46 protein-coding genes, 1 tRNA gene and 1 pseudogene (2 of these 48 running past the window's edge) are annotated in these 57671 nt (G+C 63.7%); 22 read left to right on the forward strand and 26 right to left on the reverse strand.

What is annotated here, in order from left to right; genetic code table 11:
- Both OKA05_RS08030 and OKA05_RS08035 read right to left on the reverse strand, forming a co-directional pair.
- Positions 1-559, reverse strand: the 5' portion of a protein-coding gene (locus OKA05_RS08030) for an NADH:flavin oxidoreductase/NADH oxidase (RefSeq protein WP_264486607.1). The gene continues 542 nt to the left of window position 1, outside the view; the window shows 559 of its 1101 coding nt (coding positions 1-559); it begins with the start codon at positions 557-559; its stop codon lies beyond the left edge, outside the window.
- Between the two features lie 184 nt (positions 560-743).
- Positions 744-1541: a DJ-1/PfpI family protein gene (locus tag OKA05_RS08035; protein ID WP_264486608.1), complete on the reverse strand. Its 798-nt coding sequence runs from the start codon at positions 1539-1541 to the stop codon at positions 744-746.
- A gap of 136 nt (positions 1542-1677) precedes the next feature.
- Between OKA05_RS08035 and OKA05_RS08040 the strand changes: the two genes are divergently transcribed.
- Positions 1678-2562 (forward strand): LysR substrate-binding domain-containing protein, encoded by an 885-nt coding sequence (locus OKA05_RS08040; RefSeq protein WP_264486609.1) that lies wholly within the window; start codon positions 1678-1680, stop codon positions 2560-2562.
- 9 nt (positions 2563-2571) lie between these two features.
- On the opposite strand, the gene OKA05_RS08045 is transcribed toward OKA05_RS08040, so the two are convergent.
- The 5 genes from OKA05_RS08045 to OKA05_RS08065 form a co-directional block, all read right to left on the reverse strand.
- Positions 2572-3237 (reverse strand): DNA alkylation repair protein, encoded by a 666-nt coding sequence (locus OKA05_RS08045; protein WP_264486610.1) that lies wholly within the window; start codon positions 3235-3237, stop codon positions 2572-2574.
- 18 nt (positions 3238-3255) lie between these two features.
- Positions 3256-4623, reverse strand: a complete 1368-nt coding sequence (locus OKA05_RS08050) for a hypothetical protein (protein WP_264486611.1) — start codon at positions 4621-4623, stop codon at positions 3256-3258.
- 42 nt (positions 4624-4665) lie between these two features.
- Positions 4666-6126: a hypothetical protein gene (locus OKA05_RS08055; protein WP_264486612.1), complete on the reverse strand. Its 1461-nt coding sequence runs from the start codon at positions 6124-6126 to the stop codon at positions 4666-4668.
- A gap of 363 nt (positions 6127-6489) precedes the next feature.
- Positions 6490-8232, reverse strand: a complete 1743-nt coding sequence (locus OKA05_RS08060) for a cation:proton antiporter (protein ID WP_264486613.1) — start codon at positions 8230-8232, stop codon at positions 6490-6492.
- Positions 8233-8358: 126 nt separating this feature from the next.
- Positions 8359-8841 (reverse strand): hypothetical protein, encoded by a 483-nt coding sequence (locus OKA05_RS08065; RefSeq protein ID WP_264486614.1) that lies wholly within the window; start codon positions 8839-8841, stop codon positions 8359-8361.
- Positions 8842-9306: 465 nt separating this feature from the next.
- Here OKA05_RS08065 and OKA05_RS08070 point away from each other — a divergent pair.
- The 11 genes from OKA05_RS08070 (at position 9307) to OKA05_RS08120 (ending at position 21390) form a co-directional block, all read left to right on the forward strand.
- A tRNA-Leu gene (locus tag OKA05_RS08070) sits at positions 9307-9392 on the forward strand.
- A gap of 421 nt (positions 9393-9813) precedes the next feature.
- Positions 9814-10653, forward strand: coding sequence for a hypothetical protein (locus OKA05_RS08075; RefSeq protein ID WP_264486615.1), 840 nt, complete (start codon positions 9814-9816; stop codon positions 10651-10653).
- Between the two features lie 53 nt (positions 10654-10706).
- The gene (locus tag OKA05_RS08080) at positions 10707-11246 is read left to right on the forward strand and encodes a hypothetical protein (protein ID WP_264486616.1); all 540 of its coding nucleotides are present in this window, start codon (positions 10707-10709) and stop codon (positions 11244-11246) included.
- Positions 11247-11316: 70 nt separating this feature from the next.
- Positions 11317-11529: a hypothetical protein gene (locus OKA05_RS08085; protein WP_264486617.1), complete on the forward strand. Its 213-nt coding sequence runs from the start codon at positions 11317-11319 to the stop codon at positions 11527-11529.
- A gap of 103 nt (positions 11530-11632) precedes the next feature.
- Entirely contained in the window at positions 11633-12397 is a 765-nt protein-coding gene (locus OKA05_RS08090) for a hypothetical protein (RefSeq protein WP_264486618.1), read from the forward strand.
- A 9-nt stretch (positions 12398-12406) separates the two neighbouring features.
- A complete protein-coding gene (locus OKA05_RS08095) occupies positions 12407-15298 on the forward strand; it encodes an ATP-binding cassette domain-containing protein (protein WP_264486619.1) in 2892 nt (963 codons plus the stop codon).
- A gap of 9 nt (positions 15299-15307) precedes the next feature.
- On the forward strand, positions 15308-18556 hold the full coding sequence (locus OKA05_RS08100) for a protein kinase domain-containing protein (protein WP_264486620.1): 3249 nt from the start codon (positions 15308-15310) through the stop codon (positions 18554-18556).
- 129 nt (positions 18557-18685) lie between these two features.
- The gene (locus OKA05_RS08105; protein ID WP_264486621.1) at positions 18686-19330 is read left to right on the forward strand and encodes a YMGG-like glycine zipper-containing protein; all 645 of its coding nucleotides are present in this window, start codon (positions 18686-18688) and stop codon (positions 19328-19330) included.
- A gap of 35 nt (positions 19331-19365) precedes the next feature.
- Positions 19366-19584, forward strand: coding sequence for a hypothetical protein (locus OKA05_RS08110; RefSeq protein WP_264486622.1), 219 nt, complete (start codon positions 19366-19368; stop codon positions 19582-19584).
- A gap of 11 nt (positions 19585-19595) precedes the next feature.
- A complete protein-coding gene (locus OKA05_RS08115; RefSeq protein WP_264486623.1) occupies positions 19596-20195 on the forward strand; it encodes a hypothetical protein in 600 nt (199 codons plus the stop codon).
- 4 nt (positions 20196-20199) lie between these two features.
- Positions 20200-21390: a S41 family peptidase gene (locus OKA05_RS08120; RefSeq protein ID WP_264486624.1), complete on the forward strand. Its 1191-nt coding sequence runs from the start codon at positions 20200-20202 to the stop codon at positions 21388-21390.
- Positions 21391-21415: 25 nt separating this feature from the next.
- Here the strand turns inward: OKA05_RS08120 and hflC are convergent, their stop codons facing one another.
- From hflC to OKA05_RS08155, 7 genes are all read right to left on the reverse strand, one after another.
- The gene (gene hflC / locus OKA05_RS08125; protein ID WP_264486625.1) at positions 21416-22396 is read right to left on the reverse strand and encodes a protease modulator HflC; all 981 of its coding nucleotides are present in this window, start codon (positions 22394-22396) and stop codon (positions 21416-21418) included.
- 5 nt (positions 22397-22401) lie between these two features.
- On the reverse strand, positions 22402-23391 hold the full coding sequence (gene hflK / locus OKA05_RS08130) for an FtsH protease activity modulator HflK (RefSeq protein ID WP_264486626.1): 990 nt from the start codon (positions 23389-23391) through the stop codon (positions 22402-22404).
- Between the two features lie 125 nt (positions 23392-23516).
- Positions 23517-26435, reverse strand: a complete 2919-nt coding sequence (locus OKA05_RS08135) for a sialate O-acetylesterase (protein WP_264486627.1) — start codon at positions 26433-26435, stop codon at positions 23517-23519.
- Between the two features lie 79 nt (positions 26436-26514).
- Positions 26515-27255 (reverse strand): hypothetical protein, encoded by a 741-nt coding sequence (locus OKA05_RS08140; protein WP_264486628.1) that lies wholly within the window; start codon positions 27253-27255, stop codon positions 26515-26517.
- A gap of 281 nt (positions 27256-27536) precedes the next feature.
- Positions 27537-28484, reverse strand: coding sequence for an AAA family ATPase (locus tag OKA05_RS08145; protein WP_264486629.1), 948 nt, complete (start codon positions 28482-28484; stop codon positions 27537-27539).
- Entirely contained in the window at positions 28481-30442 is a 1962-nt protein-coding gene (locus tag OKA05_RS08150; protein WP_264486630.1) for a nuclear transport factor 2 family protein, read from the reverse strand. Before OKA05_RS08150 ends, OKA05_RS08145 begins: the two co-directional genes overlap by 4 nt.
- The gene (locus OKA05_RS08155; protein ID WP_264486631.1) at positions 30439-31515 is read right to left on the reverse strand and encodes a M20/M25/M40 family metallo-hydrolase; all 1077 of its coding nucleotides are present in this window, start codon (positions 31513-31515) and stop codon (positions 30439-30441) included. Before OKA05_RS08155 ends, OKA05_RS08150 begins: the two co-directional genes overlap by 4 nt.
- A 122-nt stretch (positions 31516-31637) precedes the next feature.
- On the opposite strand from OKA05_RS08155, the gene OKA05_RS08160 reads away from it, so the two are divergent.
- Positions 31638-32456 carry a glycerophosphodiester phosphodiesterase gene (locus OKA05_RS08160; protein ID WP_264486632.1) on the forward strand — a complete coding sequence of 273 codons (819 nt, stop codon included), beginning with the start codon at positions 31638-31640 and terminating at the stop codon, positions 32454-32456.
- Here OKA05_RS08160 and OKA05_RS08165 read toward each other — a convergent pair.
- Positions 32425-33201, reverse strand: a complete 777-nt coding sequence (locus tag OKA05_RS08165) for a hypothetical protein (protein WP_264486633.1) — start codon at positions 33199-33201, stop codon at positions 32425-32427. The genes OKA05_RS08160 and OKA05_RS08165 overlap by 32 nt on opposite strands.
- Positions 33202-33490: 289 nt before the next feature.
- Here OKA05_RS08165 and OKA05_RS08170 point away from each other — a divergent pair, with 289 nt between their 5' ends.
- The 3 genes from OKA05_RS08170 to OKA05_RS08180 all read left to right on the forward strand — a co-directional run bounded on the left by OKA05_RS08170 (position 33491) and on the right by OKA05_RS08180 (position 43264).
- Entirely contained in the window at positions 33491-37864 is a 4374-nt protein-coding gene (locus tag OKA05_RS08170; protein ID WP_264486634.1) for an Ig-like domain-containing protein, read from the forward strand.
- A gap of 270 nt (positions 37865-38134) precedes the next feature.
- Positions 38135-41623: a hypothetical protein gene (locus OKA05_RS08175; RefSeq protein WP_264486635.1), complete on the forward strand. Its 3489-nt coding sequence runs from the start codon at positions 38135-38137 to the stop codon at positions 41621-41623.
- A gap of 42 nt (positions 41624-41665) precedes the next feature.
- On the forward strand, positions 41666-43264 hold the full coding sequence (locus OKA05_RS08180; protein WP_264486636.1) for an alkaline phosphatase D family protein: 1599 nt from the start codon (positions 41666-41668) through the stop codon (positions 43262-43264).
- 87 nt (positions 43265-43351) lie between these two features.
- Here the strand turns inward: OKA05_RS08180 and OKA05_RS08185 are convergent, their stop codons facing one another.
- The 5 genes from OKA05_RS08185 to OKA05_RS08205 form a co-directional block, all read right to left on the reverse strand.
- Positions 43352-45073 carry an autotransporter-associated beta strand repeat-containing protein gene (locus OKA05_RS08185; RefSeq protein WP_264486637.1) on the reverse strand — a complete coding sequence of 574 codons (1722 nt, stop codon included), beginning with the start codon at positions 45071-45073 and terminating at the stop codon, positions 43352-43354.
- 72 nt (positions 45074-45145) lie between these two features.
- On the reverse strand, positions 45146-47875 hold the full coding sequence (locus OKA05_RS08190) for a protein kinase domain-containing protein (protein WP_264486638.1): 2730 nt from the start codon (positions 47873-47875) through the stop codon (positions 45146-45148).
- A gap of 40 nt (positions 47876-47915) precedes the next feature.
- The gene (locus tag OKA05_RS08195) at positions 47916-49382 is read right to left on the reverse strand and encodes an NAD(P)H-hydrate dehydratase (protein ID WP_264486639.1); all 1467 of its coding nucleotides are present in this window, start codon (positions 49380-49382) and stop codon (positions 47916-47918) included.
- A gap of 18 nt (positions 49383-49400) precedes the next feature.
- Positions 49401-50006, reverse strand: a complete 606-nt coding sequence (locus OKA05_RS08200; protein WP_264486640.1) for an N-acetylmuramoyl-L-alanine amidase family protein — start codon at positions 50004-50006, stop codon at positions 49401-49403.
- Between the two features lie 99 nt (positions 50007-50105).
- The gene (locus OKA05_RS08205) at positions 50106-50981 is read right to left on the reverse strand and encodes a hypothetical protein (protein ID WP_264486641.1); all 876 of its coding nucleotides are present in this window, start codon (positions 50979-50981) and stop codon (positions 50106-50108) included.
- A 590-nt stretch (positions 50982-51571) separates the two neighbouring features.
- On the opposite strand from OKA05_RS08205, the gene OKA05_RS08210 reads away from it, so the two are divergent.
- From OKA05_RS08210 to OKA05_RS08230, 6 genes and pseudogenes are all read left to right on the forward strand, one after another.
- Positions 51572-52207, forward strand: a complete 636-nt coding sequence (locus OKA05_RS08210; RefSeq protein ID WP_264486642.1) for a hypothetical protein — start codon at positions 51572-51574, stop codon at positions 52205-52207.
- Between the two features lie 98 nt (positions 52208-52305).
- Positions 52306-52420: pseudogene (locus OKA05_RS29525) on the forward strand (VOC family protein); the annotation flags it as partial.
- Between the two features lie 122 nt (positions 52421-52542).
- Entirely contained in the window at positions 52543-53121 is a 579-nt protein-coding gene (locus tag OKA05_RS08215) for a hypothetical protein (RefSeq protein WP_264486643.1), read from the forward strand.
- Positions 53118-53585, forward strand: coding sequence for a hypothetical protein (locus OKA05_RS08220; protein WP_264486644.1), 468 nt, complete (start codon positions 53118-53120; stop codon positions 53583-53585). Before OKA05_RS08215 ends, OKA05_RS08220 begins: the two co-directional genes overlap by 4 nt.
- Positions 53586-53590: 5 nt before the next feature.
- Positions 53591-53791, forward strand: a complete 201-nt coding sequence (locus OKA05_RS08225) for a hypothetical protein (RefSeq protein ID WP_264486645.1) — start codon at positions 53591-53593, stop codon at positions 53789-53791.
- Between the two features lie 30 nt (positions 53792-53821).
- Positions 53822-54112 (forward strand): hypothetical protein, encoded by a 291-nt coding sequence (locus tag OKA05_RS08230; protein WP_264486646.1) that lies wholly within the window; start codon positions 53822-53824, stop codon positions 54110-54112.
- Positions 54113-54271: 159 nt separating this feature from the next.
- Here the strand turns inward: OKA05_RS08230 and leuD are convergent, their stop codons facing one another.
- From leuD to OKA05_RS08260, 6 genes are all read right to left on the reverse strand, one after another.
- Entirely contained in the window at positions 54272-54874 is a 603-nt protein-coding gene (gene leuD, locus OKA05_RS08235; protein WP_264486647.1) for a 3-isopropylmalate dehydratase small subunit, read from the reverse strand.
- Positions 54875-54918: 44 nt separating this feature from the next.
- On the reverse strand, positions 54919-56343 hold the full coding sequence (leuC, locus tag OKA05_RS08240) for a 3-isopropylmalate dehydratase large subunit (RefSeq protein WP_264486648.1): 1425 nt from the start codon (positions 56341-56343) through the stop codon (positions 54919-54921).
- Positions 56344-56433: 90 nt separating this feature from the next.
- Entirely contained in the window at positions 56434-56637 is a 204-nt protein-coding gene (locus tag OKA05_RS08245; RefSeq protein WP_264486649.1) for a hypothetical protein, read from the reverse strand.
- A gap of 137 nt (positions 56638-56774) precedes the next feature.
- Positions 56775-56927 carry a hypothetical protein gene (locus tag OKA05_RS08250; protein WP_264486650.1) on the reverse strand — a complete coding sequence of 51 codons (153 nt, stop codon included), beginning with the start codon at positions 56925-56927 and terminating at the stop codon, positions 56775-56777.
- Positions 56928-57059: 132 nt separating this feature from the next.
- Positions 57060-57185 (reverse strand): hypothetical protein, encoded by a 126-nt coding sequence (locus OKA05_RS08255; protein ID WP_264486651.1) that lies wholly within the window; start codon positions 57183-57185, stop codon positions 57060-57062.
- A 135-nt stretch (positions 57186-57320) separates the two neighbouring features.
- Positions 57321-57671, reverse strand: the end of a protein-coding gene (locus tag OKA05_RS08260) for an ABC transporter permease (protein ID WP_264486652.1). It continues 762 nt past the right edge of the window; the window shows 351 of its 1113 coding nt (coding positions 763-1113); its start codon lies off the right edge, out of view; it ends in the stop codon at positions 57321-57323.

The raw sequence follows: 57671 nt of genomic DNA on the forward strand, positions 1-57671 counted from the left end.
GCGCCAGATAGCCGTGGGCGAAGTGCAGCAGGAGGAACTCGAAGCCAGTGTCGCGCGCCCGTTTTGCAGCGGAGACAAAGTCTTCCCTCACCCGGGCGATGTCCGCCTTCGTCATCTCCCGCGGAACGCGTGGAAGGCCCTCGCCGTAGGCCACCGCACTGGGTGCAATGGTTTCCCAACTGCGGGGATCGCCCGCCGGAATGTGGTCGTCGCCCTCCCACGGCAGATTGGCCGAGGCCTTGCGGCCGGCGTGGCCGATCTGGATGCCGGCGATTGCGCCGCCGGAGCGGATGCCTTCCACGATCGGCTTCAAGGCCGCCGCGTGCTCGTCGCTCCAGAGGCCGAGGCACGCCGGGGTGATGCGTCCTTCGGGGCTGACTCCTGTGGCCTCGACCACTACCAGTCCGGCACCGCCACGGGCGAGCGACTCGTAGTGGGTGGGGTGCCAATCGGTGGGAAGGCCATCGAGCGCCTGATATTGGCACATCGGCGAGACGGCGATGCGGTTGCGCAGGGTGATGCCCTTGAGGGGAAGCGGAGTGAAGAGTTTGGGCGTCATGAGAGTTGATCGGTTGTGGGGTATTCTAGCGGAGCTTGCTGTTCACGAAGTCGCTTCTTCATCCATGGTTGAAGCATGGGGCCGGCGGGGCTGCGGCGCGATTGCGGAGAGCGAATTTGAGGAACAGGATGAGCATGAGTGTCATCGGTTTGGTTCGGTTGGGGTTCAAGCGTTGCATCTGAGGTCAGCGGGCGAGCAACTGGTCCTTCACCGCGATGGAGAAAACGGCCACGTCGATGGGATGCCTGCTGGTAACGATGTTGCCATCGACGACGACGGGCTCCTCCAGCACGGTGCCGCCGGCATTCGTGAGGTCGCTCTGGATGTTCCAGTAGCCGGTGAGCTTCTTGCCTTTCAGCAGGTCGGCCGAGGCCAGCACGAGCGGTCCATGGCAGATGGCGGCGATCAGTTTGCCGGACTGGTTGAAGTTCTTGAGGAAGCGGATCACTTCCTTGTCATGGCGCAGGTTGTCCGGGTTCCAGGCACCGCCGGGGATGAAGGCGGCATCGTATTCGTCCACCTTGATCTCATCGGCCCGGCGGTCCACTTTGATCCAGCCCACGGGATTGAGATACTGGATGGCCATCACGTGGGTCTTCGCCATTTCCGGCACGCTGAGCCCATACTGTGCCGGAGGCGGCACGAACTTCGGCGCCACGATATCGACCTGCGCGCCGAGCGCCCGGAAATACCAGACCGGCCCGGTCAGCTCGATTTCCTCGAAGCCGTCCGCGACCAGGACGGCGATGCGTTTGCCTTTCAGGGCAGTGGCGTCCTTCACCGGGGTGAGGAAGAACTCCTTCAGCTTCTCATTTCCGGGTGCATTGAGGAAGCCGGTCACCGGCAGCGCGGAAACCGCGGTCTGGGTGGAGAGCTGGTTGATGATGTCGAGTTCCCGCGCGCTGTTGTTTTGGGCGGTGGTGCTGAGAGTGGAGAGCAGGCTGAGAGCACTGGCGGCGAGGATCGGATTCACGGTTTTCATGGTTTGGTTGGAGTTGGTGGTTTTCCTGCGTGAACCCGTTGTGGATTCATCACGGCAACAGACTGCCATCGATCCGGTTATCGCGGAAATTGAATGATTGAATCACGGTAAGCGGAATATTAGATAACGTGAAGCCGTGGAACTCCGCCATCTCCGCACCTTCCAAGTCGTCGCCGAGGAACTTAATTTCAGTCGTGCCGCGAACCGGCTCCATGTCGCCCAGTCGGCGCTCAGCCGCACCATCGCGGACTTGGAATCGGAGATGGAGGTCCGGCTGTTAGATCGGAACACGCACGGCGTGGCCTTGACCGAGGCCGGAGGACTCTTCCTTGCTCGCGTTCGCCTGATCCTCGACGACACGCGGGATGCCGTGACCGAAGCGCAACGCCGGGCCCGTGGTGAGACGGGCACGCTGCGCATCGGCTTCATCGGCACGCTGAGCCAGTCGCTGCTGCCACGCCTGCTGCAAACCTACCGGGCGCTCTACCCGTCCGTGGACCTGGTCCTCAGCGAACTGGGACCCACGCCACAGCGCGAGAGGATTCTTTCCGGACATCTGGACTGCGGCTTCATTGGTTTCGCGGTGGATTCTTCCGAGCCCGGATTGGAGACCGTGGTCGTTGCCGAAGATGCCTTGATGGCTGCCATCCCTTCCAATCATCCGCTGGCGAAACAGTCTGCCATCCGCTTGGCTGACCTGAAGAACGAAGCGTTCTACCTCACTGCCCAAGCCAATGCGCCGGTGTTCAATCCGTGGCTCGTCAAGCTGTGTGAGGAGGCCGGCTTCGAGCCACGCATCGCCCGTGAAACGGACCGGGCGGCGACTGTCTTGAATTACGTGGCCGCGGGATTCGGGGTGTCCCTCTTTCCCTCCAGGATCGCTGCGTTGGCCACACCCGGCGTCTGCTTTGTGGCGTTGAAAGGACGATTGCCCAAGTATCAGTACAAACTCGCGTGGGTGCCTCGCAGCACCAACCAGGCGCTGCTCAAATTCGTGCAGCTCGTCCGGCAGCAGCGGTGATGGAAATCCTCAGCCTTGCCTCCGGACCATCTCGTTGATCCAGATCGGGGCGAAGGGAGAGGTGCAGCCCTTCGAAGTGGGATAGTCGCGGAAGACTCCCAGCTTTTCGCCGATCGCGAGCGCGCGCTTCCGATGTTCCGGGAAGTGGATGCCGATCTGGGCGAGGCAGTAGTTCATCGTCCACTGCACCGCGGGCTGTGCTCCTCCCATCTCGGCCTCGATGCGATCTAACAGCGAAGTCAGGTCGAGGCCTTCGGGCTCCTTCTCCACGCGGCGGGCGGTCAGGCTCCAGCCGGCGCGGAGGGTCATCGGGTGGCTGGACTTCATCCACTCCTCGCGCAGGGATTCTTTCTGCGGGTGGACTTTGACCACGTAGGAATCGAGCCAGTCGGCGAGATGGGTGAAGGTCACCGAGCGCACCAACTTTTCCAGCTCGGCAGGGGTGATCTGCTTGGGGTTCATCAGCAGTACCGCCAGGAGCATCGCGTCCGCGTTGCCGGTGTTCCAAAGTTCGGTGGCATGCTCCGGCTGCCCCTTGAGCTTCTTCGCCAGCACGCGGATGTCGCCGGATTTGACGCCGTACTGGTTGTCGCCGGCACCGTCACGGACATCCAGTTTCTTCACCTTCTCGTTGCCCGCGGCCTTGAGTTCCGCCATCACCTCGTCGAGCTTCATGATGGTCCCACAGCTAGTTCAAGCGGGCAGCGGAGGGCAATCGATTTTGCGTCGCGGGCGCTTCAGCAACCATCTCACCAAGCGCAGCAGCAGCACCGCGAAGACGAATTCGAATCCGAGGATCAACCAGACCGCGCCGGTAAGTGGACCGCGCTTTGCGGGCTCGCCTCCGCCGCTCAAGGAGAGCTGATGAAGGATCACGGTTTCCGCGAAATGAGGCGCGTGCTCGATATCGGAAACCATCCGCGGAAGCAGCAGCGAGCCATCCGGCAGCGGAATACTGCCAGCGATCATTTCCGCACCGAGCATGCCTGCCTTCTCATGGTCGCCATGCAGCCGGGTGGACCCGATGCCGAGCCCGGTGGCACCGGTGCCAAAGCCCCACAGCACCGGGCCGGAGTCGGCATCGAAATAGAGTTCGGGATGCTTCGAGCCGCGCGGAAATTCGCGCCAACCGGCGGCGAGGCGGCCGACCTGCCAGAAATCCGTCACCAGCTTCTGATAGAGCGCATCGGCCGCTCCCGGATCGAGATCACGGGCGTAGGAGAAGAAGAAGCCATTGGTGCAGCCGCGAGAGGGACCCCACGGTTCGCCCTCTTTCGCGATCGCCATGTAGGGCGGCAGGTCTCCCTTGAAGTTCGCCATCACTCTCTGAAAGGCCTTTCTGGCCCAGGCCTCGCGCGTCGGATCCGCCCGCCGGATCATCGCGATGCCCGCGACCACATCGCAGGGAAAGCATTGGTCCGGGTAATCATCGACCAAGCCATACGGCGAGGCATCGATGTCCGCGGCGAGGTCGTCGGTGAGCTGTTGCAGGAATGGCAGGTGCTCCGCTCTCCCTGTTAGATGGTGATGCGCCGCGAGCGAGCCGATGACGAGCATGCGGTAGAAGCAGTTCGGGTCATCGAGGTAGTCCTCGCCCCAGTATTTCTTCACCCAATGCGCGTGACCGGGATCGAGGATGATGCGCGCGCAGGCCTCGATCGCATCGTGGCCGGATTCCTTCGGTGGGCGCTTCGCCAGCGATGGGTCTGCCTCCCACTGCGCTTGCAGGTTCTCCGTGGCGAGCAGGTAGAAGAATGCGCCATAGACCGGCGACTCGGTCGCGGTGATCTGGTTGGTGCGCAGCGTTTCCGCCACCCCTGAAGCGATGCGCCGGTCCACATAGCCGGGCAGGCGGCGGGACAGGGACGCGTGGAGATTGAAGGCGTAGGTGGAAGGCGCGGCCGACCGGAGGCCGCGGTCGGTCACCAGATACCACGTCGTCTTCGCGAACGGGAACACCACGAAGGCCAGCGTGGGAATCAGGATCAGGATGCCGAGAGTTCGCAGGATCAGCTTCTTCATTCGCACGACGAGAGAGCCGCTGGTGAGCGGACTTGCCATGAGGCGTGCGTGAAAAAGCGGTGAAGGGCGGGGCGCGGGTCGCTACAACGCCGCGCGGGTCCTCGCCACCAGCGTGGAATCAGGCGCTGACGAGCCTTTCAGCCAGTGCACGCTGGCGGCGAGGAAGCGATTGCGGAACGCGGGCGACAGCGCGTGCCAGTCCTCAATGATGGCGCTGCTGAACTTGTAGTCGTGCGAGTCCGTGCCCTTCAGGTAGATCAGCCGCTGCGCGGCATCGACGAAGGTCTTCGGATCGCCGCCGGCGTCGAGGTAGGCGAGCGTGCGCCGCGCCGCCATCAGGCGATCGCTTGCCAAGCCGGAGAAGATCTCTTCCACCGCCTCGGGGCCGGGTTTGCCATCGGGCACTGGCTCGAAGGTGTCGATCTGCACGCCGTCCGTGACTCCCGCGTCGTCGCGGAAGAGCGGGAGGAAAGACGCATTCTGGAGCATCAGGAAGCGTCGTGTCTCGTCGCTTGCCGCGTGGTGGAAGGCGTAGTGAAGCGCATTGGTGGTGGTGCAGGCATGCAGGGCCACGATCCCGGGCTTGCGCATCAGCAATTCGGCGGCGGCTTGGAACATCGCATCCCATACCGGCTGCGGGCTGCTGCCGGCATTGATGAGCGCGACGACTTTCGCGGCGGCCTCGTCCCACGTGCCGGTGCGCAGCGCCGCGAGCATGTCGGCGGCGGCTTCGGGACGGTTTTCGCCGCCGTTCCATGTGGCGCGCAGTTCCCGGAGGCGTTCCTGGTTTTTTCGGCCCGGCCGGTCGGCGAGGGCATCGCGCTCGGCGGGGTTCACGCCATCGTGGGCGAGCAGGGCGTAGGATAGCGAACGCAAGACCGCCTCGGCGTGCTGCCAGCCGATCACGTGCAGCAGCCGCCAGGAATTGGCGACGTAGATCGCCTTGTGGCCGATGTCGCGGTAGTCGCGAGCGCCGTAGCGGCAAAAAAGGTCGAAGGCGGCCTGGGTGTCGCCGCCACGGGCGAGGGCGGCTGCGGCGGTATCGGCGCAGCCGGTGTCCCAAGCGTCCATGCCCATCGAGAATGCCGCGGCCGCACGGTCGGCCGAGGGCACGGCCGGCTCGTAGACGCTTTCCATGGTCCAGTCGCCGGCCTGCTTGTCGCGGGCCTGTGACGACTTGAATTGGTCGAGCGCCCAGAAGACCGGCAGCCAGCGGTCGGAGTCCGGGGCATTCAGGCTGGCGAGGTGGGCGGAATTCACCACCAGCACGGCGTGGAATTTGAAACCGACCGGCCGCGGCTGAATATTGCGGATGCCAGCGAGCAGCAGCGCGGCGACGATCTCGCGATGGGTCGTGCCACCGCGGATTTTCGCACCGACCTCTTCCAGAAGTCGCTCGCGTGGAGTCTCTTCTAACAACCTGACCAGCGGCTCGATCTCGGGACGGAAGCGGACGATGGACGGATCGAGTTTCGCGTCCTGTGCCGAAACCGGCGGCAGTCCCGCGAGAAAGCCGAGGCCGCCGAGCGCACCCGTCGCCATGAATCCCCGCCGTGTGAAATCGCCGGTCATTTTAAATCCCCCGAAGAAGCAACCGGCAATCTGCACTAGAGAACTCCAGACTGCAAGTTGCCCGGCGAAATCTTTCGGGAGGGAACAAACCGCCCCACCTATAGAACTTCACGGCCGGCACGGGGGTAAACCCAAGAAACCCCGTGCCGGCCGCGTTCTGATCGGTTGCTACAAACTGGAAGGTGAAACCCAAGAAACCAGCCGTTCGCCACAACCTATGTGAGGCTAGAATAAGCGGCGAGCGTGCCAAGTCGCGGCCAACCTTGTGGAAAAATCGCCACAAAAGGGCGCGATTTGCCCCCGGTATGAGCGCTGCAAATCGATGCACGGCACTTACTTGCCGTCGACGATTGCCAGCACGTCATCGTGCGAAAGGTCCGCCCGCTGATAGGCTCCCATGGCGTTCTCGATCATGGCGATGGAGCTCTCGCGCTCATCGTGGATGACCTGCACGTCGTGATCGCGGAGCTGCTCCACTTCCGTTTGAAACTTCGCGCGGGCGAAGATCAAGATGCCGGGATTCTTTTCCCGCACCAGCGGCAGCGCCGCCAAGGTGATGGACACGGCGGGAAAGGTGAAGGCGACGAAGCGGGCGCGCTCGATGCCGGCAAGATCGAGGGCTTCCGGATGCGCGGCGTCGGCGAATAGCACCGGCTGGCCGGCGGTCTTGAGTTCGCGGACGGTGTCGGCATTCAGCTCCATCACCAGCGTGGGGATGTCGCAGCGGCGCATCGCTTCATTCAGGCTCTGGCCGACCGGGCCGTAGCCGCAGATGATGGCGTGATCGGCGATTTTCCGCACCGCCGCGGTCGGGGCCATGTCGGGGGCGGGCCGCACCGAGGATTTCAGGCCCTTGCTCTCAAGCCAGCGGCCGAACGGACCCGCGCCGCGCATCAGGGACGGCACGAGCGCCATGGTCACGGCGGTGCAGGCTAGCAAGAGCTGCTCCACGGCGGGATCGAAGAGGCGGAAGCCACCTGCCTTTTTCACCAGCACCAGCGAGAATTCCCCCGTGCTCGCCAAGCTGGCAGTCGCCAGGATGGCGGGCCGCAGCGGTAGCTTCAGGACCTTGGTCACGGCGAAAACGATGCCCCCTTTCACGGCCACGATGACGACGGTCCCGAGCAGGACGAACATCCATTGGTCGGCCAGGGCACCGAGATCGATCATGAGCCCCACCGACACGAAGAAGATCGTGAGGAAGAGGTCCTTGAACGGCAGGATGTCCACCATGATGCGGTGCGAGTAGATCGACTCGCTGAGCACCAGGCCGGCGGCGAAGGCCCCGAGCGCCAGGCTGAGCTCCAGCGCCTCCCCTGCCAGGGCGACCGCAGCGCAGGTACCGATGATGGTCAGCGTGAAAAGCTCGCGGCTGCGGGTGCGCGCCACGGCGTGGAGGAGGGCCGTATTGCCGTAGCGGCCGAGCAGGATGGCGGCGCCGAGAAACAGCACGCCCTTTCCCATGGCCCAGGCGATCTGTCCCACCGTCGATCCACTATCCCTGCCGTAGATGGCAGGGAGCAGCAGCATGAAGAGGATGACCAGCAGGTCCTGGAAGAGCGCGATGCCGAGCGAAAAGCGGGCTCCCGGGTTGTTTGGCTGGCCGAGTTCCTGGAAGGACTTCATCGCCACCGCCGTGGAGCTGAGGGCGACGGCCACCGCCAGCACGATGGTCTCCGGCCATGGCAGGCCTGCATACCGGCACACCGCTCCGGCGAGTAGACCGGTCAGTGCCACCTGAATCCCGCCGCCGAAAAGGGCGAACCGCCAGAGATGGCGGAACTCCGCGAGCGAGAACTCCAGCCCGAGGGTGAACATCAACAGGATCACACCCAGCTCGCCGAGATTTGCGATGATGGGATCCTCCGGGCCGATGCCGACCAGCACCAGCACGCCGCTGTTGGCAATCAACACGCCGCAGAGCAAATAGCCGACCAGCAGGCTCTGGCGCAGCTTCACCAGCGCCAGCGAGACGAAGACCGCCAGCACCAGCACCATCGCCAGCATGCCGAAGAACGGCGTCACGCCGGAACCACCGGCGGCGAGAGGGAGGGAATCGGTCCAAGGCAAAGTCATGCGCGTCCCATCCAGCATTCCCGATGCACACCGCGGAGGAAAGAACTGGTTCGCGGGATGCAGCACTCCGCCGCATTCCGGCTCGACGCCCGTGCCGTTTGTCGGGGCAGTTGCATGGCGCTCTTCCTAGAGGGGCTGAGCGCGGCTGGCGACGCGCTTGCAGAGATCAATGAATGCCTCCGGGCTCATGTCATTCTTTGCGTCGTTCGTTTCCCACGAGAGAACTCTGAAGAGAGGGGCTTCCGCGGGCGCGTTGTTCTCGTGATCGATGGTAGGCAATAGCCGGAAGCCGCGCTTGTAGGTGCTACCTCCCGCCTTTGATTGGGTGTTGTCGTAGGTACCGGAGAGTTCCCATTGGAGCCGCTCGCCGGTGTAGGGATCGGTTCCGTCATGTTCGCAGACCGCGCGATGGATGGCCTGCTTGTATGTGGAAATGCTGAGCCTGCGTCCCCATCGCTCCGAATCTCGCCTTACGTGCGCCACGGCCTTCGCATGAAGCCACTTTCGATAGTCGGTCGGATCAAGTAAGCCTTCGAGCACGTCTGGCAATGGATAGGAGATTTCGACACGGGCGGGGCTTGCCGGGATGAATGCGGGGATGGAGTTCATGAGAAACGCTAGCGCTCGTTGCGGAACTTTGGGGTAGTGGTAGGTCCCGCCGTCTCTGTAGGCCGACGATTCGGCAACATTTGAGAATGCTGTCTGAAAGGCTTCCTTGGTGAACTCGAAGGTTCCGAATGGCGTTTCGATTCGAGATCGTCCCTCCGATAGAAGGGATTCGAGAGCATAGTTCCCTCTTCCTTGGCGTCGGTGAAAGTGCCCTGTTTCGTTTCCAGGACGAAGGGGTGAGTAGAGGTTGGCAGGGGTGGGGCGCGCTGACGGAATCTCAATTCGTTGACGTGCGCCCGGCTCTGGTCATGCTCCGGCCGTTCCGAGGGTTCCCTCGAAAAATCTCCGGCTCGATTCTGAGGCGCGAAATAGAGCGGAAATGAGTTTTTGAGGGAAATCAGGGGAACTAAGAGGGGAGCTAATCCGAGGCGAAACCTGCTAAAAATGAGAAAGTTAGGTGAAAATGCCACCGTGGCGGAATCGGTAGACGCCGCGGACTTAAAATCCGTTGGGAGGTAACTCCCGTGCCGGTTCGAGTCCGGCCGGTGGCACTTACATGACCGGAAAGTTGCGGTCCTGCAGACTTGGTTCGGAATGCGGGAAGTTCCTGTCGCCAAAATGGGCTCAATGTTCAGGCGTTGAAGATTGGTCGCGCTGAGATCGGGCGCTCGCCAACCGTTCCCGGCGTTCCTCGGAACGTCTGGCTGCTTACCTTGGCGTTGGAGGTGGCAGGGAATTACCGGTCGATCCATGCTGGGACCAATCCGGCTCGTGATTCACGGAACCTGCCGAATCTGAGACTGTCAGGTCCGGGTCGCGCCCGACTGATCTCAAGACCCTGATTTTGCTCGACGCCAGTGTGCCTCTGGCGTAACCCCGATCTAGTATCGAACAAAGCGGATTTCGTTTCCGTTAGTTCGCATCATCGCTCTCTGTGACACACACGTTTCCACCCCCATAGCTTCTGATTAGATGAGTATTAAACTTTCGACCAGCTTTCGGATCGCCTTGGTTGCATTGCTTGCCGGCGTTTCCCAAGCCCAGACCCCGCCGCCGAAGGTCGCCGACAATCCTGCGATCGATCCGACGAAGGCCATCGACAAGGGGTTGGCGATGCCGACCCCGCTGGACAAGTTCCTGGCCCTGACGCTGCTAGTGCAGACCAAGGAGATCGATTGGAGCGGCACCTTCACTGCGATCGCTGTCGATATCGATCCCGACCAGTTCACCGATGTGGAGGTCCAGATCCCGCAGGTGCTGGGAATCCGGATCGCCGATGGTGTCATGGCAGTCCAGGCGAAGGACGCCGAGATGCTTGGCAAGGCTGCGTCAGACATCGAGAAGCTGGCTGCGAAGCTGAAGGTTCCCGACGGAGATCTGGCACGGGCGCGCAAGGCCCGGTCGATGGCCAATGAAGGGAAGTGGCTCGATGTCTTCCGCGAACTCGGATTCCTTCAGCAGGATATCATGCAGAAGCTCGAGCAGAACCCGAAGGATCCCGGTAGCACGCTGCTGATGGTCGGTGGTTGGCTTCAGGGCAGCCGTTACACCTCGCGTCTGATCATCGACAACTACAGCGACGCCTCCTCGAACATTCTCCGCGAGCCGTTGTTGGTCGATGCTCTCATGAAGAAAATGGCCGACTTGCCGGAGGCGATCAAGAAGGCTCCCTCGGTGGCGAAGATCGCCGCCGATCTCCCGAAGATGAGAAAGATCGTCGATGTGAAGATCGACCAGGCGATCAAGAAGGAAGCGGTGGAAGAGGTCTCCAGCCTCTCCACCAGCTGTGTGAAAACCATGCTGGGGGAGTGAGACCTCCGCCCTCGACATCAGACGGATCCTACCGATTTCCCCACCCCAGAATCATGAAACTGAATTGCTTCAAAGTTATGGCGGCGGTCGCTGCCGTTTCAGTCCTTCCGGCGTTTGCCGATCCCTCGGCCGCCGAGGAAGACGCTTACGGCATGGCCGTCCACTACACGCAGCGTGGTTACGCCATGGCCCCCACCAATACCAGTGGCGTGGGCGCATCCGGAACGATCATCCGCTTCATCGTCCCCGTCAGCAAGGCGCTGGACTACGTGTTCCTCGCCGGCATCGACGATCACATCAAGGACATCGACATCTACGTCTACGACGAAGTCGGAAACCTGATTCTCGACGACCGACGGCCGACCCGCCGCGCCGGAGTGAAATTCCGCTCCGCCTATAACGGCACCGTCCAGGTCTACCTTCACGTGCGCTCCGCCGATGGGATGGGAGCCTATTCGGTGCTCGTCGGTCGCCGCGGCGCTGCCCGCGAACAGAATACGCCGGTCAGTCCCGACGATTCGCTGGTGACCGACCCCTCGGCTGGGCCGGAGTCTCCAGCCGCCAACAAGGAGACTCCAGGGGAGGGGCCCTGATCTCATTGAGATCCTGGTGTTCCAATCCTCACGCTTCCGATTCCTTCCCCGATTTTTTTTCCCCACCTCCATGAAAACACTGATCCTAGCCAGTGCCGCCGCCGTGTCGCTCTTCGTGACTTCCTGCGAGACTCACAATCACTATCCGATGACGGTGGTCGAGCCGGCGCCCAAGCCCGCCGCCAAGCCGAAGCCGGTGTCGCGGCCGAAGCCGGCGCCGAAGCCCGTCGAAAGTGCGGAAAGCTTCCGCGCGGTCGAGAAGCCCGGTTCCTATTCGAACTGAAGGTTTCGCCGGTCCCGGTTCGCGGTATACTCTTGCTTGCGGCCGGGACGGAGAGTGCCCGCCGCTGCCTTTTCCCGTGACTGCCTTCGATACACTCCGAGTGATGAACCGGCTCTTGGCTGGCACATCAGCCGCCTTCGTTCTGGTCGCCTGCGACGACCAGGACGGGGGGCTGCAGGAGCGGGTCGCATTGCTCCAGGCGGAACTCGACCAAAAGGCGATTGATATCGAGAAGTCGCGCAAGGCCTTGGCAGCCGCCGAGAAAAAGGAGCAGGCGACCACCGCCGCTCCCGATCTTGACGCTGCCAAATCGAGCTACCTGTCCGGTGTCGACGATTTCGGGAAGTCACTCGCGGAGAGCCTGCCGGGCGTGAAATTCGAACGGACCTCGGTCTTTCCCGTCGAAGGCCCCGATTCCGAAACTCCGATACGGTCGAAAGTCGCCTACCAAGTAACGCTGGCCGGCGGAAAAACCGCGGAAATTACCGTTCCCTTGGTGGCTACTGCCAAGGGCGATTGGCGTTTTCCAAAGGCCCCCGAGATCGCAAACCAGTTCAAGAGTGACATCGCGAGCATGGCCTCCCGTGCTGCTGCCGCTCCTCTAGCGGCGACCCGGCCCACCGCGCCCGCCCAGCCGCAAGCTCGCCCCGCTCCGACCGACGTGCTCAACGCCGACCGGACGGTCCAAGTCGAGTGGAATGACCCGGCATCGCCAGCACCGCGGCAGGCTTCTCCTCCGGCCCAGCCTCCACCGCAGGCGCAGGCTCCGGCCCAGCCCCCGGCGACTGGAGCTGGATCCCCCCCGCCACCCGAGCTCAAGAAAGTGATGCCGAGCTCGCGGGATGTGATCATCGATTTCGAAGACTGAGCGCCGCCCATGGAAGCACGCTTGATCGCGGTCGATCCGCAGGGGGGGCATGCCGAGGTGGTTCTTCCCAAGGAGCCCGTCAGCGTGGGCGGGCGGCCCGAAGATGGAGTGTTCCTCCGCATCGGCGTGGCGGCGTCGATTCTCCGCCTCCGTTTCGATCCTTCGCTTTCCACGTGGGTGGTGGATGTGCTGGAGGCACCAGTGCCGGTGCGGCTCAATGACGAGCCCCTTGCAGAGCGGGCGTCAGCCCCCTTGGTAAACGGGGATCAACTCGCCTTCCTGGGCTTCCAAGTCGGGATCCGGCTGATTTCCGCGGAGCCGGTGTTCAATGGCCGCGCGGCATCGATACTTCCGCTGCCGAAGAGCGGCGCATTGGTTTTCGGCCGAGGTGAGGCCCCGGCCGGAGAAGCCGCCGGGTTCGTCGGCTTGGATGCGGATGACCAGACGATTTCCTCCAAGCACTTCATCATCGAGCGGCAGCAGGGAGGGCATATCATCCGGGATGTCAGCCGCTTCGGCACCACGCTCAACGGCGTGTCATTCTCCACGGCGGAACTGGTCTATGGCGACCGGATCAAGATCGGCCACTACACCTTCGAGTTCGATGGCAAGGCGTTGCGGTGGCTGGATCATCCGGACGCAGGCATGATCGAAGCCGAGCGCCTGACGCGCGAGGCGGGTGGCAGGAAGATCCTCAATGAAGTGACCTTGCGGGTTCGCCCGGGTGAGTTCGTTGGGATCCTCGGTGGCTCCGGCCAAGGCAAATCCACGTTGCTCAATGCCTTGTGCGGCATCGTGCCGGCGAGCAGCGGAGCGGTGCGCGTCAGCCGGCAATTGCTGGAAGATCGCTCGAGCATCCGCGATCTCGGGGTCGGATACGTTCCCCAGGACGACATCGTCCATCGCGAACTCACGGTGAATGACGCCCTGCTGCTCAGCGGACGCTTGCGCCTGAATCTGCCGGTGGCCCAGATCCGAGCCCGGATCGACCGCATCATCGGGCAACTGGGCCTGGAAGAGCACCGGGCCAAGCGCGTGTACATGCTTTCCGGGGGGCAGCGGAAGCGGGTCAGCATCGGCATCGAGTTGCTGTCAAATCCCTCCGTGCTGTTCCTGGACGAGCCGTCGTCCGGTCTGGATCCGGCCACTGAGGAGAACCTGATGGTGCTGCTCCAGAAGCTCGCTCTCAGCGGGATCACGGTGGTGTGCACCACTCACGTGCTGCAGAAGGCCTATCTCTTCGACCGCCTGCTTTTCATTCAGGATGGCCGGCTGGTTTTCTCCGGCGACAGTGACGAGGCCCGCACTCACTTTCTTGGCGGTGGCCAAGCCGGCAGCCAATTGGAGGCTCCGCTGGAAAAGATCTACTCGATCCTGGCGGATCGCTCGATACCGGCCGAGGCGCGCGAGCAGGCCTACCTCGCCTCACCGTTCGCCCCGCCGCCTGCGATGGCCGCGGCACCACCCGCGGCGGCGACCCGCAGGGGGCGTGGGAAGGGAGTCCGGGATGACCGCCGCGTGCCGGCGCCTCGCGCCCTCGCCACCCTGCTAAAGCGCCAGTGGAAGATCGTGGTCGCGGATCCGCTGAACCTCGCATTCCTCCTCGCACAGGCCGTGGTCATTGCGATCCTCATCGCTTGGGCCAGCGATGACATCGGGATGCGAATGTTCCTGATGGTCGTCGCCTCGATGTGGTTCGGCTGTAGCAATGCGGCGCAGCAGATTGTCGGTGAGATCATGATTTTCCGCCGCGAGCGCGTCTGCGGATTGGGGCTGGCGACTTACTATGGGAGCAAGCTGTTGTTCCTCGGCGCGCTCACCGCGTTGCAGACCCTTCTTCTCTTCGGGTGCGCCCATCTCATGGCGCGCCACTGGCATCCCGAGGAATTCAACCGGCCGGAATTCGAACGCCAGTTGAACGAGCGCTACACGGCAGTTGCCGGGCAGGAGGAGCCGGTTATGGCCGCGGCGGACGACGATTTCATCGCGAAGGGCGACGAGGACTTCGGACTCGTGGAAGAGCAGTCCGCACAGTCTTCCACGACGCCGGCGGCACCCGCCCCTCCGCCGCCCCCGTCACCGCCCAAGCCGGGTACCGTGGAGCGTCTGGCATCGATCGGTGACTGGTTCCATCTCGGCGGGAACCTCACCGAGAGCGGGCCGCGGGACCTTCTGTTAGAAAATGGTGAGCGTGCACGCGACCCGGCCGGCAAGCTGCTTTCCTTTGCCGGGCTGCCGATCGACCGGGTGCTCACCGTCACCTTATTGTTGCGGGCGGGCGGTCTTCTGTCCGCAGGGTTGATCGGGGTGATTCTCGGGCTGACCGTTTCCACATTGGTGCGGAGTGCGACGCAGGCGGTCATGTGGGTGCCGCTGCTGCTGATCCCTCAGATCCTGTTCGGGGGCTTTGTCATTCCCTATCCGGAGATGAGCGGTTCGGCCCGGGCCTTCTCGCGTGGCGTTCCCAGCTTCGCCTGCCAACGGTTGATCGATGTCTCCCACGTCTATGGGCGGGCGATGCCGTTCCTCTCGAACCGGACCAAGACGCCGGTCTTCCTTACCACGGACGGCAGCAAGGAAACGATCGAGTGGGAGCGCGCAGGCAAGCCACTGAGCCAGGACTACGACCGGATCTCGCCCTTCAACCGCTCTTGGCAGAATCTGCTGGTGGTGCCGGATGATCGTGGCCGGCACAAGCAGGAGAGCGTGCGGGTGACGGGCACCTTCACCACCATCCCGCGCGACTCGGTGAAATCCCGCCAGGACGTGCGCTATCTCAAGGGCACGGTTTTCCGGAATCTCCAGCCGGCATGGGCGGCGCTGGGCTGCCTGGGGGCGTGGGTGGCGGTGTGCGCCACGGTCACCCTTTCCGGACTCGTCATCAAACAGACTGGAGGATAAGACCACGCCATGGTCCAAGCGGGAGAGAAAATCGGCAATCACCAGATCTGCGCCGACGCCCAAGGGGCTGTGGCGACCTTGGGATCTGGAGCGGGTGGGACCACCGTGCGCGCCGTTCACGTCCATTTGCAAACGGCCGCCGCGATCAAGTTCCTGCGCCGTCGCAGCAGCCATCCGACGCTGGAGGCCGCGGCATTTCTCACCGAAGCGCGCGCCGCAGCGGGGCTTTCCCACCCCCACATCGCGCGAATCCATGACTTCGGCGAGGATGCGGGCCGCCTCTACTATGTCATGGACTTGTGCGAGGGGGGCAGCCTCGCCGAACACTTCCTCCGCCATGGGCCGTTGCCGCCGGGGGTAGCCTTGCAATGGCTGCGCGAGGCCGCCTCTGCGCTCACCCATGCTCACCGGAAAGGCCTGCTCCATCGTGATATCAAGCCATCCAACCTGCTGATCTCCCATGACCATGATCACGACAGCGCCTCGCTGAAGTTGATCGATTTCGGTTTGGCGGCCCGCTCCGACGACGAGGCCTCCGCCGAGAACCGCGTGATCGGCACGCCGCTCTATGCCGCTCCCGAGCAATTGCGCGGGGAGGCCTGTCCCGCGTCCGACGTGTTTTCGCTCGGTGCCACCTTCCTGCACTTGCTCACGGGCCGGCTTCTCGCGGAAGGCGACGTCAAGGCGGTCATCGCCGAGCGGCTCTCCTCGACCGGCTACGGTCATCTCTTGCACGCGCTCGATCCCGCATGGCGCACTCTCCTGGAAGCGATGCTGGAGATCGACCCTGCGCTCCGCCCGGCGGATGGCGGGGTCGTCCAGTCCGCCATCGAGGAACTCTTCGCTCACCAGCAGACCCGCCCGGTGCCATGGACCGGGGGAGACGAAGGGGCCTTCGCGGTGCCGGCCGCCGATCCGGAGGCGGCGTGGGGCGAGCGCCTGGAAGGCACGTGGCAGGACTTCTGGCGCCCGCTCGAGACATTCCAGCCGTGGGGCGGGGGATACCGTGCCGTCGCCGCGCGAGTGGATGCTCCGGAAGCCGGCTGGGAGCTGGCTTTGTACGAGTCGTCGGATGAGACGCTGCTTACCAGCTTGATCCTGCAAGGAGGACGGCTTCAGCTCCACGCGGCCGCCCTTGGGCTAGGCCATGTCCTGCTCCAGCGTGGCACCGGCTGGCATGCCTTGGCATGGCCTCGTGGCGAGGGTGGCGACGCCATTTCCTGGATCCGCGCTCATCCGGAGCCCTCGGTGGAACTGGTCCTTGGAATGCTGCGCCCTTTGGCGGCGGGTCTGGACGGACTCGCTGCAGATGGCTTGGAGAACTTGGAACTCCACCCTGCGATGCTCCGGATCTCCGGTACCACCGACCCGGTGGTATCGATCGAGCCCCCACTGCCGGTCAGCGCGTCAAAGGGAGCGGTCGAGAGCACCATGACCATGGGTGGCGTCGCGGCCGCCTCGCTACCTGCTCGCTTGGCCGCGTGCATCTTTCACTTTCTCGGCGGGCGGCCCGTTCCTCCCGCCGCGTTCATGAGTGTGCGCGCCTATGCGGCACTTCCCCGGCTTTCCGAAAAGGCCAACCGCTTTCTTTCCCAGGCAATCGCGGGCCAGGTGGGAGTGACGTGCTCGGACATCGTGCAGCGCTTGGGCAGTGACGAACGGCTGCCGGGAAGTTCGCTGCGATCTTCGGTCTCCCTTCATCCAGGGTCATCATCGGTGTTCTCCAGCCGCACGGCCTCGGGGAGTCACTCGCATGCCGCTAGCACTACCGTTCATCCACCGCCACCGGAAGTTCGTGCTGCCGCGGTCATGCCGCCACTGCCGTCCGCGGATGCCGCCCCCCCCCTCCCACCACCTCCCGCTCTTTCCGCCGCCGCTTTGTCCGCGCCGCCACCCGTCACGGTTTCCTCGTCCGCGGCGGCCTCCGTTCCGGCGAAGTCATCACGGCCCCTTGGACTCGCCGTGGCCGCGGTCGTGCTGGTGGCGGCTATTGCCGGAGGCGGGGGTTGGTACTTTCTCGGGCGGCCACGGCCGTTGCCACTCCCGGGTTCCACGCCTTCCGCCAGCCAGTCCACTGACCCCTCTCCCACGCCCGTCCCCACGACCTCCCCGGGGGATGCCCCGCCGCCGGCTTCCGCTCAAAACGCCGCGCTGATTCGTGTGCCCGGCGATGCCGCCACCTTGGCGGAGGCCGTGAATCGTTGTCAGGAGGGCGGCACCATCGAGATCAAGGGAGGCGTCTACCGGGAGGCTCTCCTCATTACCCGGCCGCTCAAGATCCGGGCGTCCGGCGGAGCCGCCTTGGAGGACGAGGGCAAGCGCATCTCCCTGCTCACCGTGAAGGGAGGGATCGAGGTGTCTGTGCATGGTCTAACTTTCCGGAATGTGGACCAGCAGGGGGTGGGTGATCCGAACGCGAATTCGCCGCTGATCATCGCCGCCACCGGTGCCCGGCTCGAACTTGACCAGTGCATCCTCGATGGCGGCCAAGGCGACGGCCTGAGCCTAGCCGACAAGTCGACCGGCACGCTGTCCGGCTGCCGCATTTCCAAGAACCGGGCATTCGGCGTGCGAGTCAGCGGCGGAGCGTCCGCCACCATCACCTCCGGCGTCATCCAGGAAAACGGCGCCGGCGGGGTGTGGATTTCCAATGCCGGTTCCAAGGTTTCGATTTCCGGGGGCACGGCCATCACACGCAACGCACACAACGGAGTCCAAGTCTTGGCAGGCTCGACAGCGGACCTTCAGGGCGTTGAGATCTCGTCGAACCGCCAGAACGGAATCCTCGCCAAGGATGCCGGCACCACCGTCACGCTCGGCCAGGGCTGCGTCATCTCCGACAACGACACCAACGGATTGATCGCGGGACTGGGGGCTTCGGCAAGCGTGACCGGCAGCCGGTTCGAGCGGAACAAGGCCGACGGCATCGACACCGAGGGTGCCACGTCCCTGAATATCTCCGGATCGGTTTTCGACGGCAACGGGCGGGGCGGCCTGTTTTTCAACCAGGGCGGGAAGGCCGAGTGTCGCGTCGCAAGCTCCGAGTTTTCCCGACATGCCGACTTCGGCATCGTCTTCGACGGGGGGGTGGTGGACGTGCGTGACTGCAAGTTCGATGGCAATGGCATGGCGATTCACGCGGGCAGTGGCACCCAAGGCGAGATTCGGGATAATACCATCACTCCGGGGCCGCTGGAGAAGGTCGTGAACTTTGAGGAAGGGAGCTCCATCACTGCGACTAACAATGTCTGTGAGTGAGGTTCCCGAGGCGGGCGCGGTCACCGGTGAGACAGTCGGGCGTTGACATCGGGAACTTCGTTCTGCACAGCTTAGTTAGGAAAACTGCAGATGTGGTTTTACCTTTTAACACTCCTCCCTTCCCCACTCATGAATCCTCCATCCACTCGCTGGCAATCGAGCCTCCTTCCATTCGCGGCCGTCACCGTATTCGCCATCTTCACCAATAGCTGCGCCCAGACAGCGGACGGCCGCCTGGCACAGGGACAAGGAACCGCCATCGGAGCGGTCGCCGGCGGATTGCTCGGCTATGCAATCGGCGGTCAGCGCGGCGCGGTCGCCGGGGCGGCGCTTGGGGGAGCCGGTGGCTTTGCCTACGGCTCTCACATCGCCAACAAGAAGGCCAAGTATGCGAGCACCGAGAAATGGCTGGATGATTGCATCAAGGATGCCGAGTCGAAGCGCAGTGACGCCACCGCTTATAACAAGAAGCTTGATGGTCGCCTGGCCGCCCTCCAGCGGGACATCCGCGCTGCCCGCGCCGCCAATGACACGGCCAAGCTCAAAACCCTCAAGGGCCAGATCCGCACTGAGAAGAAGGAAGCCATCCAGCAACGGGACAGCTACAAGAAGGAAGCCGAGTTGCAGCGCGGTGCGATTCGCGAGGCTGGCTCCGAGGCGCCCGGCAAGGTGAAATTGCTCCAGAACAGCACCAAGGGAATCGAAAGCCAGGCGGTCGGCATCGACAACAAGGTCGAACGCTATGCGGCCCTCGAATCGCAGATCGACGTCTGATCCGCTCGCCTTTTGCATTCCAACTTACTCCGGTTATGAAAACTTCATTGTTGGCCATCGCGGCCGTCATTCCCTTGCTCGCCTCTTGCACCGGTGACCCGAATTCAGGCGGGATCTTCTGGAGCGAACCGGCCGCCCAACAGCGTCTGTCCGACCGCCAGCAGCGGTTGGATGACGTCGAAGGGCAAACGAGCCGGACTCGTTCCGACTCCCGCCGCAAGCAAGCCGAGATCGACCGCTTGTCCGGCGAGTAGTCCATCCGTCCATGCAGCGCTTGATCCCCCGCCTGATCCTCCTCGTCAGTGCGTCCTGTGTGCTTGCCAGCTGCGGGACGGGCAGGGAATCGGCGCCCGCATGGGGCATGGTGGGCGGCACCGTGATTGGTGCCGCCATCGGCTCGTTTTCCGGCAATGCAGGGGAGGGCGCTCACATCGGCGCCTTGTTGGGCACCGGGTCGGGGCACCTCATCGCGGCAGCTCCTCCTTCGGGACCGCCACCGGAGATCGCCACCTCGATGATTCGTTCTTCCGACAAGACGATTCGCCGGGCCGAGCAGCGGAACCGCCAACTCCAAGGCGAGTTCGGTGACCTTGTCGTGCGTCACAGCCGGTCGGAGGCCAGCGGCGGGACGAATGACGGGCTGCTCGTCCGCTCGCTGGCCGCGTCGCGTGAGCGCGAGGCCGGGCAATGGGCCGCGGACATGAAACAGGTGTCGGACGCGATGGAGCTCGCCCTGCGCGGCCGGACATCCCCCGGGGGGCGGAACTACTCACGTATCGCCGCCGACCAGCAAGCAGCCGATGCCTTGACCCGCTCGTTCAAGGAGCACGCCAAACGATTCCGAGGGCTTGCCCGCGGGCGCTGATCCGATGAGAAGCCACCGACATGTCACCCTCGCCGCGGTTGTGATGTTCGTAGGGGCGGGAACGCTGGCTCATGCCGAACTGGATGCTGCGGCGAGTGGACTTTGGCGCAGCTTCCTCCTGAGATATCGGGAGCTTTCGCTGACGCAACTGGGCGATGCCGAGCTCGACGCCCTCGCGCGCGAACACTTGATCGGCCGTCTGGGGGCGAGGTACCGCAGTTGGAAAAAAGAAGATTACGCGGACCTGGGAGCGTTGATCGCGGCCATCCGGGAAAAGGAACCGGAGCGCGATTCCTTCCAACTCGTGGAATTGGCGCTCGCTGCAATGCTGCCAGCGATCGACCGCTACGGCGGCTACGAAACCGCAGCCGACATGGCACGTTTTCAGGAAGCGGTCCGTCAAGGCCCCGGGGGTTCGGTGCAAATGACCATCGAGCATGACAAGGCGGGTCGTCTGCTTTGCTTCCCACTGGCGGAGGGGCCTGCCGACCGGGCTGCCGTGCTACCGGGGGCGGAGCTTCTGGCGGTGGATGGGATCGCGGTGGAGCGCAAGGAACTGGTCGCGGTGAAGTTTGCGTTCATCGGACCGCCCGCCAGTGTGGTGCGGGTCAAGGTGCGGCAACCTCATGGCAAGACCGAGGAGTTGATGATCACCCGCGACCGCGAGCCGGCATCCGTCGTGGCCAGCGACGGCCCGCTCGGACTGAACATTCGCATTCGCAAGTTTGACCGTGGTTCCGCGAAGCTGTTGCGCGAGTTGCTCCGCGAACACGCGGCCAAGGCCAACCGGCTGACGCTGGATCTGCGGGGTAATCCCGGCGGACTGCGTGACGAGGCGGTGCTGGCGGTGTCGTTGTTTTTGCCCGAGGGGACCCCGATCGGCACCTTTGTCTCGCGGGGGGGGAAGGAGTCCCTCAAGGATGGCAATGGGGTCGAGGTCTCGCCCGAGAGTATCCGCATCGTCCTGGACCGGCGGACGGCCAGCGGCGCGGAATTCCTGGCCGCCAGCCTGCGGGAGGGATTGCCCGGGAAGGTGATGGTGTTTGGCGGGCCCAGCTACGGCAAAGCGCACAGCACGGCACGGGCTGGCACCGAGGGTGGCGGGATGCTCACGCTCACGGAGGCTGAACTCGCCACCGCCTCCGGCTTCACGTGGGACAAGGCCGGAGTCGAGCCGGATCACCGGGCGAAGTGAAAGGAGGCAAGCTGGTTCTGCGGGGCTACTCTTGCTTCGGATCGATCCGCTTGAGCAGCCGGAACAGGTCACTGTCGGTGGTGAAGACCGCCGTGGTGTCCTTGGACAGCGTCTGGTAGGTCTCCAGCGTCTTCATGAACTGATAGAACTCCGCTGCCGAGGGACTCGAATTGTAGGCGGTGGCATAGATGCCGGTTGCCTCGGCGTCGGCCTTGCCGCGGATTTCCTGTTGCGTGCGGTAGGCTTCGGAGTCGATCTGTTGGAGATCCCGCTCCTTGCGGCCGAGGATCTTGGCGGCTTCGCCCGCGCCTTCGGAGCGGAAGCGCTCGGCGATCTGCTGGCGCTCGGAGGCCATGCGCGCGTAGATCTTCTCGATGACGCCGGGCTTGTAGTTGATGCGCTTGAAGCGGATGTCGATGAGTTCGATGCCCCACGATCTCACCTTCGGCGCGGCGGCCTTGAGGATCTGCTGGTCGAGGAATGCGCGGCCCTCACGGATGGGCGGCAGCACGCCGAGATTCGAGTCGGCGGCGGCCAGCGCTTCGTCACGCACCGGTTTGCGATCCTTGTCGCTGCGGATGACTTCGATCAGGTCGTGGGAGGCGATCACGTTGCGAGTCTCGCTGCCGATGATGTCGTCGAGTCGCGAGAGGGCACTGCGTTCGTCGCGCAGCTTTTCAAAGTAGATCTTGGGATCGGAGATCCTCCAGCGAGCGAAGTTGTCGACCGACACGTAGAGCTTGTCGCGGGTCGGCATTTCGGTGGCCGGGCCGTCCCATTCGAGGATGCGTTTCTCGATGCGGTTGATCTCCTGGATGAAGGGCTTCTTGAAATGCAGGCCGGCCTCGTTCTTCGCCGGATCGGCATTGATCGGGGTGCCGACGGGCTTGCCGAACTCGGTGATGAAGACCTGCTCGGTCTCGCTCACCGTGTAGAGGCTGCCGCTCAGGATCAGGAAGGCGAGGAAGGCGCCGACGAGGGTCAGGATGAAAACGGGGCGTTTCATGGAGATCAGCGGGCGGGTGCCACGGCTTGGTTGAGATTCATCAGCGGGAGGAACTGCTTGGCGTCCTCATCGAGGATCACCTTGTTGCCGAGCTTGGGCAGGACCTCGTTCATCGTTTCCAGATAGAGGCGCTGCTTGGTGATGGCAGGGGCCTTGTCATACTGGAGCAGGAGCTGTTGGAAGCGGGCGACATCGCCTTGCGCTTCATTGACGCGGCGGAAGGCGTAGCCTTCCGCGGTGGCGATGGTTTGCTGGGCGGTTCCGCGTGCCTTCGGAATGACCCGGTTGTACTGGCCGTTGGCCTCGTTGATCATCTGCTCGCGCTCCTGCTGGGCGCGGTTCACTTCCTCGAAGGAATGCTGCACCGGGCCGGGCGGATTGACGTTCTTGAGCTGGATCTGCTCGACCTTGACGCCCATCTCGATGTGCTCGAGGAGCTTTTGCAGCTTCACCAACGACTCGGTTTCGATCTCGGTGCGGCCGATCGTCAGCACTTCATCGACAGTGCGGTCGCCGATGACCTCGCGCATCACGCTTTCGGTGAGGTCGCGCAGGGTTGGGCCGGGGTCGCGGACGTGGAAGAGGTACTTCTGGGGCTCGGAAATGCCGTACTGGACGATCCACTCCACTTGGGCGGCGTTGAGGTCACCGGTGACCATGTCGCGTTCGAGCGCCGGGTTTTCACTGGCTTGGTCGCGGTTGGTCGCGCCGGGTGAGTTGAAGCCGAACTCGAGCTTCAGTTGCCGGCGAATCGGCACGATGGTCGCGGTATCGACGCCGAAGGGGATCTTGAAATGCAGGCCTGGCTCGGCGACATTCGTGAATTTCCCGAAACGCTGGATCACCGCCACCGACTCCGGGCTGACGGTGTAAAACGACGAAAAGATCCCGGAAAGCAGCAGGATCCCCAGCGGGATGAGAAAGATCAGCCGCAGCACCAAGCCGAAGCGGGGCTTGGGAAAGCGGAGGGAAGAAAGTGGAGGTGGTCCGGGCATGGCGGCGAAAACGGTTTGAGCAGGTCCCATATGGACCGATGGGGTCCAAGTAGACGACTGCAATTTCCGCCGCAGATTCTCCGCGAGGATTACACCGGCACCGGATTTCACCGGGAGCCGCCCGGTCAGGGAACCAGCTCGGGCACAGCTTTTGCCGCCATCCGCAGAAAGCCGGCCGGATGGCCCGCCGTGCCGACGGGCGCCCGGAATTTCCAGTGTGCGATCCCCGGCACCGGGTAGCTGGCGGTGAGGAGCACCGGGCCGCTGCCCGGGTTCCAAGCGACCAGGTTCTCCGAGTATTCCACCTGCCAGGCCACACCTCTTGCATTGAGATTGACCGGGAAGGAGGTCGTCAGGAAAGGAGCGCCGGAGACCACCTCGAACCCGGCTGCCGGGCGAATGACGCTTGTAGCATCGGTCGGATCGCTTCCGGCCGCGAATTCCAGAAAGTTAGAGGAGCCATCTCTGTCGTCGTCGTCATCCGCGTCGCCGGCGAGATCGAAATCATCCGACCACTCCAAGTAACTCTGCGGAGCCAGCCCGAACATTTCGTAGGCCATCCTGCGGCCGAGGCGGAGTTGGGCGGCGGCGTTGAAGTGGGCTTCATCGGTGTCGCGATAACCATCGAGTTCCTGTTCATGCACCGGGAATTCCACGTCGTTGGTGGGCACGGTGCCGGTGTTGACGATGGACAGCGCCGCCCCGGAATCCGCGTCGGCGTCGAGCTGTGCCTGGCGGATCGTGTCGCGGGCCGGGTAGTCCGTTTCCAGTGTGCCGCCCGCCGGGTAGTAGGGGGTCACCTGACCGAGCACGAAGCGCAGACCCTGCGGGGAAATATCGGCCGCGAATTGTTCGCGGACGCGGGCGACGAAGTGTTTCAGGTTCGCACCGTAGTCGATGGCGCTGGTGGCATTGCCATCCCCGCCGGTGTTGATGCCGGCCTTGGAATCCTGCTCGCCCTGCTGCCACAGCATGCCGTCGATCACCGGTTGGTATCCCTGGGCCCGCAGCGCGGTGATCGCGTTGTTCACCGTGCTGACGAAGGTGGCGTATTCGACGCCGAAGTTCGCGTTGTCCGCGTTGCTCGCGCCGGGCTTCCATTTGACCTGCAGGCTGGTGCCGCCCACGGCGTGCTTGATGAGGGCGACCCGTTCCCCGCTACGGAGGACGCGGGTGGCCTCCGCGAAGCCGATTTCGGGGCCGAAGCTGGCGCTGTCGAAGCCATTCGCCCGGACGGTGATCCACTGGTTGGCCCCGCCGGTACTGGAGGTGCCGGTGGAGTGGTAGAGCATGACCTCGGGGATTGAATCGAGGCCAAGCGGGACCAACTTGGATTTCTGTCCCACCCCCTGCATGTTCGACTGGCCGCCGAGAAGGAAGACGTGGATCGGGCCCTTGCTGACGGTGATCGCCCGCGATTTGCGATCCTGTGCGCCGTCCGCTCCCGTTGCGGCGAGCGTGTAGGTGACGGGGTCGCTGACTGATACCACCGCCGAACCGCTCGCGGCAACGGTGCCGACGCCTGGCGAGATCACGACAGTTTCGGCACCGCTCACCGACCACGACAACGTCACCTGTCCGCCGGGGCTGGAGGTTTCGGGAGACGCGGTGAACGAGGAGATCAGGGGCGGATTGGCAATTGGCGAGCCGGCCAAGCCCAAGGAGCGTACGCCGGCGATCTCCTCGGCATTCAAGACCCGCGTCCACAGGGCAACTTCATCAATCTTGCCGTCAAAGCCGCGGTCCAAGACGGCGCTACGGGCGGCACCGAAGTTCAGCCCGCCATCGATCATCGCCGAGGTCTGCGGGGTGAGCGTGCCCGCTGCCACCCCGTCGATGTAGGTGGTGATCGTGGTCACCGTGCCGTTGCTGGAGTAAGTTTGCAGGACGTGGTGCCAGCCGGCGGTGGCAGCATCCGCACGGTTCAACGAATTCGCCCCTGCGGGACTGGTCGTGGTGGTGTCGGTGAAGATCTGGCCATCGTTGAGACCCGGCGTGCCGAGCGAGAGGTCACGAAGGCCGTACGATACCTCGAAGCCCTGGCCGGTGCTGCCGTCGCCTTCGAACACGAAGTAGCGGCCCGAGGCACTGCCGGATGGCGGTTGATCCAGTTGGTACCACGTGCTGATCGTGAAATTGTTGCCCAGATTTGTGTCGCTGGGGGCGCCGCCGAAGCCAATCGCCACGTTCAAGTGCTCGTTCGCGGATCCGCCGGTGCTGCGGAGCGACAGCGCGTTTCCGACCTGCCCGCCGGGTTGTCCGGCGAGCGCGCCTGAGCGGAGGGTGCCGTCGGTTGCGCCGGCACGGTTGGCGGCATCCGTTTCGAAAGGGAAATAGGCGACCAGCCCTTGGTTCAAATCAACGGCAGGCGGGGTGACGACGGGGGTGGCGTCGAGGCGGACATTGTCGAGGTCCATATAGTTGCCACCCGCGCCCGATTTGGTGAACCGGATGGTGATGGCTTGTCCGAGCTGTGCTGGATTCGCACCGGAGACGAACACGAGTGAAGAGTCGGCCCAGGTGTCGTCCGGATTTGTCCCGCTGTCGTCCCACACACCGGCGGCGGGATTGGCGACGATGGTGCCGAGCGATACCCCACCTGCAAGGAGTTCGAGGGTGACTGTGGAAGCCGTAGCCGCAGCGCCGGAATCCACAGTGCGATGGCCCAGGGCGACAGCGAGGGTATATTGGGTACTGGCGGCGAGCGTGGCGGCGAGCGTCTGATCGATCCTGCCGCTGCCATCGCCGGAGAGGCCGGCGAAATTCGGTCCTGCCATAGTGCCATGAGCCCCGCCGGAGGGTTGGGTGTCGGCGAAATCCGCTTCGTTGTAATAGCGGGTGGTGGTCGTGGTGTTGAAGGTGAAGACGCCGGTCGCTCCGCTGAGGTTGGTATGGGTCCACCCGGTCGCCAGGGTGCTGGTGATGGCCCCGTCGCTACGCGCGGTCGGTGCCGACTCCATGTTGAAATTTGTGATTGCGACGGGAGCCGCAGCGAGCGGGCCGAAGCCAATCGCCAGTGCGGCGAGTGTTGATAGGGACTTCATGGTGGTTTGAAGAAGAGTCAGGGTCGCGAGCGGGATGGTCCGCACCCGGGGTCAAGCGCTGGCTCGCGCGAAAAGCAGGTCAGGGGCGCCGGCGACGAAGCAGCGACAGCCCGCCAAGGCCGGCGAGCAGTGCCAGCGATGGCTCGGGGACGGCCGTCGCATCGAGGCGGACATTGTCGATGTCCATGTAGTTGCCGCCCGCGCCGGATTTGATGAACCGGATGGTGATGGCTTGTCCGAGCTGTGCTGGAGCGGCACCGGAGGTGAACACCAGTGAAGCATCCGCCCAAGTGTCGTCTGGATTTGTCCCGCTGTCGTTCCAGATACCTCCGCTTGGGTTGTAGGTTGCGGTGGCGAGCGATACCCCGCCTGCAAGGAGTTCGAGGGTGACGGTGGAAGCTGTGGCCGCCGCGCCGGAATCCACCGTGCGATGGCCCAGGGCGACAGTGAGGGTATACTGCGTATTGGCCCCGACCGTGGCGGCGAGCGTCTGATCGATCCTGCCGCTGCCATCGCCCGAGATGCCGGCGAAATTCGGCCCTGCCATGGTGCCATGGGCACCTCCGGAGGGCTGGGTATCGGCGAAATCCAGCTCGTTGTAATAGCGGGTCGTGGTCGTGGTGTTGAACGTGAAGACGCCGGTCGCTCCGCTGAGGTTGGTATGGGTCCACCCGGTCGCCAGGGTGCTGGTGATGGCCCCATCGGTACGCGCGGTCGGTGCCGACTCCATGTTGAAATTCGTAATCAGGACCGCCGCGGCATCAGCAGCCGGATTGGCAGAAAACAACACGATCGCGGGAAGAAAAATGGTCCTTTTCATGCGGAGTAGTGGCTCAGACAAACATCGCACTAATGTTTCTCTTTGGTGTCATAAAGTTTCTTTTTGGAAACATGGTGACGTTTGTGTCGCTTGGCGTGCGTTGCTCTCCCCGTTGCGCGGCCGAGGAAGACCCGGGCCCGACCCTTTCGCTGCGTACGCGTCGAATGACGGTGGTTCGTCACCGGTACCGACTCACGGAGCGGTGCGATTTATCAAAAGCTTCACTATCGGCCCGGGGATCGGGCCGCCTGCGTGGAGTATTGCCGCAGATCGAGCCGGTCCTACACCGGCACCGGGACTTCTTCCAGAATGTCGGCGACCACCTGGCGGCCGGTCACACCGGAGAGCTTCGCTTCCGGGGAAATGACCATGCGGTGGGCGATCACGTCGGCCGCGACGGTTTGAATGGTTTCCGGCACGACGAACTCGCGGCCTTCGAACAAGGACAGCGCTTGGGCCATCTTCATCAGGGCGATCGAGGCGCGTGGGCTGGCGGCGAGCTGGACATCGTCGCGACCACGGGTAGAGGAGACGATGTCGACGATGTAGCCGCGCAGTTCATCGCTGATGCGGACCGTGCGGGTCGCGCCTAACAGGCCAACGAGATCGTCGCGGTTGATCACCGGTTCGAGGCGATCGACCGGATGCGTGTCGATCTGGTCGGAAAGGATTGCCCGCTCTTCCTCCGGGGTGACGTAGCCGAGGCGGCTCTGCACCATGAAGCGGTCCATCTGTGCTTCCGGCAGCGGATAGGTGCCGCGGAACTCGACCGGATTCTGCGTGGCGATGACGAAGAACAGGCCGTTGAGGTCGTGGCGCTCGCCATCGATGGTCGCCTGACGCTCGGCCATCGCTTCTAACAGAGCGGACTGGGTGCGCGGGGAGGCGCGGTTGATCTCATCCGCCAGCAGGATGTCGGCGAAGACCGGGCCGGGCCGGAAGCGGAACTCCTGGGTGCGGGGATCGAAGATGGACACACCGAGGATGTCGCCGGGCAGCAGGTCGGGCGTGAATTGCACGCGCTTGAAGCCGACCCCGGACACGGCGCGGGCGATGGCCTTCGCGAGCGTGGTTTTGCCGGTGCCGGGCACGTCCTCGACGAGTACGTGGCCGCCGGCGGCGAGACTGGCAAGGATGTTGCGCAGGGCACCGTCCTGGCCGCGCACCACGGTGCGGACGGCGTCTTCCAAGCGGCGGGCGGTTTGGCGGGCGGAGATGAGATCGCTCATTCGTTGGGTTTCAGGCGGCGCTCGCGGTCTGCGGCGGAAATCGTACGATGTTTCTCGTAGATCGACTCGAGCTCGCCGCGCGCACCATCGGGCAAGCGGGCGGCCACGCGATCCCACAACCGGCGGTTGAGGAATTCGCGCGAGCGGGTCAGCGGGTCGAAAAAGTCCAGCTCCGGCAGCACGCGCGGGCCGCCGGGCGTGGCGGCCACCACGTGCATGGCGTAGGCGTCGGCCGAATCGTCGCCGGCTGCGGGCGGGACGCGCACGGACACCGCGGCCCAGCGGCCGGCGCGGTGGACGCCGAGGATTTCCCCCGCCTGGCGGCCGAGCAGCTCGTAGCCGGTGTTGCGCAGCAGCTTGCTCTTGCCGGCCTCGTCGTCGAAGCACGCCGAGCCTGCGAGCATGCCGGCCGCGTCACCGGTGGCGATGGCCTTGCGCCATTCTTCCACGATGCGGCGCGCGTCGTCTTCCGAAGGTGCGGAGTCCGCGGCGATGCCGCCGATCCGCTGCAGCAGGCCGGCGGACCAATCGTCGTTGCGGGCCTTCGTCGCGTCGGCGATCCACCGGCCAAAGGCCGCGCCGTCCTTCACTTGGGCAAGTGCGGCCGACCCCGAGAAACCGGGATTTGAACGCCAGCCGCCTTCGCTGCGGCGCAGGAAAATGGTCTCGAGGCGGGCATTCTCGGGAACCTTTCCGGAGACGAGTTGGACCAGCGCGACGGCTTCATCGCCCTCTTCATGGACGTCGAGAAGCACCGGCGAGGCCAGGTCGTCCTGTTGATGAAAGCGCTGCCAGAGGCGTGCGGCGCGTCCTAAAGCATCGAGCGATACCTCAGCTTGTCCGGTGAGATCGAGCCGCGGGCACAGGGCGTTCAGTGAGTCCGTGCGCAGGGCGGCAAGCACGGTTTCAGCCGCGGCGCGGGCGGTTGCTTCGCGGACCGGCGGATGGAGCTCGGCCAGCTTTGCGGGATAGCGCGCCAGCAACTCGGAGTCGAAGTCCTCGTCATCTTCCTCTTGGCCGGGACTTGCCTTTTGCGTCACGGGTGAAAGCAGCTCCTGCGGCAGCTTCACGCGCCACTGGCCAGCCTTCGAGCGCAGGAAAGGGAGATGGACCAGCTTCGGCCGCGGACGAGCGGAAAAGTCGCCGGCGGGATCGAGCGCGACCACGCTCACCAGCCGGTCGTCGCCTTCCGGCTCGACCTGCACGATCGCGCGCAGCGCTTGCGGGGCTGCCAGAAGCCGCCACTTCTCGTGCCGGATCTCCGGGCTACGCAGGGTGCGGGAGACCGCTTGAAAGGTATCGTCCCAATCGGCGGGGCGGGGTTCCTCGAGGCCGCCGGCGATGGCGAGGGCGGCCGGCAGGTTGCGAGCTGCCAGTGCGGCGAGGAAATCGCCGGCCAGCTTTTCGGGCGTGGAGTCGTGCAGGTCGTCCGGGCTTTTCACCTTCCGCATCTCTTCGGAAAGCATCGAGAAGATGTTGTCCTTCAGCCGCACGAGTTGCTCGCCGCGGGCCCGCAGCATCCAGTCTTCGAGTTGCTTGGCGCGGACCAGAAAGCCCGGTCGGAAACTCAGGCCGGTGCTATTGAAAGAGGAGGGGAGCGGCGCGGGTCGCCACTTGCCGGCGTTCTTGACCAGTCCCACGGCGTGGATCTGCACGCTGCCGGAATCGTAGTTGGTCACCTGCGAAACGAGCACGGCGGCCAATTCGCCGTCCTCCTTTTCCTCGATCACCCGCAGATCATCCGGGCGAATGTGGCGGCCCAGCTTGTCCAGCCTCTCCGCGATGTCCGCCCGTTCCTCTTCCGGGACGTCCGGCGAGACGGCAGTGTCTCCGACGGAAAAGACCGCGTTGCCGTCCTTCAGCCCGCGCAGGAATGACAGCGCGGCGTCGCCCGGCCCGTCGGCGGCAGATGCCGTCACGGTCCACGCGAGCGTCAGCACGGCGGGCCAGCTTTTCATAGGGACTGGTGGAACGTGTCCTTGGCACCGAGCGATAGCACGAATCCGGCGAGGAGATCGATGGTCCGCTCGATGTCGTCCAGATGGGCGGTTTCGACGACCGAGTGCATGCAGCGCAAGGGCAGGGACACCAACGCACTCGGGACCCCCTCGCGCATGTGGAAAATCTTGTCCGTGTCGGTGCCGGTGAAGCGGCTGCTGGCCTCGTGCTGGACCGGGATCTTGCCCTTGGAGGCGACCTCCATCAGGCGTTTCACCACCAACGGGTGGTTCGCCGTGCCGTGGGTCACGGTGGGTCCGCCGCCGAGCTTCACGGCACCATGCTTGGTCGAATCGATCCCCGGGGTGTCGGTCGCGTGAGTGACGTCGAGGCAAACGCAGGCGTCGGGATTGTGACGGTAAGTCGCCATCATCGCGCCGTGGCCGCCGATTTCCTCCTGCACGGCATTCAGGCAGAGCAGGGAAAAGGCCGGCTTCTTCTTCGACTTGGCGATCTGTTTCAGGACCTGGGCGATGATGTAGCCGCCGATACGGTTATCCAGCGCCCGACCGATCAGGCGTTTGTGGGCGAGTTCCGCGGGGCCGTCTTCATAGACCGCCGGGTGGCCGACGCGCAGGCCGAGCGTGGCGACTTCCTTCGCGCTGGAAGCGCCCACATCCACCCATAGCTCGTGGACATGCGGTGCCTTTTCGTCGCCGCCATTGTCACGGCGGAGGTGAATCGCGGTGTTGCCGATGATGCCGGGGACCGGTCCTTTGTCGCCGGCGAAAATGATCCGCCGCCCGCGTGCGGTCGCCACGTCGCTGCCGCCGATGCGGTCGAGACGGATGAAACCGTCGGATTGGATCGTCTTGATCATGTAGCCGATTTCGTCGGCGTGGGCGGCCAGCATCACGGTGCGCGGCGATTTGCCTTCGAGCCGGGCCCAGGTGGATCCGTAGGCGTCGCAGGCGACTTCCGTGGCGAAGGGCCGGAGGTGGTCCGCCCACACCCGCTGGCCGGGCATCTCGAAACCGGTGGGGCTGGGCGTCTGGAGCAGGCTGAAAAGAAACTCCCGGTCGTCTTTCGTCATCCGCGCCATTCAAGCACGCCCGGCCCGGAGGGCAACCGGCGAGTGACACAAGTGTTGCCCCTTCCCGCTCCGCCGGGGAAAGATGCGTCGCTGGACTCGACGTTCTTTCCAGATCCGATTTCATGAAGCCGATTCTCACCCTTGCCGCCGGCCTGATGGCCGCGACTGCCATGCACGCTGCCGAGCCTTTTCTGGTCGCCCACCGGGGCGCGTCCCACGATGCGCCGGAAAACACCCTGCCTGCGTTCGGGCTTGCGTGGAAACAGGGGGCCGATGCGATCGAGGGCGACTTCCACCTGACCCGGGACGGCAAGATCGTCTGCCTGCACGACTACGATACCAAGCGCGTGTCGGGGACCAAGAAGGTCGTGAAGGACAGCACGCTGGCCGAGCTCCAGGCGCTGGATGCGGGCGCGTGGTTCAAGCCCGAATTCAAGGGCACCAAGTTGCCGACCCTGCGCGAGGTCGCGGCCACGGTGCCGGCGGGGAAGAAGTTCTATGTCGAGGTGAAGTGCGGTCCGGAGATCGTGCCGGCGATGTTAGAAGACCTCGCGGCCTCCGGCTTGAAGGACGAGCAGATCGTGGTCATTTCCTTCCAAGCCCCGGTGATCGCCGAGGTGAAGAAAGTGAAGCCTGCTTACAAGGCCTGCTGGTTGTCCTCCTTCGCCAAGGAGTCGCCGCTCGATCCGGGCACGGATGAAGTGCTGGCCACGCTGCGCAAGATCAAGGCGGACGGCTTTAGCTCGAAGGCGGATGAGCGTCTCGATGAAGGCTATCTGAAAGCGATCCGCGATTCCGGCTTCGAGTATCACTGCTGGACCGTGGACGAAGTCGCCACCGCGCGACGCTTCCTCGATCTCGGTGCGCTTTCGGTCACCACGAACCGTCCCGAATTCCTACGCAAGGGTCTCAGCGGGGTTCCTCCAGTGGCAGCACCTTAACCGGGATCCTCGGCTTTTCGCCATCGGCGGCGTGGATGATGAACTGCTGGAGTTTTTCCGCGCTCTTCATGATCTTGGTGGACAGGCAGGGCTGCAGGGAACCATCGGCGGCGGGGTAGAGGATGGATGCGGTGATTTCCTGGGTGCCCGCGGGGAGGGTGCGCATGAGCGCCGTGCGGGGCTCGATCTTCAAGCGCTCGGACCCGAAGACGAGACCCATCGGCTTCGAGGTCACATTGATGAACCGGCAGTCACCCTGGCTCCGGTCAGCCTTTCCGTCGGGAATGGGCAGCACTCCGACCTTGTTCCAGTCCGGCCCACTGCGCCAGACGAGGACGAGGGTAGCTTCCGAGCTGGAAAGCGGGAGCTTCGCCCAGGTGCCGGAGCCTTGGCGGGCCTCGATGGAGCGGGTTTCGGGAAGAGGGAATTCAAGTGGCTCGGAGATCATGCCGAGCCGGAGCCGCAGCTTCATTGAAGTGGGTTCGCCAGCCTTCTCCTTTGGGGGGATGGCGATTTCGAGGTTCCGCGGCGGGATGGTGCCCTCGGCGGCGGGGATTTCGTAGCGCACGCCATTGCGCACTTCCTGGCGGAATGGTGGCGGATCCCCGAGCGGCAAGATCCGCATTGTGTGAAGTGCCGGCTTGTCCTGCGCGGAGGCCCACAGGGGGGGGAAGACGAGGATCAGTCGAAGGGCGCGCAGCATCATGGCAGCCCGGCTGTAAGGGGGAAGTGCCGGGGGGTTCACGATGGGGTTGGTGACAATCGCGTCGCCTTTGGCGGGGAGGCGGCCTCTTAAAGAATCGGTGAGTGGGAACCGGTTCCTTGGGTTTTGAAACTCGCACTTCGTGAGGAAATCGTGATGTGAAAGTTTGGTCACTTTTGCGAGTGGTTAAGGTCGGTTTAATGCGACCTTTTTGTCACTTTTAGGCGGATTATATTTGGTAAATTGGGGTTCTCCCCGAAAATTTGATGTCCTGTTTGTCACTTTTAACCGCTCGTTCCACAGGGCAAACGCGGCAATTTCCGCGCCGCACATGAATCATTCAAACTCACCAGCCCTAGCGGCGCTGATCGCATGCTCGCTCGGCGGCACGGCTTTCAGCCTGGAGCACGCGACACTCGACGTGACCCAGCGCAACAACACGAACAACAACCAGGCCAGCGCGGATCCCGCCGTCGCGGTCAGCATCGGCTTGGGAAACAGCAGAAACTTCTCCGTGGTCGGCCACAACGATGGCGACATCGACGTGAGCTTCACCTCCAACCGGGCGAACGAGCGGAACCTGGGTGTGGTGATCAATTCGATCGCGGAACTCGCTCGCCAGAACGGCGTCCTCCCGAACAAGGGAGGTCCGGCAACGACGGTGTACCCGAACGGGGTCGCCTACGGAACCGCCGGCGCGGAGCCGTCGGGCACCGGCTATTACCTTTCGAATAACGTCACCTTGGGTGGAGCCGAATCGGCCAGCCCGTTCAATTCGGAACTCAACATCGACGTCGCCGCCGCGTGGTTCCCCCACACGGAAGGCTGGCTCGCCGGTCACTACAAGACGACGGCCACGCTCTACTCCTCGTCCGCCATCCGGCTCGGCAAGGAATTCGTCCGCGACGGAAGCGGCGTCTCGGTGGTCGACCTGCGGCACCTGCGCTCGCACGGTGTAGCCGCCACCTCGCAGAATGGCGTGCTTCTCGTCAGCGGTGGCGACAATGCCGGCCTCGTGGCGATGGCCCGGCCGAACCTCGACGGGACCTTCACCGTCTCGACCAAATCCAACTCGACCACCACGCCGCTCTATAACGATGCCGGCGTCGCGTTTGTCTATGTCCCACTCGTCTCGGCCGGCATGGGCCAGGTGATGGCAGTGGGCAAGGTCCGCAGTGACGGTAGCAAGGCGCTCGCTGGTGGCGATTTCACCGTCACCAAGCTCGCCACCGGCCGCTGGCTCGTGAAGATCGGACCCGAGGGATCCGAGTTCATCAACGAGGACGGGACGCTGGTCATTTCCGCGGAAGGCGGCTCGCCAGTGGCAGGCGCCACCCCGACGCCGAAAAACCGCAACAACTTCGTGGCCCACGGGTGGAGCCAAGCGGACGGCGGATGGATCGTCGAAAGCCGGGACAACATCGCCGCCGAACTGGAAGACGGCGCGACCCCGGCAGAGGAGATGTTCAGCTTCGTGTTCCTGACCCCGGGCGACCCGGAGAACCTTTTCAGCTATGAAAACGCGCCGCTGCCGGAAGTCTCGCTGAGCAGCCCGGTGGAGAACAGCTACCATACGGTCGGGCAGCCGGTCACGCTGGCGACGTCCGTGGCAGCCGCCGGGAACGTTGAAATCGCAAAGGTCGACTTCTATGTCGACAGCGTGCTGGTCGGCTCCGCGACCTCCGCGCCTTATGAAATCCCGTGGGCAGTGGCAGGCACGGGCACCCATCTGGTGGAAGCCTTCGCCTACACCACCGACAATGCGGTGGCCGGTGCCAAGCGCGTGTGGTTCTACGGTACCGTCCCGATCGGCGACGTGAGCGTTCCCGGCTACTCGGCGGCCATCCTCGATGGCGGGGATTTGGAAACCGACGTCACCGAGCTGGATGTCGACTACGTGCCCAGCCCGACCACGCCATGGAACATCCTGGCGAATTCGCCGGGGTCGCAGGCCTTCGGCACCGCCGGCGACGTGCGTGGCGCACCGGCCGTGAACATCGGTGGCGCACCCGTGCCGTTCAACTCCGGCATCCTTTTCGCGACCAACTTCCTTTCCAACACCTTCCACGAGATCCCCACCCGCGGCTCCGTTGACAACAACGTGATCGCCTACAACGCGACCGGCAACATCGCCCTAAAGGTGGAGGACAACAAGCAGGGAGGCAGCCTGGTGCGTCCGGAATCCGGCCGTTTTGCGATGGGCTTCTTCCCCTACTCCAGCGGCTGGGTGGGCGCCTCCCTGGCAGCCGACGGTTCCATTGTCGACGGCAGCTCGAGCCTGCCGGCGGGTGTGACGATCACCAAGTCCAGCAGTGGCACGGACTTCGTGATCGAAGGTCTGCCGATGACCGGGAACCTGCTGGCCGTGAGCCAGGGGGCGGCATCCGACAACGTCGTTTGCATCGGCCGCAACGCCAACACCTGGATCATCCGCAGCGTCGACAACAACGGCGCCGCGGAAAGCGACAGCACCAGCTTCCTTTACGTTCCGACCGACGCCCCGCAGGTGCTCAGCGGTCTGGTTCAGAATGATGCCACGCTGGTCCCGCTCAACGAGACCATGGCCGCCCACGGTGCCCGTGTGGTCCGCACCGGTGTCGGCTACGAGATCGAGTTCGGCGACGGCAGCAAGATCAACCCGTCGAACACGGTGCTGCTCGTGACGGCTGACGTGAACAACGGTGATGGCGGCGACAACGTCTTCGCCTACCACACCCGCGGCAACAAGTTCGTGGTCTTCTCCCACGACCTCCCCGGCATCAACGGCTTTTTCCAGAACGGTGGCTTCCGCTTCCTGGCCGTGCCGACCGCTCCGCTGGCGAATCCCGGCCAGCAGGTCTTCGTGACACATGTCGTCGACAAGGTTCAGGAAGGCGTGGAGGGCGATGACACGCTCACCTACCGCTTCAGCCGCCTCGGCGGGGATTCGTCCCAGCCGCTGACAGTCAACTACACGTTGTCCGGCACGGCCACCGCGGGCACGGACTACGTGGCTCCGTCCGGCACGGTCACCTTCGCGGCCGGCGTCACCGAAGTGGAAGTTCCCATCGTCACCCTGAACGACGAGACCCTCGAACTGCGTGAAACCGTTGTCGTCACCTTGTCGGAAGGTGCGGGCTTCAGCGTCGGCAGCGGCACCGCGAGCGGAACCATCCGCAACGTTGGAACCAACCCGGCCATCCAAACCGTTTCCTTCCAGCAAGGAGTGAACGGCTACAACAGCTACTTCGGCAAGCGGGTGGGCACCGGCAGCGTCAACCAGATGGACTCCCCGAGCGTTCAGACCTACGGCGTTGACGGATCGACCGACAATACCACCGACATCAACGGCATCCTGCGTTTCGACAGCATGTTCGGCACGGGCTCGGGAAAGATCCCTTACGGTTCGACGATCGTGAAGGCGGAACTGACCATCGCTACGGGTTCGGCCGGCTCGGATACGTCCGGCGGCCCCTGGGTGATCGACCGCTTGAAGGGCGTCGTGACTTCGGTCACCACCTACGAGAACCTGACCAATGGCAGCAATGTCGGCGTCCGTGGACGCAGCGCGCTGACGCCCTTGGCTGGTTTTGCCGGCCTCGCGCTGGGCGATATCGACACCGTTGATGTGACGAAGTTCGTCCGCATCTGGGTCAACGTGCAGAACAACGAGAGCGAGGACTACAACCACGGCTTCTCGCTCTATGACGCGGACACGGACGATGCCTGGGGCTACTGCACCTCCGGCAATTCGGACCCGAATCTCCGTCCGAAGCTGGTGGTCTCCTACATCCCGCCTACCCCTGATGTCGAAACCAACAGCTACAGCTTCGACGCGAGCAAGTCGGTGAAGCTGAGGGGTACGGGAACCAGCCTGGATGGCGCGCAGCTCCAGGGGAACTACATCGACCTGGAGCCGTCGCCCGGCACCACCGAGGAGGCCTTGTTCCAGTTCCCGGTGGAATTCGGTGCCGGCGCCCAAGCCATTCCGGCGGATGAAGATATCGTCCGGGCGGAACTGGTGCTGACTTCCGTCTCCGGCGGGAATTCAGCGTCCCCCGGACCGGTCGCGGTGCACCGGATGCTGGAAGACTGGATGATCGAGAGCAACTACGGCTACTACGGTCCGGAGGTCGGCGCGCAGCTCGATATCGCGGAAGACGCCCGGGTCTTCGGTCTCGGCCACGGCTCGATCGCGACCTTCGACGTTACCGCGATCGTCCGTGCCTGGCGTGCGGGTGCTGGGCAGCACGGCATCAACGTGAAGCCGGAAACCACCGATGGCTGGCAGTTCTTCTGGCCCGGAGCCAGCGGTGCGGATGCGACCAAGGTGCCGAAGCTGGTGATCTACACCGCCAAGTCCATCGGGGTTGAGAGCGGCTTCGAAGCTTGGGCAACCGCTAACGGCATCGGCGGTGCCACCCAGGACTTCGACGGCGACCATGACGGCATCCCCGCGCTGATCGAGTATGCACTGGGTCTGGATCCGGAGGCCTTCGACAAGTTGCCCGGCCTGCAGGCCGAGGGTGGCGGCACCGTCCTGCGGTTCCTCAAGGGAGCCCCGGACAATCGCTTGGTCTACAAGATCAAGAGCAGCATCGACCTCGATGTTTGGGGAGACGTGACCCCCACGGTGGATAACGCGAACGAGATCTCCGCGATCGTCACGATCGGTGAGGACGACGTGCGTTTCTACCGCCTGTCGGTGACATACACCGAAGGCTGATGACCATCCCTAGGCGGCCGCTTCCTTCAACGGGGAGCGGCCGCCTTTTTCTCAGTGGAACCCCCTCCCCATTTCATTCAACCGGGCAACCGGACTTCAGAACCTATTTCAATTCAGATGCAGAACTACACGTGGAGGAGATTCAGGAGAATCCACCGGATTAGTCCGCAGGGACGGACGAAGACAACGGATCCGCTTCCCGCCAGCACCGGGGGAAACCACAGACCTCGCAGGAAAACACCAGCGCGTGGTTTCGCGTTGATCGCGGCGATGGCTCTGTTGCCGCTGCTGATGATCCTCGCCGTCAGCCTGCTCAGCCTCTCCACCATTTCCCTGAGGAAATCCACCGCCCAAACGGCGATGGACGACGCCCGCGCCAACGCGCGGCTCGCCCTCCAACTCGCCGTCGGCGAACTTCAACAACACCTCGGGCCGGACCAGCGGGTCAGCGCGGACGGACGCCTGCTGAAGGAAGCCAATCCCCATTGGACCAGCGTCTGGCGCAGCACCCGGAAGGATGGCTCGCCCTACATCACGAGGGACAACGAAAATGGCGGCCTGAAGGATCTCCGGGCGGGGGCTTGGGACGCGCGGAACGAGCGCATCGCCACCTTGGTGAGTGGCAACGAAGGAGCGCTGGAATATAACGCGGACAGCAATGGAGGAGACATGGTGGAACTGGTTTCCGAGATGGCTTCCGGCGACCCCGACATTAGCACGCGGGTGCAAGTCCCCCGGGTCGCGCTGGCGGATGGCAAGAAGTCCGCGGGAAGCTATGCCTGGTGGGTGGGTGACTTGGGCATCAAGGCCAATGTGGCGACGCGGGATGCCTCGGAGCGGAACAAGGCGGCGCATCCGTGGCGATCCCTCCAGCTTGCACAGGATGCATCATGGAGCGCCGCGGACGGTGGCAAGGAGCTGGACGATGAGATCCGCGGGAAAGTCGTCTCCACGGGCCAGCTCGATCTCGCGGGTGGCGGCGGGACGGTGCCCCGGGAAGGCTTTCACGATTTCACCACCGATTCGAAAGGGTTGCTGACCGACGTGCGCGCCGGTGGCTGGCGGAAGGATCTCACGGCCTATCTCGAGAGTTCCGGCCCCATTGCGAACCTGGACTACGACGGCACTCTCTCTGCGGGCGTGAAGGATGAGGACAATCTCGTCGGCCCGCGCAACCGCGACGCCGCCAAGCTGCCGGACGCGACCGTGACCGCACCTCGTCTCGACCGGATCTCGCCAAACTTCGGGCTTCTACGCGATTGGGCGAAGCGCGCGGCTTCCACTTCACCCGGGAATTTCAAATCACCCATCGAGCTTCCGAAGCTGACCAATGGCAGCTCCGGTGGAGTGGATTTCTACGATCGCGCGAAGAACGACCTGATGCCGACGCTGGTGGAAGGCTCCATCTACTACAATCTCAGCTACTACGACGATACCGCCGCCAACCCGACCGCTCCCTATGGTCTCCGGCTGCACATGTATCCACGCGTGGCGCTGTGGAATCCTTATCAATTCGAGATCGAGGTGCCGAACTCGATGATCCTGATGCATGTGAATGGAGGCAAACAGGTCCAGGTCACCCTGCAGGGCGGGAAAAAACAAGACTTCAAGATGTACTGGGGTGAGAGTGGAGGAAAAGACGGCGGCAGCAAGCAGGGCCGCATCTACTTCCGCATGATGGGAACGAAGATCGCTCCCGGGGAAACCATCGTCTGGTCGCCGCGGCAAAGTCGGCGCTACGACGAAGTCACCTTTTCCAACAATGTCATGTATCCGGATGTCGCTCCGAATGCAGCAGTGAGTTTCTACCAGGACGCGCGCAACGACGGCTTCCCGCTGTTCCGCGTTTACAATGCAGACAAGGACCCCACGGCCTTCAACAACCGTGTCCCAGCCATCCCGACGGAGTGGCGGGAATTCGTTCCGGTCAAGCCCACCGGCGACCTCCAGGACCTGGGCTACTTGCAATCGGACGACTACTTCATGATGTGGAAGCCGATGACCAACGCCAGCAGCATCGACCTGACCGCCTTCAACGCGCTGCCCCAGGGCTCGCTGGTCTCGTGCGCCTATCAGTTCGGCGATGACGACGAGCTCCCGGTCGAGTGGAGCTATCTCGATCCCGTTCCTTTCCCGCGCTCCACCAAGTCGAGCGCCGCGATCAGCCAGGTGCCGGACCGCCGGACGCGGGATGGCTTCCGCATGCGGTGGTTCGAGGAACACCAATCGAACCTCATCGGCTCCGGCAGCCTCGCGGGCACGCCTCACTTCGAGTGCTCGCCGATCGCCACCTGGAACATGCGGGCGACCTATTCGCTGCGCAATCCCTTCGACAATGTCACGGATGTCGCGCCTCATTTCTTCGGCATTTACACGCGCGATCTCTTCGATGGTGCGGTGGACTGGAACAGCATGATGCCGCGCCCCGGCAGCGGGAAATATCTCGGCGATCCCTTCGACCAGGCGATCCGCTTCCGCCATCCGCGGGTGCTTTTCGACCTGCCGCGACGGGACACCGCCATCGCGTCGCTGGGTTGCTTCCAGCACGCGAAGTTGTCCGAATTCATCTGGCATCCCACCTATCCGCTGGGGAATTCGCTGGTCGATCCGCGGGTCGGCCGTCTGGTCACGGAGCCGGTACGCAGCGACCGGATCAACCGCGATCGTGGCGGCTGGAACCAGGACACGCTGGGCTACAGCATGGACGGGCGCTCCGACCCGGACGGCGCGATCGGCGTGTCGGTCCAGGACAGTTGGGCTCACCTCGCGCGAAACATGCTGAGGGGTGCGCCCCTCGACCATAACGTGATCTACGATCTCAGCTATGAGGTGAACCATTCCATGTGGGACGAGTTCTTCCTCTCGACCGGCACCCCGGCGGAAAAAGAATCCTTCCTCCGCGATCCGGAGCGCAGCCCGCTCCCGAATGGCCGGCTGCTACCGAATCGCTCGGCGGGGGAAATCGATACCTCGGATCTGACCAACTTCCACCTCGCCGCCTCCAAGCTGACGCTCGACGGCGCTTTCAATGTGAACTCCGCCAGCGCGAAAGCCTGGGAAGCACTGCTGCTTTCCGGGGCGGGTGGCAGGTTTGGGGACAAGATCGCATTCCCGCGGATCTACGGCGCGAGCGGAGGCGAATGGGATGGGAAGGAGGCTTCCGACCCGGAAGCCTGGAGCGGACAGAGGCTTTTCACCCGCGACGAGATTCGCAGGCTCGCCACCGCGATCGCGGAGGAGGTGAAGATCCGCGGGCCGTTCCTTTCGCTTTCGGATTTCGTCAATCGCCGGCTGCGGGACGACGCGAGCGGAGATAAGGGAACTCTCCAGGCGGCGATCGACCGGGCCGGGCTGAACCATGCCTTCGAAGACGCATGGCCGCTCAATCGCACCGCATTGCCGGACTACTCGCACGTCGATCACATCCAAGATCCCACCCGGCTCGACCAACGGCGCAAACCGGCCACCATTGCGTGGGGCGCACCCGGGTTCCTCACGCAGGCAGACCTGCTGCAATTCATTGGTCCGGCCCTTTCCGCGAGGTCGGACTCCTTCGTGGTCCGCGCCTATGGCAGTGCGCCTTCGCCCGATGGCGGGGCACCGGTGGAGGCCTGGTGCGAGGCCGTGGTGCAGCGGACGCCCGTGCCGGTCGATGGCGATTCGCTCGGCCTGAACCCGCGGCCGGGCAAGACCGACCCGGACTTCGGCCGAAAGTTCGAGATCACGCGCTTCCGCTGGCTGAAGCGGGAGGAAATTTGAAAAGAGTTCCGTCGACGCAACGAATCCAAGCACCTGCTTTCCGTGAAACCATTCGTCCCCGTATTCCCGCTCACTTCTCCCCGGCTCAGCCGGCGTTCTTTCCTGGGCGGATCCGCCTCCCTGATCACCGCGCTGGCCGCGGGCCGGGTGCTGGGCCAGACCGGGATGGTGAGGGAGATGCCAAACTTCACCGCTTATCCTTTCCAGCTCGGGGTGGCATCCGGCGATCCGCTTGCGGACGGCTTCGTGCTGTGGACCCGGCTGGCACCCCAGCCGCTGAATGGAGGCGGCATGGCGGCGGAGCCGGTGCGGGTGCACTGGCGGGTGGCCGAGGATGAGGCGATGACAAGGGTGGTCGCCAGCGGCAGCGAAGTGGCGAGCCCGGATTGGGGTCACTCGGTTCATGTGGAAGTGAGCGGCCTGAAGCCGGACCGCTGGTACTGGTATGATTTCAAGGCGGGTCGCGAGGTCAGTCCCCGGGGACGCACCCGGACCCTGGAGCGCCCCGATCGCCCGGCTGCGGAGACCTCGCTGCTGAAGATGGCATTCGCCTCCTGCCAGCATTTCGAAGCCGGCTACTACACCGCCTACGAGCATATGCTGGCGGAGAGCCCCGACCTGGTCTTCCACCTCGGCGACTACATCTATGAGGGTCCGGAGGGCAACGGGGGCATCCGCAAGCACATCGGACCGGAGATCGTGACCCTGGATCACTACCGCAACCGCCACGCCCAGTACAAGACCGATCCGGCCTTGCAGGCGATGCACGCGGCCGCACCGTGGGTGGTCACTTGGGATGACCACGAGCTCGACAACAATTGTGCGGGGGATATCCCCGAGGAGAAAGGAATGGTCGGCAGGGACGAGTTCCTGAGCCGTCGCGCCGCGGCTTACCAGGCCTACTATGAGCACATGCCGCTGCGCGCCGCCTGCGTCCCGAAAGGACCGGGGATGAAACTCTACCGCAGCGTCCGCCACGGCAGCCTGGTTGATTTCCACGTGCTCGACACGCGTCAGTATCGTACTGACCAGCCTAATTCCGACGGCTTGAAAGCGCCCGGCGGGGACGCGCTCCGGCCGGATGCCACGATGCTGGGGCATGCCCAGCGGGACTGGCTGCTGGGTGAGCTGGGTGGCTCCCGCGCGACGTGGAACGTGCTGGCCCAGCAAGTGATGATGGCGCGGGTGGACTTCCAGCCCGGGGGCGACACCCTGTGCAGCATGGACCAGTGGCCGGGCTACGAAGCCGAGCGGCAGGCGCTGCTGAAGGCGTTCCAGCAACTGAAGGTGGCCAATCCGGTGGTGCTCACCGGGGACATCCACAGCCACTGGGCGAACGACCTCATCGCCAACTTCGATCAACCCGACTCCAGAGTGGTCGGCACGGAATTCGTCTGCACGTCCATCACCTCCGGCGGGGACGGAATGGAGAAGCGCAAGAATTTCCAACAGGCGGCCCCGGAGAATCCATTCGTGAAATACCACTCCGCCCGCCGGGGCTACGTGAGCTGCACGATCGGCGATAAGATCTGGCGGACCGATTTCCGCACGCTGGATCACGTCAGCCGTCCCGGCTCGCCGCTCAATACGCCTGCATCATTCGTCGTGGAGAGCGGTTCGACGGGAATGCAGCTTGCTTGAGATCGGCCGGCGCTCCTCCCCGACGCTCTAACGGAACGCCTTTTGCAGGAGCGATTTTCGTCAAGGCTTGGGATGCCCGTGGGTGGTTCACTCGGGCTCACCCACGCCGTCCTCGGCGTAAGGAAGAATGCGGAAGCGGAAGAACACACTCGCGTCTTCCATCGGTGGATGGAACTCCATCAGGTTTCCATTGCCGAGAAACTCATCCAGATCGGCCCAAGCCACGAGGTCGATGGATCGTTGGAAGCCATAGCGCACGTCGGGCACCGTCTCCAGGGTCAGGCTGAACAGGTCGTTCTCCGGATCGACGTGGAAGCTGTCGAGCACCGGCACACTCCCCGGAAGCACGGCGGTCATGCTCGGGGCGTAGTTGTTAGAGTCGATGGCATCGCCGGTGCCATTGTAGATCCACGGGGCCACGAAAACCGATCCGGTCGTGACAGGTGCCGTGAAGTTGAGGGTCACGGTCGTGCTGCTGCCATGGGTCAGCGCGGTCACCGGGATGGTCAGCAGGTTGTGGATCACGCTGCCCGCTGGCGTGGACCCGTTGAAGGTGGCGGCCGCCGGCAACTCCACTTCCAGGCTGGAGGCTGTGGAATCGTTGGGTCCGAGATTGTTGATGGTGTAAGTGACCGCGAAGGCTGCGCCTAGGTCCACGGCAAGTGGAGCGTCCACGGTCAGGGCAAGATCCGTGCTCACGAGGTCCGGGACTACGGTGACGCCGACGTCGTTGCCGGCCGCTCCGCCATCGCCGTTCGCCTGATAGGTGATCTGCAGGGCAAGGCCGTTGCCGATGGGGATGACTCCACCTTCCGGCAAACCATCGAAGGTGCCATCGATCGGGTCGTTGCCGTCGTTGAGCAGGAGGAAGAACGATTCGCCTTCCGGGAGGACGGGGTCGCTGTCGAGAAGGAGGTCGCCGTCAAGGCTCACGATGCCGCCGACCCGCATCTGGTTGTAACCGACCAGCGGGGTGGTGTGGGCGATGTAGAACTCGATCTCCGCCGAAGCATCGAAGGTGAAGTCGCCGGTGACGTGGAGTTGTCCGTCGTTGTCCGGAAGCACATAGGAGCCGGCTTCGGCGTGGACGGTGCCATCAATCTGCCCGTTGCCCTGCAAGTAGCCTGACGTGGTGAGGTCGCCGCGGAAAGTCCCGTAGATGTTGGCGAAGTCTCCGGAGGGAATCTGGATCGGCACGGTCATCGCCGAGGCATCGAGAGTGGCAGAGGGATCGACCCGGATCGAATGCGAGCTGCCCCAGGCAGCGTCACTAGTGATCTGGAGCGTGCCTTCGTAAACTTCGCGATCCCCGGTGGTGGTGTTCGTGCCACTGAGGATGACGGTGCCAGTGCCGGACTTATCGAGATTCATGCTGCCGCCCAGCGGGCCGGTGATTTCCAGCATGCCATCCACATCGAGGGCGAGAGAGGCGGAGGTCAGCGGCGCGTTGAAGTTCACCGTGGAACTGCTGCTCACGCCGATTCCGACGTTGCCGCCGGGCCGGATAAACGAGCTGCCGGTGACGGTGTAGTCGTCATGGAACTGGATGCTCTGTGCCGTCGGCGAGGTGAGCACATCCGTGACCATCACGGCGTCCAGGGTGACCGTGCCACCGAGGCCTGCTGGAAAGATCGCGGTGTCGGATGAAAGCGGCCGGTTGCCGGTGTTCCAGTTGGCGGGAGTGGACCACAGGCCGTCGGTGGAGGAGTTGCTCCACGTCGGTGTTGCGGCGGAGAGAGACGCGAGAGATACGGCGGTGACTGCAATTCCGAGAGCGAGGCGGCCCGGGGAGGGGGTGGAGGGCGTCATGCGATACCGGAACCTTAACGTTCAAGGATTCCGTAGAAAAGGCATTTCCCCTGCCGGCATTGGGAGATGCTGCTACTTCGGCCGCCGCCATGCATTGAAGTCACGCGATTCCCCGGCGGGGATGATGGCGAGTTCCTCCGGCTGGTCGGGGAAGGTGGTGCGAGGCTCCGGTGGCTTCTCGGGGCCGATGCCCTCGGCGAGAAAAGGTGAGCCTGCAGGCAGAGACAGCCCTTGGTCGAGCTGTGGGTCGTAGATGCGGTTGCCCTTCGGCAGGGTCACAACTTCGGTTCCGCGCATCCATGGCGACGCCATGCCCCAGAAGATATTTCGCTCCACAGTGGGTGTGCCGTAGCTTTTTGCTGCGGGCTTCTCCTCCTCGATGAGCCCTTGGATGATGCCGGGGCCGGAGATGATGTTCCCGCGAATCTGCGGTGAGGCCATGCCTGAAAGCCGGATCGATTCGCGGGTGTTCGCCGCGATCAGGTTGCGTTCGATCTTGTCGCGGCTTTCGAACCAGCAGGAGATTCCGTCCATTTCATTGCGGGCGATCACGTTGCCGGTGATCTCACCGGCGGTATTGCCGGAGGCATAGATGCCGCTTCGGGCGTGGTTGTGGATGAGATTGCCAGTGATCTTCGGCGAGACATTGTCGTACTGGATGCCGTGCCATGCCGACCCGGCGATGCAGCAGTTGTCGATGGTCGACTGGCGCGAGAAGGGGCGCATGACGATGCTGGCGTAATAGCAGTTCCGCACCGTGCAATCGCGGATCTCCGCCTTGCAAGCTTCGCCGAGGACGATGCCGGTGTTCCATGCCGCAGCCACGAGGCAGCCATCCATCTTCAAGGTCGCAATCCTGGCTTCGATGCCATTGCCGACTGAGCCGACGAGGGCGCAGTCCCGGAGGCTCAGGTCGCACTTCACGGCGGAAATCAATGAGACGGGCGACAACGCTCCTTCCGGAGGCGTGCCACTCATCGAAAGCGAAATGCCCTCAAGGTTCACTTGGCCGTTCGTCTCGATCTCGACCACGGGCATGATCCTCTGCTCCGGAGAGGGAACCTCGGGCTTTTCGTAGTCGCGACTCTCCGCGAGATAGGGACCCTGGACATGCAAGCGCGTCTTCTCCCAGCCCGCGCCAATCAGTGTGACTGGCTTGCGAATGACGATGCGCTCTGGGTAGTTGCCAGCGGCAATTCGGATGACGGCTCCGGGCGAAGCATCCTCCAAGGCTGCAGCGATGGTGGGGTAGTTGCCCTTGCCCTTGATCGTCACGGTTCCCGGTGACGAGGTGTCCTTATGCGGTGGCACCTCAGGCCCAGGTCGATAATCCTCCAGCTTCCGTTCAAGTACGGCTGCGATCTCCGCATGCTCCAATCGTTGGCTGTGGGCTCGCACCAAGGCCTCGTCGCGAGATTCGTAAAGGAGCGACTGATAGAAGATCGCCATTACGGCTGCGATCGTGAAGAGCCCGGCCCAGATCAGGGCGATCGTCTTTCCCCTGCGGGTCCGCCATGACAAAACGGCCAGCACCAGCGAGCCGAGCAGGCAAGCGGCCCCTGCAAGCAAGACTCCTTCTTCCTTCGTGGTGAAGCTCAGGAGCAGGGGAGTGCCGATGCTCCCTGCGAGGAGCAGCCCCAAAGCCCAGCGTGCCGGCGCGTCGGTGTTCGCTTGTGCCGGCTTGGCCTGGACAAGGGCTCTCACGACCAGCACGGCGACCACCAGCACCGAGAGGATCAGTACCGCCCCGCGCTCCAAGCCCGAGCTGAACCACGCAATCACCAGCAGGATCGCTGGCGCGAAGTGAAGGACGTGCCGCAGCCATTCGCGTCGTTTTTCTTCGGCTGGTATGATCCGCGGTGTTTCTGCCGCGGGCTCCGGGCGCATCGGATGGGTCGTGACCTCGCGGGTCACTTCGCCGAGCACGGTATTGAAGTCCCCCGCACTCTGGAGCCTCAGCTCCGGCTGTTGGGCCAACGCGCGCAACACCACCTCGTCCAATCGCACGTCGATCTGCACCCGCCGCGACGGAGCTACGGGAATCGTAGTAGGTCGCTCGCCGGTGAGCATTTCGTAGAGGACCACGCCGAGGGCGTAGACGTCGGCACGATGGTCGATGTTTGCCGCGCCGGCATTCTGTTCCGGTGCCATGTAGTGCGGCGTGCCGGCGCGCTCCGCGGCATCCCCGGCCAGCGTGGCGATGCCGAAGTCGGCGATCTTCACGCGGCCCTCGCGATCTAACAAAATGTTCTCCGGCTTGATGTCGCGGTGGACGATGCCGTGGTCGTGGGCGAACTGGAGCGCTTCGCAGATCGGCGGGACGATGGCCAGCGCTTGTTCCGGCACCATCTTGCCGTCGCGCAACAGGTCGCGGAGGTTCACGCCATTGATGAACTCCATCACCAGGTAGTAGAGCCCGCCGGTCTCGCCGAAGTCGTGGATCGTGACGATGTGCGGGTGGCTCAGCTTCGCGAGCATCTCCGCTTCCTTGGCGAATCGTCCGGCAAAGCGGACTTCGCGCTCGCGTTCCGGGGCGAGGATCTTGATCGCGACCAGCCGGTTGAGCGACTTCTGGCGCGCCTTGTAAACGACGCCCATGCCGCCGCGGCCGAGGCATTCGAGGATCTCGAACTGCGGGAACTTTTCGGCGATCTCTTCCGGCGCGGGCGGCGGCGGGATTTCCCGTGGCCCGTCATCGAGCGTGCGTGACGCGATCGCCTGGGCCATCAGGCAGGCCGGGCAGACATCGCTGCCGGTGGGCAGCGGCTTGCCGCATTCGGGGCATGAGTTGGAAGGATTCATCTCAAGGCTCACTCACCCGAAAAGGAGAGGACGTTACAGATTAGCGCCGCCGCTCCTGCCAATCCCTCATCGCGCCACCGAGTTCGTCCAGCGTATCGCTGGCGGTGGTGACCGGACCTTTCGCCAAGGCTCGCTCCGCGGCGCGGCCACACAGCCAGGCGGCGAGGGAAGCGGCATCGCACGGTTTCATTCCCTGCGCGAGGAAAGCCCCGGCGACGCCGGAGAGCACATCGCCCTGCCCGCCGGACGCCATGCCGGCGTGGCCGGTAGGATTGAAGCGTGTCGCTTCGCCGGGAGCTGCGACCAGAGTGCGGGCTCCTTTCAAAAGGAGCGTGCAGGGATGTCGGGTGACAAACGCCACAGCGGCGGCGAGCCGGTCCTTTTCCGCGAGGTCCGGTGCCAGGCGTCGGAACTCACCGGGGTGAGGCGTGATGAGATGGCGGCTATCTAACAAAGCGGTCTTCCCCGCCGTCGCGAGGAAGTTCAGTCCATCCGCATCAAGCACCGCGGGCGGGTGAGGCTTGGCCAAGCGGGCGAGCAGATCCGCCTGCCCGGTCTTGCTCATGTTCGCGATGCCGGGGCCGATGACGAGCGCGTCGTGCCCGGCGGAAAAGGCATCGGTCACCGGTGTTGGCGATACTTTCACCATCACCTCCGGTGGCATGGGCGCGGCGAGCGAAGGGAGGAACTCCGGCTCCACGTGCAGGGTCACCAAGCCCGCGCCAGCCCGCAGCGCGGCGGTGGCGGCGAGTACGGCGGCACCGGTCATTCCCGGCGACCCGGCGAGGAGCCCGATCCGGCCGGAATCGCCCTTGTGGAAGTCGTGCGGCCTCGGCGAAAGCAGGCCGGGAAATGCATCCGGACCAAAGAGCTCAAGTGCGGACCCTTCGGGTGGAGGCAGGTCCCCCAGCGGCACCAGCAAGATCCGGCCGGCGCTGGCAATCCCGGCAGGTGTGCTCAGCCCGAGCTTCGCGACCCCCACCGTGATGGTCAGGTCGGCCACGACTCCACGGCCTTCGCCGCTGTCGGCATCGATCCCGGACGGCAGGTCCATGGCGGCCACGACGGCTCCGTGGGAATCCCGCAGCCACGCCATTTCCTCCGCCAGACGGGCGAGGGGCTCCCGCAAGGTGCCGCGGGCCCCGATGCCCAAGAGTCCATCGAGCAAAAGCAGCGGCCCCGAGCCTTCCGGAAGCGCGTTTGGCAGTTCCTCTACCAGCTCCCGTCGCTTGCGTCGCGGGAGCACTCCCCACTCGGTCTCCGGGTAGGCGGCCTTTAGCGCGATCTGCCAGCCAGCTTCGCGCAGATACCGCAGGGCTACCAAGGCGTCGCCGCCGTTGTTTCCCTTGCCGATGTAGGCGACTGCCCGTCCTGGCTGCGGGAAATGGTCGAGCAGACGACGGGCGATGCCTTCGCCCGCCCGATCCATCAACGACTCCGCGGACACGCCGCGGCGGAACGCAGCTTCCTCCAGCGACCGCATGGCCGCACCGGTGACAAACGACATGCCACCACATCTATCGGATCAACCCGCCCGGCGGAAGCGCACGATGCCCTCGGCCATGCCTTCGGCCAGCGCTTGGCGGAACCAGGCTGATTTCATCCGGGAGCGTTCGCCGGCATTGCTGACGAAGCCGCACTCGACGAGGATCGACGGGCAGGTGGTGTTCCGGATCACGTAGAAGCGGGCGAATTTCACGCCGCGATTCACGCACCGGACCTTGCCCATCATGCCGTTGTGGACGTAGGAGGCGAGCGGCTGGCTCTGGCCAGAGTGGTAAAAAGTCTCCAGACCGGACACTTGCTGCTTCCAGGTGTAGTTGTAGTGGACGCTGACGAAGATCGCGTCGGAGTAGCGGCTGGCGATGCGCACCCGCTCCGGCAGCGAGATGAAGTAGTCGCTGCGGCGGGTCATCACCGTGCGAAAACCGCGCTTCTTGAGTTCGGCCTCAAGGCGGGTGGAAGTGTCGAGGGCGAGGTGTTTTTCATACACCAGGCCCCACTGGCCGCCCTTGTCATGACCGCCGTGACCGGGATCGATCACCACGGTGCGGAAGAAACGTGCCTGGGCCGGCAGGCTCGCCAGGCAGAGCGCGAGCACGGGTAGCAGCAGTCGGTAAAGCTTTCTCATGTCGGAAAGATTGTTAACAAACCAAAACAATATAGATTTTTTAGGTATATGGGCCGGCGATGTAAAGGGTCAAATCCCCTCTGCGCCGGGAATCCCCGCTCAATTGAAAATGAAAGCTGGCCGGTCGGAGGCCTTGCGGACCTTGCCGCGAGCCTCGGCGGCGGCCTTGGCATCGTAGGGGATGCTGTTCCCCACCTCCACGACCCCGTCCTTCGAGGTGTAGAGCACCGGATCCGAGCCGGCACCGCGCTTGTGCAGCTCACGGCCGAGCAGCTTGCCATCCGAGGCGACCCGGACGTGTCCCCACATGTCGGGCGAGATCAGGTAGAGCACGTGCATCACCTGGCGATTGTCGAGGGTGGCGGAAGGCTTGCGGAACATCAGGACCTCGCCCAGCGGGTGGGTCTGAAGCGAGCCGCCGGTGCGGGAATCCATGACCTGCGCGTAGAGCATCGTCTTGCTGCCGCTGTTGAATTCCAGCACGCGGAATTCGCGGGTCTGGCCCGCCTTGCCAGGCAGTCCGATCTTCTGGGTCCAATAGGGCCGGGCCGTGCTGGTATTGAAGAGCAGGCGGTTGGAGACGAAGCCCTCGTTGGTCTGGCCGGGCAGCCGGACCGAGGCGTAGACGGAGTAGTTGCCCGCTGACTGCAGCGGATAGAGGCGGCTCAGGTCGACCGTGCGGCTCATCGTCTGGCCCAGCGGGATTTTCACCGCGCCGAAGGCGGGCTGGCCCAGCGGGGTCAGCGGGTTGCCGCTCAGCGTGTTCACCATCAGGTCCAGCCATCCCGCGCGGCTATTTCCTTGGAAGACAATGTCTTGGCCGGAGCGGTTGGTCACGTTGACCTGGACCAGCACGGGCTCGCCGGCGACGAAGTTGTTGCGCGTCATCTTCAGCTTCACCTCGATTTGGGCACGGGCCGTCGCCAGGCAGAGGCCGAGAAAAACCAAGGGGAGCAGCAGGCGGATTCCGGTCATGGGGTCGAAGGCCTATCGCACACCCCCCGGCCCGTCAACCCAACGGGCCGGGACTTCGTCTAACCACGAAGGCGGGGCGAGCTCCGGTCTGACAGTCAGTGGTGGCCGGCGAGTCTTCGCCGGTGGAGCGTTGAGCGCTGGAGCGGTCGCCCGACCGAAGTCCTTTGGCAGCAAGGGATGGGGTCCCGAAGGTCCACCTGCATACATTGCGGCGAGAAACTGGAAGTCCCCATATTCGGAGAGAGCAACATCAAGACGCTGGGGAAGATTTGAATGGGTCAGGGCGCGCGTCTCAACATTTCAGCGTGACGGATTGAAATGCGGGACTTGGCCAGTCCAGTTGCCCCCCTTGAGTCTCCCGCTTTGCAAGAAGGAGACGCCAGCGAAGCAATACCAATGTCTGAAGCATCCCCCGAATCTAACAACTTCCAAATATAAAAATATGTTGACATGTAAGAAGTAATGTTCGCATGCTCACTTGTTCAAAAACGTACATGCGAATGTGTGTTCCGAATCGCTCCCGATCACCCGTCCCACTTGTTCCCGGTACTCGGAAGTGTGCCAGGGACGCGCATCACCACCCAGCCATCATGTACACCCGCATCGGATCCCTGCTCGCCCTCTTCACCCTGCTGTCCCCGACCGCCCGGTCCGCCACGATCATCCCTGTCGTCGGAGGAGAGGCGATCGGAACGGGTACCGGATTCGAGAACATACCGCCGTTCTTTGACGCCCAGCCCGGCGCCGTGCCCACCAGTGGCCCGACGATCGACCTCTTCGGCTCGGCCGGGACATTTTACGCGAATGCCGGGCGGGGCTTCTTCATCAATTTCGGTTCCAGCTACGCTTCGATCACGGTCAGCGACGTCTATGTCGGATTGAAGGTCAACGGGACGAATTCCACGGGGGTGGGCGTCTTCTACTTCTGGAGTTCCGACATCAATGTTCGATACGATCCTCTTTCGGGAGACACGCCGGCCCCTGACTTCAATCTTTTCTCCTTCACCGCGAGCACCTCGGCAAAGAGCTGGCAGCAGATCTACAATGGAGCGGACGTGGTCCCGGCAAAGCAGTACTACATCGGCGCGTTTTCCGGAGGTGCGGTCACGAATCGCCTCGAGGAGATCGTGTTCGTCTCGGCTATCCCTGAACCGAGCACGGCCGGCCTCGCCGCAGCGACCTTCGCATCGTTCATCTTTCTCTCCCGCCGCCGCGGGAAATCATAGAGCGCATGCCAGCGCCGCTTGCTATCAGGCTGCGCCCTCGCCGGTGATCCGCCGGGACGTTTCCCTCTTGGTCTGGCATCGAAGCCATCGTTTCCCACATGCTTGGCCACGGGGCGGAATTGATCGGAGATGGAGTATGGGGACAGCTACCGGCTGGCCGATCTGCGCGGGCCGGAGGGCATTATCGTCGGCCTGGCCGAGGCGAGGGGCTGATTTCGTGGTGAGCGTTGGTATCGATGCTTCCGGCCGAGGCAAGAATGGGAGTTCCGGCGGGTAAAGTGATCGGCGCGTGGAGGTCCGTTGACCCTTTAAACACGATCGGGTATCTACCGCCTATGTTCGGATTCGGCAGCAAGAAGAAGTACGAGGACCAGATGGCCGAATGGCTCGCCCACCCGAACGAATTCGGCGTGCGTCCGAAGTCCGTCCGCCACAAGCGCACCTACAAGGCCAGTCTCATCCACGACGACACCGAGATTCATCTTTGCGAATACGAGATGCCGGACGGCACGCAGGGACGCGGCTTCGTCAATGGGTCCCTGACGTGGTCCTTCCTCGGCGACGGGGTCAACGCCATCGACGATGACAACCTGATTCTCGCGTATTGCGGATGGTCCTGGCTCTTTCCGGCAATGCAGGAAGGCGGGGTGATTACGAACTTCGTTTCAGAGAGCGAGGAAGCCCGCTTCATCGCCCAGAAACAGGAACAGGGTTTGACCGACGTCACGATCACCAACCGCTACAAGATCGGCACGAGCGAGCTCTTCGAGTTCACCGGCAGCTATCAGGGCACGCCCGCCAAAGGCGCGGGCGATACCGGTAACGAAGTCGGCTTCATGGCGGGCGACCCCCGTTTCAACCTTCCGTCCATTTACTTCCTGTTGGGCCGTCAGGTCATCAAGTCGATGGGATGAATCTTCCTACCCGAGTCGTGGTGCCGTTGCTGGCTCTCAATCTGATCGTCTCGGCTGCGGCTTTGTATTTCGCAGTCAACAGCCGTGCTTCCAGCCCGGTACCAACGCCCGTTGCCGTTCCAGCGAGCGGGCTTGCCAGTGTGCCGATCGACGGGCTGTCATTGCGCTTCAGGCATTCCGAGCTCTTCGAGTCCGCTCATGACATGGCACGGCCCGCGGCACTCGGAGAGTTGATTCGCCGAGGTGCCCTGCGCCCCGGCATGACCGACCGCGAAACCGCATTTCTTCTCGGTGACGCCGAGGGCACTGCGACCGGGGAGGCAGGCGACCAGAGCTTTGCCTGGCATTATGGCTTGCCCGGCGGCAATCTAGTCCTGGAGTTTTCAGCTCAGCGAGTTCTTCTCCGCGCGTTCCAAACCCACGATGGCGACCCAGACCACGCCCACTCCGAACCGTTGTTCTGAATTCTATGAGCGAATCCGGTCATAAGAAATACGAACTGCGTTTTCATCATTTGGACGGAGTTCGCGAGAGGTATTTCCTCTCGTCCTGGCACGTCCATCCAGATGATGTGATTCACGTCGGGCAGGTGATCGCCTGCGTGGATTTGCATTGCGACGATGCTGGCAACGTTTCGCCAAGCCGTGCTAATGGCAGCGGCTCTCGCTGAACTTGGGCTATCAGACTTACTTCGAACGCCATGCCCAATTTATCCCCGGAGAATTATCCGCAGCGGGTCCGGGAGTTCACCCGGCTTGCAGCAGACGTCTTTCGCCAGTCAGCCTTCAGCGAGCAGAAACAGCGCGCAGCCATCTGCCGCTATCTTCGTCTTGGTGCCGCCTCCGGTTTTTCCCAAGCCGAACTGATCGACTTTCTCGGCGTGTCCACACCCTCTGTGTTGGAAATGGCCGACTACTCTGATGCAGCGGCGCAACAGGTGATGGCGATGCTAGCCGACATCAGCGAAGAGGAGATTCAGAATAGGGAATGAGGCTGTGGATCTAACAAATTACTGCGTGAAAAAGTGGCGAGCTGGTGTGGATATGGGATCACTGGACGGCCTTTTTTCACTCTCCTGCAGGACACAAAAAACCCGGAGCGTGAGCCCCGGGTTCTTTAATGAATGGTGTGCCGTGAAGAGACGAGGCTCTCACACGTAGTGCAGCTCCTTCGCCTTCTTGGCGATGTCGCTTTCGCGGTCGAGGAGCTCTTGGATGGGATCCCAGCGGCCGGCGACGAGGGCGTCGCGGGCGGACTCGGGCATGTTGAGGCCGAAGTCGAGGCCGGTGGAGGAGCGGACGCGCTTGTTCACCAGGTCGATGGTGATTTCCACGGCGGGATCGGCTTCGACGGCTTGGCGGAGCTGGTCGATTTCCCCAGCGGTGAGCATGACGCAGGGCATGGCGAGGCCGGTCGAGTTGCCGAAGAAGATCTCGGCGAAGGACTCGGCGATGACCGCCTTGAAGCCGTACTTGGCGAGCGATTGCGGGGCGTGCTCACGGGAGGAGCCGCAGCCGAAATTGACGCCGGCGATCAGGATGGTCGCGGCCTTGAAGCGTTCGTCATTGAGCGGGTGCTCGGTCTTCTCGCCGGTGCCCGGGTCGAAGCGGACGTCGTAGAAGGCGAACTCGCCGAGGCCGTCAAAGGTGACGCATTTCATGAACCGGGCCGGGATGATGCGGTCGGTATCGATGTCGGCGCCGGGGATGAAGACGGCGCGGCCGGAGACGGTGGTGACTTTTTCGAGGGCCATGGTGGCTAGAAGTGAGAGGCCAGAGACAAGAGACCAGATCGCGGTCAGGCGACGGCGGCGGCGGGCTCGAGTGAGAAGAGTTCGCGGGCGTCGGCGATGCTGCCGGTGATGGCGGCGGCGGCGACCATGACGGGCGACATCAGGACGGTGCGGCCGGTGGGCGAGCCTTGGCGGCCCTTGAAGTTGCGGTTCGAGGAGGACGCGCAGAGTTGGTCGCCGACGAGCTTGTCGGGGTTCATGGCCAGGCACATCGAGCAGCCTGCCTTGCGCCACTCGAAGCCGGCTGCGGTGAAGACCTTGTCGATGCCTTCCTGCTCGCATAGGTGGGCGACGATCTGGGAGCCGGGGACGACGATGGCGGTCACGCCGGGCGCGACCTGGTGGCCGGAGATGTATTTGGCAACCTCGCGGAAGTCGGAAAGGCGGCCGTTGGTGCAGGAACCGATGAAGGCGACGTCGATCTTCACGCCCTTGATCGGGGTGCCGGCGGGCAGCTTCATGTAGGCGAGCGCCTCGTCGATGCTGGCCTTTTCCTGCGGCGTGGCGGCCTTGGCGGGATCCGGGATGTTCTCGGAAATCGCGATGCCTTGGTCCGGGGAGATGCCCCAGGTGACGGTCGGCTCGATGCTGGCGGCGTCGATCTTGACGATGTCGTCGTAAACGGCGTCGGCGTCGGAGGCGAAGGACAGCCAGCGCGCGGCGGTGGCGTCGAAGTCGGCCATATCGACGTACGGGCGGTCGCTCAGGTAGGCGACGGTCTTGGCGTCGGGATTGACGTAGCCGCAGCGGGCGCCGCCTTCGATCGCCATGTTGCAGACGGTCATGCGCTCTTCCATCGACATGTCGTCGAAGACATTGCCGGCGTATTCGTAGGCGTAGCCGATGCCGCCCTTGGCACCGAGCAGGCGGATGATGTGAAGGGTCACGTCCTTGGCATAGACGCCGGGACGGAGCTTGCCGGTGACCTCGATGCGGCGGACCTTCAGCGGCTCCATGGCCAGCGTCTGGGTCGCGAGGACGTCGCGGACCTGGGTGGTGCCGATGCCAAAGGCGATCGCGCCGAACGCGCCGTGGGTGGCGGTGTGCGAGTCGCCGCAGGCAATGGTGGTGCCGGGCTGGGTGATGCCTTGCTCGGGGCCGACGACGTGGACGATGCCCTGCTTGCCGGACTTGAGGTCGAAGTAGGTGACGCCGAAGTCATCGCAGTTCGAGCGCAGGGCGGCCATCATCTCCGCGGCGAGCGGATCGACCGGCTGGTCCTGGTTTTCCGTCGGGACGATGTGGTCGACGGTGGCGAAGGTGCGCTGCGGGTATTTCACCGTGAGTCCGAGATCGCGGAGCATCCCGAAGGCTTGCGGCGAGGTCACCTCATGGATGAGGTGGGTGCCGATGAAAAGCTGCGTGCGTCCATCGGCCAGAGTGCCGATGCTGTGGCTTTCCCACACTTTTTGGTAGAGGCTCTTGCCCATGATCGGAAGGCCGCTTTCTCGCGGCGGGCGGGCAAGGTGGGGGAGTGCCTGCGGATTGTCAAAGCGGGATCCCGTGCGCGACGGGCGCGATCACAGCACGTTGAAGGCGAACAGCAGGACCACCACGCTGGCGGTGGCCAGCACGACGGTGGCGGCGATCCATAGCATGCGTCGGCTAGAGCCCGGCTTTCTGGCGGGGTCGATCCATTCGTCCCAGCCCCGGTTGTCCGAGCGGAAGCGATGGTAGTGCCGGTTAGCGGATTGGAAGCGCGGCCGGGTCTCGGGCGTTTTCATGTAGGGAGGGATCAAGCCTCTAATGAAATTTTTGCAGAACGCAACCGGGGAATCGTGCCAGTTTGAAAACTACGTAAGGACACGAAAAAGCCCCGCGCGGCGAACCGGGCGGGGCTGGGAAAATTGGAGCCGTGAACTTACTTCGAGTAGTTCACTTCAGGTGCTGCCGGGACTTCCTGGAACTGGGGCAGGGGGCGGAGCGGAGCAGCCTCCGGTTCGCCGGTGCAGCAGCAGGAGGCGGAAAGAAGTGCGAAGGCGGACACACAAACGGCAGCGATGACGCGGAACATAGCGGGAGTGAAGTGAGGTTTTTTTGAATTCGCGAGAAAAATGATTTCCGGGCGAAAATTCAGGGTGGACCCGTCATAAGGTCCACCCTGAGTTGAGTCATGATGCGGACACGAAAGGTCCGCAAAGTCGGATTACTTGGCCGGGGTCACGTAGGTCGGCGAGGCCGGAGCCGGCGCCGGCTTGCTGGAGCAGCAGGAAGAAGAAAGGAAAGTACCGGCGGCAGCGGCGAGGAGGGCGGCGATTTTCACGAGTTTCATGATGGTAGCGTGGTTTGCGGTTGAAACGGATCGAGTCCGATTGAGACCGACTCTAACGGACCGGACATGCCGCGCAAGTTGAAAGTCTGGGGCTCCGGGGTGCCGGAAACCCTTGGTGGGGGCCGGTCTTGCGGCTCACGAGGTCTTCCGCCGGAACATGATCGAGGCGGCTCCCAAGGTGCAAAAGCCGATCGCCACCAGCGGCAGGATCAGCGAGAAGACCCGCTCCGGGGAGGCGTCCTTCAGGAACACCCCCTTCACGATCTCGACGAAGTGCCGGACCGGATTCGGAATGGTGGCCATCTGCAGCCAGTGCGGCATGTTCTCCACCGGCGAGGCGAAGCCCGAGAGCATCATCGCCGGCATCATGAAGGAGAACGCGCCAAGGAAGGCCTGCTGCTGGGTATTGCAGATCGAGGAGATCAGCAGCCCCACGCCGACCAGCGAGAGCGCGTAGAAGAACATCCCCACGTAGAGCAGCAGCAG

The sequence above is a fragment of the Luteolibacter arcticus genome (genome assembly GCF_025950235.1).
In the GTDB taxonomy this organism is placed as follows: Bacteria; Verrucomicrobiota; Verrucomicrobiia; order Verrucomicrobiales; family Akkermansiaceae; genus Haloferula; species Haloferula arctica.

What these genes read in the sequence shown, in the direction of transcription:
- OKA05_RS08110 (WP_264486622.1), top strand. Translation starts at nt 19,366, where the DNA reads ATGAAAACTTCATTGTTGGCCATCGCGGCCGTCATTCCCTTGCTCGCC.
- leuD (WP_264486647.1), bottom strand. Translation starts at nt 54,874, where the DNA reads ATGGCCCTCGAAAAAGTCACCACCGTCTCCGGCCGCGCCGTCTTCATC.
- OKA05_RS08135 (WP_264486627.1), bottom strand. Translation starts at nt 26,435, where the DNA reads ATGAAGTCCCTATCAACACTCGCCGCACTGGCGATTGGCTTCGGCCCG.
- OKA05_RS08095 (WP_264486619.1), top strand. Translation starts at nt 12,407, where the DNA reads ATGGAAGCACGCTTGATCGCGGTCGATCCGCAGGGGGGGCATGCCGAG.
- OKA05_RS08185 (WP_264486637.1), bottom strand. Translation starts at nt 45,073, where the DNA reads ATGACGCCCTCCACCCCCTCCCCGGGCCGCCTCGCTCTCGGAATTGCA.
- OKA05_RS08190 (WP_264486638.1), bottom strand. Translation starts at nt 47,875, where the DNA reads ATGAATCCTTCCAACTCATGCCCCGAATGCGGCAAGCCGCTGCCCACC.
- OKA05_RS08160 (WP_264486632.1), top strand. Translation starts at nt 31,638, where the DNA reads ATGAAGCCGATTCTCACCCTTGCCGCCGGCCTGATGGCCGCGACTGCC.
- OKA05_RS08225 (WP_264486645.1), top strand. Translation starts at nt 53,591, where the DNA reads ATGAGCGAATCCGGTCATAAGAAATACGAACTGCGTTTTCATCATTTG.
- OKA05_RS08195 (WP_264486639.1), bottom strand. Translation starts at nt 49,382, where the DNA reads ATGTCGTTTGTCACCGGTGCGGCCATGCGGTCGCTGGAGGAAGCTGCG.
- OKA05_RS08050 (WP_264486611.1), bottom strand. Translation starts at nt 4,623, where the DNA reads ATGGCAAGTCCGCTCACCAGCGGCTCTCTCGTCGTGCGAATGAAGAAG.
- OKA05_RS08045 (WP_264486610.1), bottom strand. Translation starts at nt 3,237, where the DNA reads ATGAAGCTCGACGAGGTGATGGCGGAACTCAAGGCCGCGGGCAACGAG.
- OKA05_RS08210 (WP_264486642.1), top strand. Translation starts at nt 51,572, where the DNA reads ATGTACACCCGCATCGGATCCCTGCTCGCCCTCTTCACCCTGCTGTCC.
- leuC (WP_264486648.1), bottom strand. Translation starts at nt 56,343, where the DNA reads ATGGGCAAGAGCCTCTACCAAAAAGTGTGGGAAAGCCACAGCATCGGC.
- OKA05_RS08220 (WP_264486644.1), top strand. Translation starts at nt 53,118, where the DNA reads ATGAATCTTCCTACCCGAGTCGTGGTGCCGTTGCTGGCTCTCAATCTG.
- OKA05_RS08115 (WP_264486623.1), top strand. Translation starts at nt 19,596, where the DNA reads ATGCAGCGCTTGATCCCCCGCCTGATCCTCCTCGTCAGTGCGTCCTGT.
- OKA05_RS08215 (WP_264486643.1), top strand. Translation starts at nt 52,543, where the DNA reads ATGTTCGGATTCGGCAGCAAGAAGAAGTACGAGGACCAGATGGCCGAA.
- OKA05_RS08075 (WP_264486615.1), top strand. Translation starts at nt 9,814, where the DNA reads ATGAGTATTAAACTTTCGACCAGCTTTCGGATCGCCTTGGTTGCATTG.
- OKA05_RS08250 (WP_264486650.1), bottom strand. Translation starts at nt 56,927, where the DNA reads ATGTTCCGCGTCATCGCTGCCGTTTGTGTGTCCGCCTTCGCACTTCTT.
- OKA05_RS08150 (WP_264486630.1), bottom strand. Translation starts at nt 30,442, where the DNA reads ATGAAAAGCTGGCCCGCCGTGCTGACGCTCGCGTGGACCGTGACGGCA.
- OKA05_RS08080 (WP_264486616.1), top strand. Translation starts at nt 10,707, where the DNA reads ATGAAACTGAATTGCTTCAAAGTTATGGCGGCGGTCGCTGCCGTTTCA.
- OKA05_RS08155 (WP_264486631.1), bottom strand. Translation starts at nt 31,515, where the DNA reads ATGACGAAAGACGACCGGGAGTTTCTTTTCAGCCTGCTCCAGACGCCC.
- OKA05_RS08255 (WP_264486651.1), bottom strand. Translation starts at nt 57,185, where the DNA reads ATGAAACTCGTGAAAATCGCCGCCCTCCTCGCCGCTGCCGCCGGTACT.
- OKA05_RS08090 (WP_264486618.1), top strand. Translation starts at nt 11,633, where the DNA reads ATGAACCGGCTCTTGGCTGGCACATCAGCCGCCTTCGTTCTGGTCGCC.
- OKA05_RS08145 (WP_264486629.1), bottom strand. Translation starts at nt 28,484, where the DNA reads ATGAGCGATCTCATCTCCGCCCGCCAAACCGCCCGCCGCTTGGAAGAC.
- OKA05_RS08060 (WP_264486613.1), bottom strand. Translation starts at nt 8,232, where the DNA reads ATGACTTTGCCTTGGACCGATTCCCTCCCTCTCGCCGCCGGTGGTTCC.
- OKA05_RS08205 (WP_264486641.1), bottom strand. Translation starts at nt 50,981, where the DNA reads ATGACCGGAATCCGCCTGCTGCTCCCCTTGGTTTTTCTCGGCCTCTGC.
- OKA05_RS08200 (WP_264486640.1), bottom strand. Translation starts at nt 50,006, where the DNA reads ATGAGAAAGCTTTACCGACTGCTGCTACCCGTGCTCGCGCTCTGCCTG.
- OKA05_RS08105 (WP_264486621.1), top strand. Translation starts at nt 18,686, where the DNA reads ATGAATCCTCCATCCACTCGCTGGCAATCGAGCCTCCTTCCATTCGCG.
- OKA05_RS08245 (WP_264486649.1), bottom strand. Translation starts at nt 56,637, where the DNA reads ATGAAAACGCCCGAGACCCGGCCGCGCTTCCAATCCGCTAACCGGCAC.
- OKA05_RS08085 (WP_264486617.1), top strand. Translation starts at nt 11,317, where the DNA reads ATGAAAACACTGATCCTAGCCAGTGCCGCCGCCGTGTCGCTCTTCGTG.
- hflK (WP_264486626.1), bottom strand. Translation starts at nt 23,391, where the DNA reads ATGCCCGGACCACCTCCACTTTCTTCCCTCCGCTTTCCCAAGCCCCGC.
- OKA05_RS08100 (WP_264486620.1), top strand. Translation starts at nt 15,308, where the DNA reads ATGGTCCAAGCGGGAGAGAAAATCGGCAATCACCAGATCTGCGCCGAC.
- OKA05_RS08065 (WP_264486614.1), bottom strand. Translation starts at nt 8,841, where the DNA reads ATGAACTCCATCCCCGCATTCATCCCGGCAAGCCCCGCCCGTGTCGAA.
- OKA05_RS08120 (WP_264486624.1), top strand. Translation starts at nt 20,200, where the DNA reads ATGAGAAGCCACCGACATGTCACCCTCGCCGCGGTTGTGATGTTCGTA.
- OKA05_RS08230 (WP_264486646.1), top strand. Translation starts at nt 53,822, where the DNA reads ATGCCCAATTTATCCCCGGAGAATTATCCGCAGCGGGTCCGGGAGTTC.
- OKA05_RS08035 (WP_264486608.1), bottom strand. Translation starts at nt 1,541, where the DNA reads ATGAAAACCGTGAATCCGATCCTCGCCGCCAGTGCTCTCAGCCTGCTC.
- OKA05_RS08055 (WP_264486612.1), bottom strand. Translation starts at nt 6,126, where the DNA reads ATGGCGACGGGTGCGCTCGGCGGCCTCGGCTTTCTCGCGGGACTGCCG.
- OKA05_RS08175 (WP_264486635.1), top strand. Translation starts at nt 38,135, where the DNA reads ATGGCTCTGTTGCCGCTGCTGATGATCCTCGCCGTCAGCCTGCTCAGC.
- OKA05_RS08170 (WP_264486634.1), top strand. Translation starts at nt 33,491, where the DNA reads ATGAATCATTCAAACTCACCAGCCCTAGCGGCGCTGATCGCATGCTCG.
- hflC (WP_264486625.1), bottom strand. Translation starts at nt 22,396, where the DNA reads ATGAAACGCCCCGTTTTCATCCTGACCCTCGTCGGCGCCTTCCTCGCC.
- OKA05_RS08140 (WP_264486628.1), bottom strand. Translation starts at nt 27,255, where the DNA reads ATGAAAAGGACCATTTTTCTTCCCGCGATCGTGTTGTTTTCTGCCAAT.